The organism is Micromonospora alfalfae (genome assembly GCF_022230925.1).
GTDB lineage: Bacteria > Actinomycetota > Actinomycetes > Mycobacteriales > Micromonosporaceae > Micromonospora > Micromonospora alfalfae.
Genome location: NZ_JAKKFH010000032.1, coordinates 57,032 through 113,245, shown reverse-complemented (window position 1 = coordinate 113,245; position 56,214 = coordinate 57,032). Strand labels below are relative to the sequence as shown.

56 protein-coding genes (2 of these 56 only partly in view) are annotated in these 56,214 nt (G+C 72.2%); 26 read left to right on the top strand and 30 right to left on the bottom strand.

From position 1 onward, the window contains the following. On the bottom strand, positions 1-1,253 hold the 5' portion of the coding sequence (locus MED01_RS25080) for a glycoside hydrolase family 2 protein (RefSeq protein ID WP_238671001.1). The gene continues 1,213 nt to the left of window position 1, outside the view; only the first 1,253 of its 2,466 coding nucleotides appear in the window; the start codon lies at positions 1,251-1,253; its stop codon lies off the left edge, out of view. Between the two features lie 114 nt (positions 1,254-1,367). Between MED01_RS25080 and MED01_RS25075 the strand changes: the two genes are divergently transcribed. Beyond that, on the top strand, positions 1,368-2,387 hold the full coding sequence (locus tag MED01_RS25075) for a LacI family DNA-binding transcriptional regulator (RefSeq protein WP_238671000.1): 1,020 nt from the start codon (positions 1,368-1,370) through the stop codon (positions 2,385-2,387). 6 nt (positions 2,388-2,393) lie between these two features. Here MED01_RS25075 and MED01_RS25070 read toward each other — a convergent pair whose 3' ends face one another. Next, the gene (locus MED01_RS25070; protein ID WP_238670999.1) at positions 2,394-4,766 is read right to left on the bottom strand and encodes a GGDEF domain-containing phosphodiesterase; all 2,373 of its coding nucleotides are present in this window, start codon (positions 4,764-4,766) and stop codon (positions 2,394-2,396) included. 217 nt (positions 4,767-4,983) lie between these two features. On the opposite strand from MED01_RS25070, the gene MED01_RS25065 reads away from it, so the two are divergent. Next, positions 4,984-5,376 (top strand): PH domain-containing protein, encoded by a 393-nt coding sequence (locus MED01_RS25065; RefSeq protein ID WP_238670998.1) that lies wholly within the window; start codon positions 4,984-4,986, stop codon positions 5,374-5,376. Here the strand turns inward: MED01_RS25065 and MED01_RS25060 are convergent. Continuing rightward, positions 5,370-6,296, bottom strand: coding sequence for a 2-hydroxyacid dehydrogenase (locus MED01_RS25060; protein WP_238670997.1), 927 nt, complete (start codon positions 6,294-6,296; stop codon positions 5,370-5,372). The two genes, MED01_RS25065 and MED01_RS25060, sit on opposite strands and share 7 nt — an antisense overlap. 184 nt (positions 6,297-6,480) lie before the next feature. Between MED01_RS25060 and MED01_RS25055 the strand changes: the two genes are divergently transcribed. From MED01_RS25055 to MED01_RS25045, 3 genes are all read left to right on the top strand, one after another. After that, a complete protein-coding gene (locus MED01_RS25055; protein WP_238670996.1) occupies positions 6,481-8,298 on the top strand; it encodes a SpoIIE family protein phosphatase in 1,818 nt (605 codons plus the stop codon). Positions 8,299-8,378: 80 nt separating this feature from the next. Then, positions 8,379-9,551, top strand: coding sequence for a PQQ-dependent sugar dehydrogenase (locus MED01_RS25050; RefSeq protein ID WP_238670995.1), 1,173 nt, complete (start codon positions 8,379-8,381; stop codon positions 9,549-9,551). Between the two features lie 60 nt (positions 9,552-9,611). Beyond that, positions 9,612-11,216 carry a metallophosphoesterase gene (locus tag MED01_RS25045; RefSeq protein WP_238670994.1) on the top strand — a complete coding sequence of 535 codons (1,605 nt, stop codon included), beginning with the start codon at positions 9,612-9,614 and terminating at the stop codon, positions 11,214-11,216. Positions 11,217-11,260: 44 nt separating this feature from the next. Here the strand turns inward: MED01_RS25045 and MED01_RS25040 are convergent, their stop codons facing one another. Beyond that, on the bottom strand, positions 11,261-13,618 hold the full coding sequence (locus MED01_RS25040; protein ID WP_238670993.1) for a thiamine pyrophosphate-binding protein: 2,358 nt from the start codon (positions 13,616-13,618) through the stop codon (positions 11,261-11,263). A 125-nt stretch (positions 13,619-13,743) separates the two neighbouring features. Beyond that, entirely contained in the window at positions 13,744-15,243 is a 1,500-nt protein-coding gene (gene gatB / locus MED01_RS25035; RefSeq protein WP_238670992.1) for an Asp-tRNA(Asn)/Glu-tRNA(Gln) amidotransferase subunit GatB, read from the bottom strand. A 121-nt stretch (positions 15,244-15,364) separates the two neighbouring features. Here gatB and MED01_RS25030 point away from each other — a divergent pair, with 121 nt between their 5' ends. After that, positions 15,365-15,610 (top strand): hypothetical protein, encoded by a 246-nt coding sequence (locus tag MED01_RS25030; protein WP_238670991.1) that lies wholly within the window; start codon positions 15,365-15,367, stop codon positions 15,608-15,610. 156 nt (positions 15,611-15,766) lie between these two features. Beyond that, positions 15,767-15,901, top strand: a complete 135-nt coding sequence (locus MED01_RS35870) for a hypothetical protein (RefSeq protein ID WP_274526208.1) — start codon at positions 15,767-15,769, stop codon at positions 15,899-15,901. 72 nt (positions 15,902-15,973) lie between these two features. Here the strand turns inward: MED01_RS35870 and gatA are convergent, their stop codons facing one another. The 5 genes from gatA to MED01_RS25005 form a co-directional block, all read right to left on the bottom strand. Then, positions 15,974-17,449, bottom strand: a complete 1,476-nt coding sequence (gene gatA, locus MED01_RS25025) for an Asp-tRNA(Asn)/Glu-tRNA(Gln) amidotransferase subunit GatA (protein WP_238670990.1) — start codon at positions 17,447-17,449, stop codon at positions 15,974-15,976. A 156-nt stretch (positions 17,450-17,605) separates the two neighbouring features. Continuing rightward, positions 17,606-17,911 (bottom strand): Asp-tRNA(Asn)/Glu-tRNA(Gln) amidotransferase subunit GatC, encoded by a 306-nt coding sequence (gene gatC, locus MED01_RS25020; protein ID WP_238670989.1) that lies wholly within the window; start codon positions 17,909-17,911, stop codon positions 17,606-17,608. A 145-nt stretch (positions 17,912-18,056) separates the two neighbouring features. Beyond that, a complete protein-coding gene (locus MED01_RS25015) occupies positions 18,057-20,729 on the bottom strand; it encodes an EAL domain-containing protein (RefSeq protein WP_238670988.1) in 2,673 nt (890 codons plus the stop codon). A 157-nt stretch (positions 20,730-20,886) separates the two neighbouring features. After that, positions 20,887-23,022, bottom strand: a complete 2,136-nt coding sequence (gene ligA, locus MED01_RS25010) for an NAD-dependent DNA ligase LigA (protein WP_238670987.1) — start codon at positions 23,020-23,022, stop codon at positions 20,887-20,889. 202 nt (positions 23,023-23,224) lie between these two features. Continuing rightward, a complete protein-coding gene (locus MED01_RS25005; RefSeq protein WP_238670986.1) occupies positions 23,225-23,446 on the bottom strand; it encodes a hypothetical protein in 222 nt (73 codons plus the stop codon). 49 nt (positions 23,447-23,495) lie between these two features. Here MED01_RS25005 and MED01_RS25000 point away from each other — a divergent pair, with 49 nt between their 5' ends. Beyond that, positions 23,496-24,032 (top strand): type II toxin-antitoxin system PemK/MazF family toxin, encoded by a 537-nt coding sequence (locus MED01_RS25000; protein WP_238670985.1) that lies wholly within the window; start codon positions 23,496-23,498, stop codon positions 24,030-24,032. 268 nt (positions 24,033-24,300) lie between these two features. Here MED01_RS25000 and MED01_RS24995 read toward each other — a convergent pair whose 3' ends face one another. The 7 genes from MED01_RS24995 to MED01_RS24965 all read right to left on the bottom strand — a co-directional run bounded on the left by MED01_RS24995 (position 24,301) and on the right by MED01_RS24965 (position 30,884). After that, positions 24,301-25,311 carry an ADP-ribosylglycohydrolase family protein gene (locus tag MED01_RS24995; protein WP_372493718.1) on the bottom strand — a complete coding sequence of 337 codons (1,011 nt, stop codon included), beginning with the start codon at positions 25,309-25,311 and terminating at the stop codon, positions 24,301-24,303. A 30-nt stretch (positions 25,312-25,341) separates the two neighbouring features. Next, on the bottom strand, positions 25,342-25,707 hold the full coding sequence (locus tag MED01_RS24990) for a VOC family protein (RefSeq protein ID WP_238670983.1): 366 nt from the start codon (positions 25,705-25,707) through the stop codon (positions 25,342-25,344). 36 nt (positions 25,708-25,743) lie between these two features. Beyond that, positions 25,744-26,748 (bottom strand): methionine synthase, encoded by a 1,005-nt coding sequence (locus tag MED01_RS24985; protein WP_238670982.1) that lies wholly within the window; start codon positions 26,746-26,748, stop codon positions 25,744-25,746. Positions 26,749-26,785: 37 nt separating this feature from the next. Then, positions 26,786-27,859: a tRNA 2-thiouridine(34) synthase MnmA gene (mnmA, locus tag MED01_RS24980; RefSeq protein WP_238670981.1), complete on the bottom strand. Its 1,074-nt coding sequence runs from the start codon at positions 27,857-27,859 to the stop codon at positions 26,786-26,788. A gap of 264 nt (positions 27,860-28,123) precedes the next feature. Next, the gene (locus MED01_RS24975) at positions 28,124-29,299 is read right to left on the bottom strand and encodes a cysteine desulfurase family protein (RefSeq protein ID WP_238670980.1); all 1,176 of its coding nucleotides are present in this window, start codon (positions 29,297-29,299) and stop codon (positions 28,124-28,126) included. Positions 29,300-29,403: 104 nt separating this feature from the next. After that, positions 29,404-30,057: a class F sortase gene (locus MED01_RS24970; RefSeq protein WP_238670979.1), complete on the bottom strand. Its 654-nt coding sequence runs from the start codon at positions 30,055-30,057 to the stop codon at positions 29,404-29,406. Beyond that, positions 30,054-30,884, bottom strand: coding sequence for a DUF4397 domain-containing protein (locus MED01_RS24965; protein WP_238670978.1), 831 nt, complete (start codon positions 30,882-30,884; stop codon positions 30,054-30,056). Before MED01_RS24965 ends, MED01_RS24970 begins: the two co-directional genes overlap by 4 nt. Before the next feature lie 230 nt (positions 30,885-31,114). Between MED01_RS24965 and MED01_RS24960 the strand changes: the two genes are divergently transcribed. Continuing rightward, positions 31,115-31,717, top strand: coding sequence for an RNA polymerase sigma factor (locus MED01_RS24960; protein ID WP_238670977.1), 603 nt, complete (start codon positions 31,115-31,117; stop codon positions 31,715-31,717). Beyond that, a complete protein-coding gene (locus tag MED01_RS24955) occupies positions 31,671-32,504 on the top strand; it encodes an anti-sigma factor (RefSeq protein ID WP_238670976.1) in 834 nt (277 codons plus the stop codon). Before MED01_RS24960 ends, MED01_RS24955 begins: the two co-directional genes overlap by 47 nt. 94 nt (positions 32,505-32,598) lie before the next feature. Here the strand turns inward: MED01_RS24955 and MED01_RS24950 are convergent, their stop codons facing one another. The 4 genes from MED01_RS24950 to MED01_RS24935 all read right to left on the bottom strand — a co-directional run bounded on the left by MED01_RS24950 (position 32,599) and on the right by MED01_RS24935 (position 35,747). Beyond that, positions 32,599-33,558: an electron transfer flavoprotein subunit alpha/FixB family protein gene (locus tag MED01_RS24950; protein WP_238670975.1), complete on the bottom strand. Its 960-nt coding sequence runs from the start codon at positions 33,556-33,558 to the stop codon at positions 32,599-32,601. Between the two features lie 14 nt (positions 33,559-33,572). Then, positions 33,573-34,352 (bottom strand): electron transfer flavoprotein subunit beta/FixA family protein, encoded by a 780-nt coding sequence (locus MED01_RS24945; RefSeq protein ID WP_112582103.1) that lies wholly within the window; start codon positions 34,350-34,352, stop codon positions 33,573-33,575. Between the two features lie 187 nt (positions 34,353-34,539). Beyond that, positions 34,540-34,953, bottom strand: a complete 414-nt coding sequence (locus MED01_RS24940; RefSeq protein WP_238670974.1) for a hypothetical protein — start codon at positions 34,951-34,953, stop codon at positions 34,540-34,542. Next, positions 34,950-35,747, bottom strand: coding sequence for a GNAT family N-acetyltransferase (locus tag MED01_RS24935; RefSeq protein ID WP_238670973.1), 798 nt, complete (start codon positions 35,745-35,747; stop codon positions 34,950-34,952). The genes MED01_RS24940 and MED01_RS24935 overlap by 4 nt, the downstream gene beginning before the upstream one ends. Before the next feature lie 42 nt (positions 35,748-35,789). On the opposite strand from MED01_RS24935, the gene MED01_RS24930 reads away from it, so the two are divergent. From MED01_RS24930 to MED01_RS24920, 3 genes are read left to right on the top strand one after another with little or no spacing between them, the layout of a single operon-like run. After that, positions 35,790-36,182, top strand: coding sequence for a YidH family protein (locus MED01_RS24930; RefSeq protein WP_238671081.1), 393 nt, complete (start codon positions 35,790-35,792; stop codon positions 36,180-36,182). After that, positions 36,179-36,484 carry a DUF202 domain-containing protein gene (locus tag MED01_RS24925; protein WP_238670972.1) on the top strand — a complete coding sequence of 102 codons (306 nt, stop codon included), beginning with the start codon at positions 36,179-36,181 and terminating at the stop codon, positions 36,482-36,484. Before MED01_RS24930 ends, MED01_RS24925 begins: the two co-directional genes overlap by 4 nt. Positions 36,485-36,511: 27 nt before the next feature. After that, on the top strand, positions 36,512-36,922 hold the full coding sequence (locus tag MED01_RS24920; RefSeq protein ID WP_238670971.1) for a PLD nuclease N-terminal domain-containing protein: 411 nt from the start codon (positions 36,512-36,514) through the stop codon (positions 36,920-36,922). A gap of 45 nt (positions 36,923-36,967) precedes the next feature. On the opposite strand, the gene MED01_RS24915 is transcribed toward MED01_RS24920, so the two are convergent. After that, on the bottom strand, positions 36,968-38,590 hold the full coding sequence (locus MED01_RS24915; RefSeq protein WP_238670970.1) for an acetolactate synthase: 1,623 nt from the start codon (positions 38,588-38,590) through the stop codon (positions 36,968-36,970). A gap of 150 nt (positions 38,591-38,740) precedes the next feature. After that, positions 38,741-39,514, bottom strand: a complete 774-nt coding sequence (locus MED01_RS24910) for an enoyl-CoA hydratase/isomerase family protein (protein ID WP_238670969.1) — start codon at positions 39,512-39,514, stop codon at positions 38,741-38,743. 98 nt (positions 39,515-39,612) lie between these two features. Here MED01_RS24910 and MED01_RS24905 point away from each other — a divergent pair, with 98 nt between their 5' ends. The 4 genes from MED01_RS24905 to MED01_RS24890 all read left to right on the top strand — a co-directional run bounded on the left by MED01_RS24905 (position 39,613) and on the right by MED01_RS24890 (position 42,149). Beyond that, complete coding sequence (locus MED01_RS24905; RefSeq protein WP_238670968.1) at positions 39,613-40,092, top strand: DUF6232 family protein; 480 nt, start codon at positions 39,613-39,615, stop codon at positions 40,090-40,092. 409 nt (positions 40,093-40,501) lie between these two features. Beyond that, the gene (locus MED01_RS24900) at positions 40,502-40,984 is read left to right on the top strand and encodes a DUF6232 family protein (RefSeq protein ID WP_238670967.1); all 483 of its coding nucleotides are present in this window, start codon (positions 40,502-40,504) and stop codon (positions 40,982-40,984) included. Continuing rightward, complete coding sequence (locus MED01_RS24895; protein WP_238670966.1) at positions 40,981-41,373, top strand: DoxX family protein; 393 nt, start codon at positions 40,981-40,983, stop codon at positions 41,371-41,373. Before MED01_RS24900 ends, MED01_RS24895 begins: the two co-directional genes overlap by 4 nt. A gap of 47 nt (positions 41,374-41,420) precedes the next feature. After that, positions 41,421-42,149 (top strand): hypothetical protein, encoded by a 729-nt coding sequence (locus tag MED01_RS24890; RefSeq protein WP_238670965.1) that lies wholly within the window; start codon positions 41,421-41,423, stop codon positions 42,147-42,149. Between the two features lie 45 nt (positions 42,150-42,194). On the opposite strand, the gene MED01_RS24885 is transcribed toward MED01_RS24890, so the two are convergent. Continuing rightward, positions 42,195-43,091, bottom strand: a complete 897-nt coding sequence (locus MED01_RS24885) for a ribokinase (protein ID WP_238670964.1) — start codon at positions 43,089-43,091, stop codon at positions 42,195-42,197. Positions 43,092-43,114: 23 nt separating this feature from the next. After that, on the bottom strand, positions 43,115-43,957 hold the full coding sequence (locus MED01_RS24880) for an ABC transporter ATP-binding protein (protein WP_091397101.1): 843 nt from the start codon (positions 43,955-43,957) through the stop codon (positions 43,115-43,117). 131 nt (positions 43,958-44,088) lie between these two features. Here MED01_RS24880 and MED01_RS24875 point away from each other — a divergent pair, with 131 nt between their 5' ends. After that, on the top strand, positions 44,089-45,087 hold the full coding sequence (locus tag MED01_RS24875) for an ABC transporter ATP-binding protein (protein ID WP_238670963.1): 999 nt from the start codon (positions 44,089-44,091) through the stop codon (positions 45,085-45,087). After that, positions 45,084-46,094 (top strand): ABC transporter permease subunit, encoded by a 1,011-nt coding sequence (locus MED01_RS24870; RefSeq protein ID WP_238670962.1) that lies wholly within the window; start codon positions 45,084-45,086, stop codon positions 46,092-46,094. The genes MED01_RS24875 and MED01_RS24870 overlap by 4 nt, the downstream gene beginning before the upstream one ends. A 122-nt stretch (positions 46,095-46,216) precedes the next feature. On the opposite strand, the gene MED01_RS24865 is transcribed toward MED01_RS24870, so the two are convergent. Then, positions 46,217-47,392: an ROK family transcriptional regulator gene (locus tag MED01_RS24865; RefSeq protein WP_238670961.1), complete on the bottom strand. Its 1,176-nt coding sequence runs from the start codon at positions 47,390-47,392 to the stop codon at positions 46,217-46,219. A gap of 169 nt (positions 47,393-47,561) precedes the next feature. Between MED01_RS24865 and MED01_RS24860 the strand changes: the two genes are divergently transcribed. The 4 genes from MED01_RS24860 (at position 47,562) to MED01_RS24845 (ending at position 50,858) form a co-directional block, all read left to right on the top strand. After that, complete coding sequence (locus MED01_RS24860) at positions 47,562-49,016, top strand: glycoside hydrolase family 3 N-terminal domain-containing protein (protein ID WP_238670960.1); 1,455 nt, start codon at positions 47,562-47,564, stop codon at positions 49,014-49,016. Between the two features lie 135 nt (positions 49,017-49,151). Next, entirely contained in the window at positions 49,152-49,706 is a 555-nt protein-coding gene (locus MED01_RS24855) for a hypothetical protein (RefSeq protein ID WP_238670959.1), read from the top strand. Continuing rightward, positions 49,703-50,197 (top strand): thiol-disulfide oxidoreductase DCC family protein, encoded by a 495-nt coding sequence (locus MED01_RS24850; protein WP_238670958.1) that lies wholly within the window; start codon positions 49,703-49,705, stop codon positions 50,195-50,197. The genes MED01_RS24855 and MED01_RS24850 overlap by 4 nt, the downstream gene beginning before the upstream one ends. Continuing rightward, a complete protein-coding gene (locus tag MED01_RS24845) occupies positions 50,160-50,858 on the top strand; it encodes a TetR/AcrR family transcriptional regulator (protein WP_112582130.1) in 699 nt (232 codons plus the stop codon). The genes MED01_RS24850 and MED01_RS24845 overlap by 38 nt, the downstream gene beginning before the upstream one ends. Before the next feature lie 369 nt (positions 50,859-51,227). On the opposite strand, the gene MED01_RS24840 is transcribed toward MED01_RS24845, so the two are convergent. Further along, complete coding sequence (locus tag MED01_RS24840; RefSeq protein WP_238670957.1) at positions 51,228-51,890, bottom strand: GNAT family N-acetyltransferase; 663 nt, start codon at positions 51,888-51,890, stop codon at positions 51,228-51,230. A gap of 170 nt (positions 51,891-52,060) precedes the next feature. On the opposite strand from MED01_RS24840, the gene MED01_RS24835 reads away from it, so the two are divergent. Beyond that, positions 52,061-52,255 (top strand): DNA repair protein, encoded by a 195-nt coding sequence (locus tag MED01_RS24835; protein ID WP_238670956.1) that lies wholly within the window; start codon positions 52,061-52,063, stop codon positions 52,253-52,255. A gap of 154 nt (positions 52,256-52,409) precedes the next feature. Continuing rightward, positions 52,410-52,928, top strand: a complete 519-nt coding sequence (locus tag MED01_RS24830; protein ID WP_238670955.1) for a hypothetical protein — start codon at positions 52,410-52,412, stop codon at positions 52,926-52,928. 332 nt (positions 52,929-53,260) lie between these two features. Here the strand turns inward: MED01_RS24830 and MED01_RS24825 are convergent, their stop codons facing one another. Next, positions 53,261-54,010, bottom strand: a complete 750-nt coding sequence (locus MED01_RS24825; protein WP_238670954.1) for a Clp protease N-terminal domain-containing protein — start codon at positions 54,008-54,010, stop codon at positions 53,261-53,263. A 59-nt stretch (positions 54,011-54,069) separates the two neighbouring features. Beyond that, entirely contained in the window at positions 54,070-55,080 is a 1,011-nt protein-coding gene (locus MED01_RS24820) for a glycosyltransferase (RefSeq protein WP_238670953.1), read from the bottom strand. 100 nt (positions 55,081-55,180) lie between these two features. On the opposite strand from MED01_RS24820, the gene MED01_RS24815 reads away from it, so the two are divergent. Next, positions 55,181-56,020, top strand: coding sequence for a DUF72 domain-containing protein (locus tag MED01_RS24815; RefSeq protein WP_504899720.1), 840 nt, complete (start codon positions 55,181-55,183; stop codon positions 56,018-56,020). Positions 56,021-56,029: 9 nt separating this feature from the next. Here the strand turns inward: MED01_RS24815 and MED01_RS24810 are convergent, their stop codons facing one another. Beyond that, a protein-coding gene (locus tag MED01_RS24810) for a glycoside hydrolase family 15 protein (RefSeq protein WP_238671079.1) crosses the window boundary here: on the bottom strand, positions 56,030-56,214 show its 3' portion. Its footprint extends 1,645 nt past the window's final position; 185 of the gene's 1,830 nt are visible here — the last part of the coding sequence; its start codon lies beyond the right edge, outside the window; its stop codon occupies positions 56,030-56,032.

Here is a 56,214-nt window from a genome sequence, read left to right as displayed (position 1 = left end):
AGCACCAGCGACGGGTACGGCGCGAGCCGGGTCACCTGCTCGGCGGCCTCGGCGGCCACCTCGGTGCCGAACGGCTCCTCCTCCGGGTACGCGGCGCAGGCGAAGAGGAAGTCCTGCTGGACGAGGAGACCGCGCTCGTCGGCGAGGTCGTAGAAGTCGGCCGACTCGTACCGGCCGCCGCCCCAGACCCGCAGCAGGTTGACGTTGGCGTCGATCGCCTGGTCGAAGCGCTCGGCCAGCCGGGTCCGGGTGATCCGGGTGGGGAACGTGTCGTCCGGGATCCAGTTGACCCCGCGGACGAAGACCGGGACGTCGTTGACCGACAACGCGAACGGGGTGCCGTGCTCGTCGGGTGTGGTGTTCAGCCGTACCGAGCGGAAGCCGATGCGGTGCGACCAGTCGTCCACTGTGTCGCCGTTCGGTGCGTGCAGTGTCACAGCGATCGGGTGACGGGTCTGCTCGCCGTACCCCCGGGGCCACCACAGCGCGGGATCGCGGACGGTGAGGGTCAGCACGGCAGTGCGCTGCCCGGCCGGGACGATCACCTCGGCGCGGACGCCGGCCACGGCGGCGCGCACGGTCAGCGGGACGTCAGCGACCCGCTCGACCTCGACGTGCACCTCGACCCGCCCGTCGCGTCCGTCCATCGTGACAAGTGGACGGACGGTCGCCAGTCGAGCTGTCGACCAGGCGTGCAGGCTGATCTCCTGCCAGATGCCGGCGGTGACCAGTGTCGGCCCCCAGTCCCAGCCGAAGTTGCAGGCCATCTTGCGGATGAAGTGGAACGGCTCCGGGTAGGCGTTCGGCCGGTCGCCGAGCCGCTCCTGCTGTGCCTCGGCGTAGCGGTACGCGGAGTCGAACGTGACGACCAGGTCGTTGTCCCCGTCGCGCAGCAGTGGTCGGACGTCGAAGCGGTAGCCGCGGTGCATGTTCGCGGTGCGGCCGACCTCGACCCCGTTGACTGTGAGCGTGGCGACAGTGTCCAGGCCGGCGCAGACCAGGTCGACGCGCTCGTCGTCGCCCGCCCGGTGGAGGAATGTGGTCTGGTAGACCCAGTCGGTGCGCCCGATCCAGGCCAGCGCCCGCTCGTTGTCGTCGAGGTACGGGTCGGGAATCAGCCCGGCGTCGAGCAGATCGGTGTGCACGCAGCCCGGCACTGTCGCCGGCACGGACCGGTCGGCGACCTCCTCGGGCACCTGTGCTCCGGGGGCCGCTCGCACCGTCCAACCGTCGTAGAGTGCCTGTCGGCTCACGATTTCACCGCACCTTCCCGCATCGAAAGATGCCGAACTGAACCGGATAAGCTGAGCCACCGTACGGTCCGGAAATCCGGGCTGTCAACGGCCAGAGAGCGAAGGAGCACGCCGGTGAAGCGGCCGACAATCGCCGACGTCGCCCAACGCGCCGGGGTGTCCAAGGGCGCCGTGTCGTACGCGCTGAACGGGCAGCCCGGCGTCTCCGAGGCCACCCGGCAGCGCATCCTGGCCATCGCCACCGAAATCGGGTTCAGCCGCAGCAGCGCCGCCCGCGCCCTCTCGGCCGCCACTGCCGGCGCGATCGGCCTGGCCCTGTGCCGACCGGCGCGGACCCTCGGCGTCGAGCCGTTCTTCATGGCGCTGATCAGTGGCGTCGAGGCCGAACTCTCCGCCCGCTCGTACGCGCTGACCCTCCAGGTGGTGGCCGACCCGGACGCCGAGATCGCTGTCTACCGGCGCTGGTGGGGCGAACGACGGGTGGACGGGGTGCTCGTCTGCGACCTGCGCACCGACGACAGGCGCATCCCCGCACTCGAACAGCTGCAACTGCCGGCGGTGGTGATCGGCGGCCCCGGCGGCACCGGTGAGCTGGCGAGTCTCTGGTCCGACGACGCCGCCGCGTTGACCGAGACGGTGGAGTACCTGGTCGCGCTCGGGCACCGGCGGATCGCGCGGGTCGCCGGCCTGCCCGACCTGCGGCACACCGAGATCCGCACCGACGCCTTCGCGGCGGTCCGCGAGCGGCTCGGCCTGGTCGACGCTGTCACCGTCTGGTCCGACTACACCGGCGAGGAGGGCGGTCGGGCCACCCGCCGGTTGCTCAGTTCGGCCAGCCGGCCCACTGCTGTCATCTACGACAACGACGTGATGGCCATCGCCGGGCTCTCCGTCGCCCAGGAGATGGGTCTGACGGTGCCCGGTGATCTGTCTATCGTGGCCTGGGACGACTCGCCGTTGTGCCGCCTGGTGCACCCGCCGCTGACCGCGCTGGGCCGGGACATCCCGGCGTACGGGGCGCACGCCGCCCGGCAACTGCTCGCCGTCGTCGCCGGGCAACCGGCCGGCCGGGTGCAGGACGAGACACCCCACCTCACGCCGCGCGGCAGCACCGCACCGCCCCGGGACAGATGAACCGGTTCAGCGGGACGCTGAGGGAAACTCCTCGAAGTACGCCTCGACCCGTTCGGCAGTCGCCGGCCGGGCCAGCGCGAACCCCTGCCCGTACCGGCAACCACCCCGGCGCGCCCCCTCGACCTGGGTCGACGACTCCAACTCCTCGGCGACGATCTCGACGCCCAACCGCTCGCCCACGTTGACCACCACGTCGATCAGCGGCGGTTGCCCGTCCGGCCGAGCGCCCACCAACTCCGGGCCCACCTTGAGCAGGTCGATCGGCAGGCGGCGAAGCTGGGCCAGCGAGGCGTGCTCGGCCCGGAAGTCGTCCAACGCGGTGCGTACGCCCAACGACCGCAGCCCGGCCAGTCGGGCCACCACTGTCGACAGGTCACCGGCGACCCTCGGCTCACTCACCTCCACCACCAACCGCTCCGGCGGCACCCCGTACGCGGCCAGCACGGCCGCGAGCCGCTGGACGAAGTCGGGAGTGGTCAGCTCCCGGGTGGTGACGTTGACAGCCATCCACAGCTCCCGGACACCCACCGACCAGTCGGACAACTGCCGGCAGGCCCGGTCCAGCACCCACCACTCCAACTCGCCCACCAGGTCCAGATCCTCGGCGACCGGCAGCAACTCGGCCGGAAGCACGGTGCCGAGCACCGGGCTGCGCCACCGCAACAGCGCCTCCGCACCCACCGGCTGCCCGTCGGCCAGGTCGACCACCGGCTGGTAGACGAGGTCCAGCTCGCCGCGCGCCACCGCACCGGGCAGCTCCCGCTCCAGGTCGAGCCGGCGCACCAGTTGTTCCTCAAGGAACGCGTCGTACCACTCCACCCGGTCCCGGCCCAGCTGCACGGCCCGTCGTCGGGCCAGCTCGGCCTGCCGGAGCACATCCGCCGGCCCGGCGCCACTCACCTCGGCCAACCCGATGCTCGTCTGCACGCGCAGCATCGCGCCGGCCAACCGGTAGGGCGGGCTGAGCGCGCTCAACAGTCGGGTGCCCAGCGCGTACGCCAGCACCGGGCCGGCGGCGGTGACCACAGCGAAGCCGGTACCCGTGCAGCCGGTGACCAGATCGTCGGGGGCGATGACAGCGCGTGCCCGGTGCACCGCCTCGACCAACACGTCCTCCCGGGCCGTCGGGCCGAACGCCTCGGTGCCGTGCAGGTCCACCAGCAGCAGCGCACCGGCCGGCGCCGGAACGTCGCCGATCGCGGCCAGGGCGTCCAGCAGGGCGGCCCGGTCGCCCGGGGTACCGCTCGCCGACGCGGGTCGCCGGTTGAGCCCCGACCACGCGGAACCGTGGTCAGGCGACCAGGTCGACCCGGCACCCGTCGCGGTGGCCGCGCCGTCCGGGACGCCGAGGGCTCCCTCTGGCGGCGGCTCCGGGGTGCCCGGCCAGCGTCCCGGTGCCGCCCGGCGGTGCTGCAGCGCCCGACCGGTCGGTCGCCGATGGGCGGCCCGTCGACCGGACGTGGCCGCGTCATTCGCCCGCAGCAGCTCGCGCAACACCAGGGGCGGCACCGCCGCCAGGGCCAACAGCACGCTCGTCCGGTCCGGTGCGCGGCCGGCGCCCAGGTGCAGACCCGACGCCAGCAGCAGCACCGCCGCCGGGAGCACCGCCCTGGGCCAGGCCGCGGCGATCCGCTCCACCGGCTCCGTGTCGTCCGCCGCATCCGCCGCGCCGACCGCGACGAGCAACATCCCGAACACCAACGGGGGTACGGCCAGCAGCGCCGCCCGGCCGGCCGGCGCGGACGGCAACGCGGCCAGCAGCACCAGCCCGCCCACCGTGAGCAGGACGCCGCCCCGGCAGACCGACGCACCCGAGCGCCGTCGTGGCCCCGCGAACGCGTTCAACGAGGCCATGCCCAACCCGCCGAGCGTCAACGCGGCGACCAGCCGAACCGGGACCGGTAGGCCGTCGGTGGGCAGCAGCAACCAGCCGGCGAGGGCCAGACCGACGGCCGGGCCGGTCGACTCGACCAGCCACCGCAACCGGACCGAGGCCGCCGGCCGCGATCGGCCGGGCAGCCGGTTCAGACCGGCCGTCGAGAGGGCCGCCACGACCAGCGACCCGATCAGCACGGCGACGGTGTGCCCGATGCCGGCCAGGGGCACCACGACGGCGGTGAGACCCGCCGCCACCACCGCCGCGTCGAGCAGCACCCCCGCCGCACGCGGTGTCGGATCGGTGCCGCGTCGGTAGGCCAGCCGGGACAGTCGCAGCCCGGCGAGCGTGGCACCGGCACCGGCGGCCAGCGCTGTCACCACGGCCGGCGGGACCAGGTCGACGACACCGGCGAGGAGGAGCAGCGCCACCGCCACGGACGTGGCGGCCTCCGGTGCCGCACGGCGGGGGACGAGAACGCGGAACGGGTACGCGAGGAGCACGGCGGTCGCCTTCGTGAGGGGGCACGGGGGCGGTGCGGCGGTGCGGGACATCGGACGTTGCGAGTCCGCTACCCACGATTGGCAACGATGGACGGCCGAATTGGTTACTTGCCGGTCACTCAGGGGATACAACGACCTGTGTCACTGTACGGCGTACCGCAGGCCGCCGGCACCGCCCGCCGCGAGCCGAAACAACACGAAGTGGGATCATCGGAGGGTGAGTAAGCCCGACACGGTCCGCTTCCGGTACAACCAAGCCATCCTGGTGGCCGCGATCATCGCCTTCGTCGGCGCCCTGCCGCTGGCAAACGCCCGGGACTACCTGCTGCCGGTGCTGCTCGTCCCGCTCGCCGTCGCGGTGTGGGCCTGGCGGGCCGGCACCGACGCCGACGCGCGGGAGCTACGCATCCGGGCGCTGGTCGGGCAGCGTCGGATCGACTGGGACCAGGTCGTCGAGCTGACCACCGACCAGCGCGGGCGCGCAGTGGCCCGACTCGACGACGGCCACCAGGTCACCCTGCCGGCGGTCCGTGGGGCGGATCTGCCCCGACTGGTCGCGGCAACCGGCCAGCAGCTGCCTGACGCTCCGGCGGAGACCCCCGGTCAGTAGCCGTCGACCACCGTGTTGATCAGAGGTTGCCCGGCGGCGAACCGACGGACCTGATCGCCCACCAGCCGGTAGGCCCGGGGCAACAACCCGCGCACCGACCCAGCCACGTGTGGGGTGAGCAGCACGTTCGGCATGACCCACAGCGGCGAGTCCGCGGGCAGCGGCTCCGGGTCGGTGACGTCCAACGCCGCCATGATCCGACCGGTGCCCAGCTCGGCGACGAGCGCCTCGGTGTCCGCCACCGGGCCCCGGGCGGCGTTCACCAGCAGCGCCCCGTTCGGCATCGCGGCCAGGAACGCCTTGTCGATCAGGCCACGGGTCTGGTCGGTGAGCGGCACCAGCACCACCACCACGTCCGCGTCGGGCAGCAGCCGGGGCAGCTCCTCGACGGCGTGCACCCCCTGCTCCGGGCGGGCCGTCCTGGCGACCAGTGTGAAACTCACGTCGAACGGGGCGAGCCGGTCGCGTACCGCGGTGCCGATCGAGCCGGCGCCGATGATGAGCACCCGCTTACCGGTCAGCTCGTCGGTCGGGGCGTTCCCCGCGTACGCCCAGCGCCGCTCGGCCTGCGCGCGGACGAACGCCGGAAACGCCCGCAGCTGGGTGAGGATCGCGGTGACCACCCACTCGGCGGTGGACGGGTCGTGCACACCCCGGGCATCGCAGAGCGTGACAGCAGGCGGTGTCCGGCCGGCCCAGGCGTCCGCTCCGGCGGAGAGCAACTGCACCACCGCCAGGTCGGGCAGCTCCCGCAGCACCGCCGTCGCGTCCGAGCCACCCAGGAACGGCGGCACCCAGAAGCGGACGTCGGCCGCCTCGGACGGCATCCGGTCGGTGTGCTCGAAGACCTCCACCGTCACGTCCGCGGGCAGCTCGCCCAGGAGGTTCACGCCGGCTGGGTGCGGAATCCATACCTTCACGTCCGCTGACGATAGTCCCCGCCGCCGCAGCCGGTGAGGGCACGGCGGTGAACCGGCATACCGAGCGCTGGCGCACAGGGCCGCGGCGGGCGAGACTCAGCACACCGAGGTTCGACCCGGGCCCTGGCGAGGTATAAGGAAGGGTCGGAGGGCCGTCCGCCTCCGCCTGGCAGACAGGTGCACGATGACCGACGGCTCCCCCGCCTCCCCCCGGCGTCCGATCGCGCCACCGATGGCGCTCGGCGACCCAGAACGATTGCGCTCGCTCGCCGTCACCGGGCTGGACGCCGCCCCGGACGAGGCGTTCGACAGGTTCGCCCGGCTGGTCAGCGACCTGCTGGACGTGCCTGTCGCGCTGGTCTCGTTGGTCTCCGCCGACCGGCAGTTCTTCCCGGGCGCTGTCGGGTTGCCGGAGCCCTGGTCGCAGCGCCGGCAGACCCCGCTGAGCCACTCGTTCTGTCAGCACGTGGTGGACATCCAGGTGCCGATGGTGCTGCCGGACGCCCGGCTCTACCCCCGCGTCCGGGACAACCTGGCCATCGACGACCTCGGCGTGGTCGCGTACGCCGGGATGCCGCTGACCGACCTCTCCGGCCGGGTGCTCGGCTCGCTCTGCGCCATGGACAGCAAACCTCGCGCCTGGACTGCCGCGCAGCTGCGGACCCTCGCCGACCTGGCCGCCGCCTGCTCGTCGGAGCTGCGACTGCGGATCGCGCTCGACGGCGCACAGGAGGCTCGGCGGCGGGTCGTGCAGGCGCACGAGCGGCTGGAACTGCTGGCCGGGGTCAGCGAGACCCTCGCTGGCACCCTGGACGTGGGCACCGCGCTGCGCCGGCTCGCCGCCACCATGGTGCCGCTGCTCGCCGACTGGTGCCTGCTCACCCTGATCGGGCCGACCGGCCTGCCCCGCGAGGTGGTCTCGGTGCACCGGGACCCGGCCCGCACGGCGGACGTCGACCGCTTCGGCGAGCTGCTGCGCACCGGGCTGAGCCCCGAGTCGATCATCCGTGCGGTGCTCCGGACCGGCCAGCCCCGGCTCGGCAGCGTGGCGTCCCTGGCAGACGTGACCCGGGGCACCACCCACCCGGAGATGGCGCTCATCGCCAGCCGGCTGGGCATCGCCTCCTACCTGGCAGTGCCGGTGCGCGGCGTCGGCGGCACGGTGCTGGGGGCGATCACCCTCGTCAACGGCGGCCAACGTCAGCAGTTCGACGACCGGGACCTGCTCACCGCCGTCGACATCGGCCGGCGGGCCGGTCAGGCCGTCGGCAACAGCTCGATGTACGGCGAGCAGCGGCACGTCGCCGAGGTCCTGCAACACAGCATGCTGCCCCGACTACCGGTGGTGGCGGAACTGGAACTGGCGGCCCGATACCAGCCGGCGGCCGACCGGGTCGAGGTGGGCGGCGACTGGTACGACGCCTTCGTGCAGCCCGACGGCGACGTGATCGCGGCGATCGGGGACGTGGCCGGGCACGACATCGAGGCGGCGGCGACCATGGGCCAACTGCGCAACCTGGTGCGGGGCAACGCCTTCGGTCGGCCGGACGCGGTCGGGTCCCTGATGAGCGACCTGGATGGCGCCATCCGTGGCCTGCGGCTGCCGATCGCCGCCACCGCGACGCTGGTGCGGATCTGCCCGCAGCGCGCCGGTGTGCACGAGGTGACCTGGTCCAACGCCGGGCACCCGCCGGCCCTGGTGGTCCGGGTCGGCGGGGCGGTGGAGGTCCTGGAGGCGACGCCGGAGCCGCTGCTCGGTCTGGCCCGCCCGTCGCCGCGGAGCAGTCGGTCGACAAGCCTGGCCACCGGCGACACCCTGCTGCTCTACACCGACGGGCTGATCGAACGGCGGGACCGCTCCATCGACGAGGGGTTGGCCGAGCTGGTGGGCCGGCTCACCGGCGCCGACACGCTGCCCCTCGACGACCTGTGCGACCTGCTGCTCGCCTCGATCCGGCACCGCGAGGACGACACCGCGCTGCTGGCCGTACGGGCCCGCTGAGCCGGTCCACCGGAGACCATCGGTACCGGGTGCATCTCGACGGGCCCGGCCGGGTCGCGCGGCGGGCTACCCTGGGCCGGGTGAACGCCCGTCCCCCGTACCCTCGCATCCGCCGCCTCCGGGTGGCCCTCGCGGCGTCCTGCGCGGCGCTGCTGTTCACGGCCGGTTGCAGCTTCGGCGAGCCGGAGCCCGACCCGGCCGGCGAACCGCCCAACCTGCCTACCCCGTCCGCGTCGGCGAGCCCCGGCGGCGCCGGCCAGCAGGCGGTGGCGACAGTGCTCGCCAAGGGTCTGCGGGTGCCGTGGGCGATCGCTTTCCTGCCGGACGGCGGTGCGTTGGTCACCGAACGGGACAACGGCCGGATCCTCCAGGTCGGCCCCGAGTCCGGCCCGGACGGGCTGCGTGTCCGCCCGGTGCAGACCGTCCCGGACGTGGCGGCGGCGGGCGAGGGTGGCCTGCTCGGCATCGCCGTCTCCCCCGACTACGCCCGAGACCGGACGGTGTTCGTCTACTACACCACCGAGCGGGACAACCGGGTCGCCCGGCTGCAACTCGGCGGGCAGCCCACCCCGATCCTCACCGGCATCCCCAAAGCCAATGTGCACAACGGCGGCGGGCTGGGCTTCGGCCCGGACAAGCAGCTCTACGTCAGCACCGGAGACGCCGGGCAGCGCCCCCTCTCCCAGGACGTGAAGAGCCTCGGCGGCAAGATCCTCCGGATCACCCCGGACGGCAGGCCCGCCGCCGGCAACCCGTACCCCAACTCCCCGGTCTGGTCCCTGGGGCACCGCAACGTGCAGGGTTTCGCCTGGGACGCCGCGAAGCGGATGTACGCCGTCGAGTTCGGCCAGAACACCTGGGACGAGATCAACCAGATCACCAAGGGCGGCAACTACGGCTGGCCGGAGGTCGAGGGCCAGGCCGGCGACAAACGGTTCACCGATCCGATCGCGCAGTGGGCGACGTCGGACGCGTCCTGCTCGGGTCTGGCCGCCACGGACCGGCTGCTGGTCACCGGCTGCCTGCGCGGCAAGCGCCTCTGGGTGATGGAGCTGACCGACACCGGCACCCTGCTCGGTCAGCCCAGTGAGCTGCTCACCAACCGCTACGGTCGACTGCGTGCGGTGGCCGCGGCACCGGACGGGTCGCTCTGGGTGAGCACCTCCAACCACGACGGCCGGGGCGACCCGGCGGGCGACGACGACCGGCTCCTGCGGGTGGTCTTCGCGGGTGGTGACGGCGGACGCAGCTGACTGCGTCACCATCCGTTCAGGTTTGCCAAGATCCTCCGACGGGCAGGTCAGACTTTCAGCATGGACGGGCAACGCGACGAGCGGCACGACGACGCCGATGACCGGGACGACCCGGTGACCGGCGGCGATCGGCCGCGCCGGACGGCTTGGTGGGTCGGCGCCGCCGGCCCACTGCGCCGCCTCGGGCTGGTCGTCGCCGTCCTCGCCGTGGCCCTGGCCGGGGCGGTGCTCGGGGTGCTGGCCGGCGGCCAGGTGAGCACCGACATCGGCCCGTTCCGGGCCAATCTCAGCATCTCCCCCGCCCGGGACGGCGGCACCACCGTCGACATCCCGCCGCTCGGCGCGCTGCTGCTCGACAGCCACGACGGGCCGACCCATCTCACCGTCCGGCTGGGCGCCCTCGACCAGGGGCGCACCGAGGCGTTGATCGACGACCCGGCCAGCATCAGCCGGGCCAGTCAGAGCGCCGTGGAGGACGTCCGCTCCGGGGTGATGCGCCTCGGCCTGCGTACCCTCGGCGCGTCGGTGCTCGTCACGTTGATCCTGGCCGGGCTGATCTTCCGCAACGTTCGGCGGACCGCCTGGGCGGGAGGGTTGGCGCTGCTGGTCACCGCCGGCAGCCTCGGCACGGCGGCGGCGACCCTTCGCCCACAGGCCATCGAGGAACCCCGCTACGAGGGGCTGCTGGTCAACGCGCCGGCCATCGTCGGTGACGCCCGACGGATCGCCAACGACTACACGAAGTACGCGGAACAGTTGCAGCGCCTGGTCGGCAACGTCAGCCAGCTCTACACCACAGTGTCGGCGCTTCCGCTGTTGGAGCCGACCCCGGGCACCACCCGGGTGCTGCACGTCTCCGACATGCACCTCAACCCGACCGGCTGGCAGCTGATCCGGACGGTGGTGGAGCAGTTCGGCATCGATGTGGTGATCGACACCGGGGACATCACCGACTGGGGCAGCGAACCGGAGGCCTCCTTCGTGGCCTCGATCGGCCTGCTGAAGAAGCCGTACGTCTTCATCCGGGGCAACCACGACTCCGGCAAGACAGCCGCCGCCGTGGCCCGTCAGCCGAACGCGATCGTCTTGAACAACACGACCACCACCGTCGCCGGGCTGACCATCGCCGGCATCGGCGACCCGCGCTTCACCCCGGACAAGAACACCTCCCCGGCCGGCAGCGGGTTGACCCAACAGGTGGCCGACCAGGTGATCGCGGCCGGCAACCAGCTCGCCGCGACGGTCCGCAGCTCACCGCGACCGGTAGACATCGCGCTCGTGCACGACCCGGCGTCGGCCGGGCCGCTCGCCGGCACCTGCCCGCTGGTGCTGGCCGGGCACACCCACTCCCGGCAGGTCTCCGAGCTGCCGCAGGCGCCCGGGCAGCAGCGCACCACGCTGATGGTGGAGGGCTCCACCGGCGGCGCCGGGCTGCGCGGCCTGGAGGGTGAGAAGCCCACCCCGCTGTCGATGAGCGTCCTCTACTTCGACCAGCAGAAGCTGCTCCAGGCGTACGACACCATCACCGTCGGCGGCACCGGGCAGGCCCAGGTTAACCTGGAACGACGCCTGGTGGAGAACCCGAGCGCCGGCGTCCCCGCCACACCGACGCCGACGCCGAGCGGCGGTGTCCCCGCCACACCCACGCCCACGCCGACCGGCTGAGCCGACGTCGACGCCCGCCGGCGGACCGGCGGGCGGTCGACGGCTCAGCGCAGCGCGATGGCGGCCAGCGCGGCGTTGACGATGCTGCCGGGCAGCAGGTCGTGCAGTTCGTACAGCTCGGCGACGCTGCCGGACTGGCCGAACTCGTCCACGCCGAGCGGCACCGCCGGCGCGCCGACCGCCGAACCGAGCCAGGCCATCGCGTGCGACGCGGCGTCGTGCACCGTCACCACCGGCACCCGATCGGCGAACGCGGACCGCAGCGCCCCCGGCACGCTGGGCACCGTGGCCGTCCGTACGCCCTGGCGAAGGGTGCGCTGCCAGGCCCGGTAGAGCCGGTCGAGACTCGTCACGTCGACAACGTGCGCGGCGACGCCCTCGTCGGCCAGCTCCGCCGCCGCGGCCAGCACCTCGGGCAGCACCGCGCCGGAGGCGGCCAGCTGCACCACCGGGGCGTCGACCAGGTGCGGGTACGCCTGGTGCGCGTCGACCAGCCGGTACGCCCCGGCGACGACCTGCCGGCGCAGCACCGCGTCCCCGAGCCGTGCCCGGGCCGCCTCGAACGGCGCCTGATCCAGCGGTCGGGTGCTCAACCGGAAGTAGTACGCGCCGTCCTCGGCGGGTGCTGCCGTCGCGGCCGGAGCCGACCCACCGGCGATCTGACCGAGCGCGTCGCAGAGAAGCCAGTCGAGGGTGGCCGCGTACGCCGGCTCGACGAACGTCACCCCGGGCAGCTCCAGGCCGACCGACGCGGTGATCGTGGACTGGTGGGCGCCGCCCTCCGGGGCGAGGGTGATACCGGACGGGGTGCCGGCAACCACGAACCGGGAGCCGGAGTAGGTGCCGTACAGGAACGCGTCGAGGCCGCGCAGCACGAACGGGTCGTAGACGGTGCCCACCGGCAGCAGCGGCTGCCCGGACAGGTCCCAGGACAGCCCGAGCTGGCCGAGCAGCAGGAACAGGTTCATCTCCGAGATGCCCAGCTCGATGTGCTGCCCGGCAGGGCTCTCCGTCCAGCGCAGCATCCGGTCCTCGGTCCAGGAACGCTGCTCGGTGGGGGCGAACACCCCGGTCTTGTTGATGAACCCGGCCAGGTTGGTGGAGGTGGCCACGTCCGGGGCGGTGGTGACCAGATAGCGGCCCACCTCCCGGTCCCGCGCCAGGTCCACCAGCACCCGACCGAAGACCTCCTGGGTGGAGATCGGCTTGGTTGCGCGTACTCCAGTGCTCTCCGGGACGGTGACCCCGAGCGCGCGCTCGCGCGGCGCGCGGGACAGCGCCTCCCGGCGGGCGCCGGCCTGGATCCCGGCGGGTGATGCCGGGTCGAGGCGGTCCCACTCGGTCTCGGCGGTCAACCCCTGCGCGGCGCGCAGCGTGTCGACCTGCTCCGAGCTGAGCAGCGCGGAATGGTTGCGCGGATTGCCGGCGATGGGCAACCCCCAACCCTTCACCGTGTACGCGAAGACGACGCTGGGCCGGTCGGTGACCGCGTCGCACTGGGCGTACGCGTCAAGCATCGCCTGAAGGTCGTGCCCGCCCAGGTCGGTGACGAGCGGGCCCAGCTCCTCGTCGGAGACATCGGCGATCAGCTCGGCGATGCCGGCCGGAGCGCCGTCCAGGAACTGCTTGCGCAGTGCCGGCCCGACCAGCCCGAACAGCGACTGGTACTGCTCGTTCGGCATCGCGTCGATCCAGTCGCGCAGCGCCTCACCGCCCGGCCGGGCGTACGCCTCGGCGAGCCGACGGCCGTACTTGACCTCCACGACGTGCCAGCCGGCCGCCTCGAACTGGCCCCGCCACTGGTTGATCCGGATGCCGGGGACCACCCGGTCCAGCGACTGGCGGTTGAAGTCGACGAGCCACATGACGTTGCCCAGCCCGGTGGTCGCCGGGTCGGCGACCGCCTCCCAGATGTTTCCCTCGTCCAGCTCGGCGTCGCCGATCAACGCCACGAACCGGGAGTGCGGGCGGGCCCCGAAGTGCGCGTCGACGTACCGCCGGGTGGCGGCGGCGAAGAGCGGCGCCGCCGCGCCCAGGCCGACCGAACCGGTGGAGAAGTCCACAGCGTCCGGGTCCTTGGTGCGCGACGGGTACGACTGGAGACCGCCACGGGCCCGCAGCCGGGGCAGGTAGGAGCGGTCCAGGTTGCCGAGCAGGTACTGGATGGCGTGGAACACCGGTGACGCGTGCGGCTTCACGGCGACCCGGTCCTCGGCGTCCAGGTGCGCGAACCAGAGCGCTGTCATCGCCGTGACCAGCGAGGCGCTGGACGCCTGGTGGCCGCCGACCTTCACACCGTCGCCGGTGGCCCGGTCATGGTTGGCGGCGTCCACGATCCGGGTGGCGAGCCAGAGCACCCGCCGCTGGATCTCGTCGAGGACATCGAGGTCGTGCTCGGTCACGGTGGCTCCATCCAGGCGTCGTCGTTGACGCCCTCGCGAGGGGTGCGGGGTGGCCGCGTGGGTCGACAGGGGGTGGCCGAAGGCCGCCGCCGGGTCGCGGCGGCGGCCTGCTCCGGGTGGGTCTCTCAGCCCTGGACGCCGAGGCGCTCCAGGATCAGCTCACGCAGGGTCTTCGCGTCGGCCTGCCCACGGGTGGTCTTCATGACCGCGCCGACCAGCGCGCCGACCGCGGCGACCTTGCCGCTGCGGATCTTGTCGGCGATGCCCGGGTTCGCGGCGATCGCCTCGTCCACGGCGGCGGTGAGCGCGCCGGTGTCCGACACGACCTCCAGGCCCCGGCTGGTCATGATCTCGGTGGGCGAGCCCTCACCGTCGACAACGCCCTCCAGCACCGTGCGGGCCATCTTGTCGTTGAGCTTGCCGGCGTCGACAAGACCCTGAAGCTCGGCGACCTGGGCGGGCGTGGCTCCGATCTCGGCCAGCTCCACGCCGCTCTCGTTGGCCCGGCGCGACAGCTCACCCAGCCACCACTTGCGGGCCGCGGCCGGGGTGGTGCCGGCGGCCACCGTCGCCTCGATCAGCTCGACCGCGCCGGCGTTCAGCACCGACTGCATGTCCAGGTCAGAGAGGCCCCACTGCTCCTGGAGCCGACGCCGGTGCACCCGGGGCAGCTCCGGCAGGGCGGCCTTCAGCTCAGCGACCCAGGCCGGGTCCGGGGCGATCGGCACCAGATCCGGCTCGGGGAAGTACCGGTAGTCGGTGGCCGTCTCCTTCGAGCGACCCGGCGTGGTGTCACCGGTGTCCTCGTGGAAGTGCCGCGTCTCCTGGGTGATCCGGCCGCCCGCGTCGAGCACCGACGCCTGCCGCAGCATCTCCGAGCGGACCGCCCGCTCCACCGACCGCAGCGAGTTGACGTTCTTGGTCTCGGTACGGGTGCCCCACTCCGCGCCCGGCAGGTTGAGCGAGGTGTTCACGTCGCAGCGCAGCGAACCCTCCTCCATCCGCACGTCGGAGACGCCGAGGGTGCGGATCACGTCGCGCAGCTCGGCGACGTACGCCTTGGCCACGTCGGGGGCGAGCGCGCCGGTGCCCGTGATCGGCTTGGTGACGATCTCGACCAGCGGGATGCCGGCCCGGTTGTAGTCGACCAGCGACTCCGTCGCGCCGTGGATGCGGCCGGTGGCACCGCCGACGTGCAGCGTCTTGCCGGTGTCCTCCTCGAGGTGCACCCGCTCGATCTCGATCCGCACCGTCTCGCCGCCCACCTCGACGTCCAGGTAACCGTCGACGCAGATCGGCTCGTCGTACTGGCTGATCTGGAAGTTCTTCGGCATGTCCGGGTAGAAGTAGTTCTTCCGGGCGAACCGGCACCACTCGGCGATCGAGCAGTTCAGCGCCAGGCCGATCCGGATGATCGCCTCGATGGCCGCCTTGTTGGCCACCGGCAGGGAGCCGGGCAGGCCCAGGCACACCGGGCAGACCCGGGTGTTCGGCTCGCCACCGAAGTCGGTCGGGCAACCACAGAACATCTTGGTGTTCGTGCCCAGCTCGACGTGGGTCTCCAGGCCGATCACCGGTTCGAAGCGCGCAACGACCTCGTCGTACGCGGGCAGTGTCGTGGTCATGAGACGCTCCAGGCGCGATCCGGGACAGAACCTGTCCAGCCTAATGGGGTTGCCCGATCAATCCTCGGCCGGGTTTCGTCCGGCGTGCGTGGCGTTACCGACAGCGGGGTACGGAGCGACAATGACGAATACGGGGAGAGAGCGAGGAATGCAGGCCCGGCCGGTGCTCGTCGGGGTGGTCGCGGTGTGGGCGGTGGCCGTCGTGGTGACACTGATCAGCTGGTTCGCCTCCGGGGAGGACCGCCAGCCGGACACCACAGCCGAGTTGGTGATCGGGATGCTGCTGCCCGGGGTGGTGGCGGTGGTGATCGCGTACGCAGTGGTGCACCTGCTGGGACGGTGGCGTCGGGATCGGGAGCGGCAGTGACAACCGAAGAGAGTGTCGCCGCCGACGAGCAGGTTTCGCAGGGGCGGCACCACCGCAACACGTACGTCGTCGCCGCGTTGGTCGTGGTCCTCTTCGCCGCGCTGGGCACCGCCGCCGTTGTTCGCGGCGGGCGCCGGCACCCAGGTGCTGGTCCTGGTGAGCGCCGACAGCTCGTTCACCCGGGTGCTGGCCGTGTTGCTGCTCCTGCTCTGGGCCGGGTCCATCTGGTATCGCTGGCGTGGCCTGCGGGAGGCCCGCCGCTACCTCGCCGGGCCGCCGAGCCAGCCCTGATCGACACCCCACCTGCCCGGACGCGCGATCGGCGCCGAGGGACATGTCCCTCGGCGCCGATGCGGTTCCGGTCTAGAGCGTCGGCGGGGTGAGCGTGCCGACGGCGGACTCCAACGCGGCGGCGACCCGGTACATCCGGTCGTCGGCCATCGTCGGGGCCATCACCTGCAGACCGACCGGCAGCCCCTCGGAGAGCCCACAGGGCACCGAGATGCCCGGCCCGCCGTACAGGTTTGTCGGAATCGTGTACAGGTCGGCCAGGTACATCTGGTACGGGTCGGCGGTCCGCGCGCCGATCGGGAACGCCACCGACGGGGTGGTCGGCGAGATCAGCGCGTCGACCCGCTCGAACGCGGCGGTGAAGTCCCGGGTGATGAGCGTCCGGACCTTCTGCGCCTGCCCGTAGTACGCGTCGTAGTAACCCGACGACAACGCGTACGTGCCGATCATGATGCGGCGCTTGACCTCCGGGCCGAAGCCGGCCTCCCGGGTCAGCGACATGACCTCCTCCAGCGACCGGTTGCCGTCGTCGCCGACCCGCAGGCCGAACCGGACGCCGTCGAACCGGGCCAGGTTGGAGGAGCACTCACTCGGGGCGATCAGGTAGTACGCCGGCAGCGCGTACGCGAACGTCGGGCAGGACACCTCGACGACCTCGGCACCCATCTTGGTCAGCGCGTCCACCGACTCACGGAACGCGGCCATCACGCCCGGCTCGGCGCCCTCGCCGACGAACTCGCTCACGATGCCGAGCCGCACACCCGTCAGGTCGCCGGTAGCACCGAGCTTCGCCGCCGCCACCACGTCCGGCACCGGCTGCGGGATGGAAGTGGAGTCGCGCGGGTCGTGCCCGCCGATCACCTGGTGCAGCAGGGCCGCGTCGAGCACCGTCCGGGCACACGGGCCGGGGGTGTCGAGCGACGAGGAGAACGCCACCAGCCCGTAACGGGAGGTGCCGCCGTAGGTGGGCTTGGCGCCCACGGTGCCGGTGACCGCACCGGGCTGGCGGATCGAGCCGCCGGTGTCCGAGCCGATCGCCAGCGGCGCCTCGTACGCGGCCAGCGCGGCGGCGCTGCCACCACCCGAACCACCCGGGATCCGGCTCAGGTCCCACGGGTTGTGCGTCGGGCCGTACGCCGAGTATTCGGTGGAGGAGCCCATCGCGAACTCGTCCATGTTGGTCTTGCCGAGCATCACAGTGCCGGCGTCCCGCAGCCGCTGCACGATCGTCGCGTCGTACGGCGGGCGCCAGCCCTCCAGGATCTTCGACCCCACAGTGGTCGGCACGCCACGGGTGGCGAGCACGTCCTTGACCGCGACCGGCACACCCGCGAGCGGGCCCAACTCCTCGCCGGCGGCCCGGCGCTCGTCCACCGCGCGGGCCGCGGCGAGCGCGCCCTCGGTGTCGACGTGCAGGAAGGCGTGCACCCGGTCGTCGACAGCGGCGATCCGGTCCAGGTGCGCCTGGGTCACCTCGACAGCGGAGGTCTCGCCCCCGGCGACCAGGGCCGCGATCTCCGTCGCGGTCATTCTGATCAGATCGCTCATGCCGTCACTCCGCTTCGCTCCGCGACGCCATGAGGCACCACCGCGCTGCACTGCTGATTCGCTCGCTGCCGCTCGCTCATGCCGTCACTCCGCTTCGCTCCGCGACGCCATGAGGCACCACCGCGCTGCACTGCTGATTCGCTCGCTGCCGCTCGCTCATGAGGCCACATCCTCGGTCAGGATCCGCGGTACGCGGAACCGCTGGTCCTCGGCGTCGGGCGCGCCCGACAGCGCTTCCTCCGGGGTCAGGCACGGCGTGACGACGTCCTCGCGGAAGATGTTGGTCAGCGGCACCGAGTGCGAGGTCGGCGGGATGTCCGCGGCGGCGACCTCGCCGACCTGGGCGACCGCCTTGAGGATCACGTCGAGCTGACCGGCGAACGTGTCCAGCTCCTCCTCGGTGACGGCGAGCCGCGACAGGCGCGCCAGGTGCGCGACCTCCTCGCGGGAGATGGCGGCCATCAGTGCCCCCTTCTGAATTCCTGCTGGTCGGGCGGTGTGCCGGCCGCGCGACAGGTGGAGCGTGACACGCGGTGACCGGAGCGAGTCTATTGTTCCGCTCCGGTGCCGCGTCCCCGACTCCCCCTCCGGCGGCCCTCGTGCGGGGTCAGCGGGTGGGGCGGCGAGCGACATCCGGCTGTGGGAGCCCGCCGGTCGGGCGCACCGGCCGGTACCGGGCCAGCCAGGTGACCAACTCCTCGGCCGGCATCGGCCGGGCGTAGAACCAACCCTGAGCGGCATCGCAGCCGGCGGCGTGCAGCATCCGCCAGGTCCGCTCGTCCTCGACACCCTCGGCGACCACCCGCAGCCCCAGCGCGCCGGCCAGCTCGATCATGGATCGGACGATCGCCGCGTCGTCGGCGTCGTCGGCCATGCCGAGAACGAACGACCGGTCCACCTTCACCTCGGACAGCGGCAGGCGGCGCAGGTGCTGGAGCGAGGAGTAGCCGGTGCCGAAGTCGTCGAGCGCGATGGCCACCCCGATCCGGTGCAGCCGGGAGATGGTGGCCAGCACCCGACGCGGGTCGGCCATCAACGCGCCCTCGGTGATCTCGACCTGAAGGCGCTCGGCCGGCACCCCGTAGCGGGCCAGCCGATCGGCGATCTGGTCGGCGATCTCGCCGGTGTGCAGGTCGCGCACGCTCACGTTCAGCGCCGCGCGCAGGCCGATGCCGGCCGCCGACCACTTGGCGAGCTGTTCCACCACGTCGTCGACGACACGACGGGTGAGCAGTCGCATCACGGCGCTCTGCTCGGCGACCCGGATGAGTTCCTCCGGGTCGACCATGCCCCGCCGGGGGTGCCGCCACCGCAGCAGCGCCTCGACGCCGACCACCTCGCCGGTCGCGATGGCGATCTGCGGCTGGTAGTACATGGTGATTTCCCCGGCGTCGTCGGCCGGCTCATCGTCCGCGTGCGCCCACCCGGTCGGTTCCAGTGGCTGCCCGGACGCACCCGGCCCGACGTCCCGCCGCCCCCCGGTCCGGCCCCTGCCCACAGCGCTCCCGTTCGGGGACCGCCGACCGACCCCGCCCCCGGCGCGCCGCTCCCGGGCCGAGCCGGAACGGGTGCCGGCGACAGTGGCACGGGCGTTGCGGCCGCGGATGGGGTCGGCTCCGGTGGCGATCCGGTTGATCAGCTCATCGGAGTGCACCAGCTCCGCGTCGGTGCGCCGACGCCGTGGCCACCACCTTGTCGCTCCCGGTGGCGCCGGGGCGAGCGTCGGCGCCGGGTCCGTCGCTGGCGCCGACCGGTCCGACGCCGCGGTGGGCAGCGCACCCTCGGCCGGGGCGCCGGTGGGCAGCGCCGCCCCGTCACCGCCGCGCACCTCAGCCGACGCGACAAGGGGTACGTCGGCAGTCCGCTCGGCGTCACCCGGCACGCCGTGCCGGCCGTTCCCGTCCGGCTCCACACCCTCACCCTGGCCCTGAACAGCCGACTCGGCGTCGCCGGCGAACGGCCCCTCGGCCGAAGGGCTGGTCTCCAGTACGCGGCGCAGGTCGGCGAGGAGGCCGAGTCGCTCGGCGGAATTGTGGTCGGACTCCGGGGCGTACACGGCCACCGTGTCGTTGCGGTGTTTGGCGTCGTACATCGCCACGTCGGCGTGGCGCATCAGGGTGGCGAAGTCCTCGCCGTGCTCCGGGAAGAGGGCGATCCCGATCGACCCGCCCACGTCCAGCGGCAACCCGTCGAGCGGCACCGGCTCGGCCAGCGCCTGAACCACCCGGTCGGCCAACTCCCGCGCCTGACCGACGTCGGTCAGCCCGGTCATCACGATGGCGAACTCGTCACCGCCCAGCCGGGCGATCATCTGTGGCCGGGGCTGCATGTCGGTGAGCCGGGCGCTGACCTCGACCAGCAGCCGGTCGCCCACGGCGTGCCCAAGGGCGTCGTTGACGTTCTTGAAACGGTCCAGGTCGATCAGCAGGAGCGCGAGCTGCCCGTCGGGTTCACCACGGGCGGTCCGCTCCGCATGCAGGTGCACCTGCTCGGCCACCTCGGCCAGCAGTGCCTTGCGGTTGGGCAGCCCGGTCAGCGGGTCGGCGGCGGCAAGGTGCTGCTGTTCGTTTGTCAACCGCGCCATCCGGTAGACGGCGAAGAGCGGCACCAGCACCAGCGGGATCAGCGCGGCGCTGACCCGCGCCGCCGCGACCAGCACCGGGGCGAGCAGCAGCAGCGAGCCGGTGGACAGCAACTCGAAGCCGAGGCCCTGACGGACCGTGGGCCACCAGCGGTCCCCGAACCGCAGCCGCACCGCCCAGCTGACCAACCCGTAGTTGACGACGAACCAGGCCAGTACGGCACCGCCGACGGCGGCCACGTCGGTCCAGTGCAACCGCCCGCCGGAGAAGATGGTGCCGGAGCTGAGCTGGATCACCCCGTACGCGGCGGCGAGGGCACACGCGTACTGGCCGACGTTGAACGCCGTGCGCCACGCAGCGTGCCGCATCCGCCAACCCGAGACGACGACGCCCACCGCCTGCACCACCACCGCCGGGCCGAGACCCCAGCCCAGCAGGATCGCGAAGGTGAAACAGGTGGACGGAAACACCGCCGACGTCTGCCGGCGCCCCGGTGGCACGAACGGGCGCGCGTCGCAGATCACGGCGAGCGCGGCCATCGTCCAGAACGCCACCGGCAACTCGGACAACTCGCCGGGGAGCGTCGCGAGTGGAACGGCGGCGGTCAGCGCGGCGACCGCCAGGATGCCGGCGACGAAGGCGGCGAACGGTGCGACCCGTCCCGCAGGAAGCGAGTTGCGTGGGTCGGCGACCTCCACCACACCTCCCGACCGACCATCGGCGTGCCGGTGCGCGCGCCGTGACCCAATGAAACGCCCTCGGCCCCCAGTTTCCCGGTATGACAGTCACGAATCGGTCGTAGTCGTAATTAAGTTGGTATACGCGGCCAGTCGCCGTTCCCGGCCGCCGGCCGGGTCAACCCCCCAGCTGAGCGACCTCCCGGGCGGCGTCCGGGCCCGCGTCCAGCAGGAGCCGGAACCCGTCCTCGTCGAGAACCGGCACCTTGAGACTGACTGCCTTGTCGGCCTTCGACCCGGGGTTGTCCCCCACCACCACGAAGCTCGTCTTCTTGGAAACCGACCCGCTGACCTTGCCGCCCCGGCTCTGCACGGCCTCGGCGGCCTGGTCCCGGGAGAAACCGGCGAGGGTGCCGGTCACCACGACCGTCAACCCCTCCAGCGGGCGCGGGCCCTCGTCGACCGCCTCCTCCGCCATCCGTACGCCGGCCTCAGCCCACTTGCGGACCACCTCGCGGTGCCAGTCCACAGCGAACCACTCCCGGATGCTGGCGGCGATGGTCGGCCCGACCCCGTCGACGGAGGACAGCTCCTCCTCGGTGGCCGCGTCGATGGCGTCCATCGAGCGGAAGTGCCGGGCGAGCGCCTGGGCCGCGGTCGGGCCGACGTGCCGGATGGAGAGCGCCACCAGCACCCGCCACAGGTCCCGTTCCCGGGCGACCGCGAGATTGTCCAGCAACTTGGTGGCGTTGCTGCCCAGGCTGCCGTCCTTGTTGACGAAGAACGGCGACCGGGACAGCTGCTCGGCGTCGAGGTGGAAGAGGTCGCCCTCGTCGCTGATGATCTCCGCGTCGAGCAGGGCTGCCGCGCCCTTGTAGCCGAGCACCTCGATGTCGAAGCCACCCCGGCCGGCGAGGTGGAACACCCGCTCCCGCAACTGCGCCGGGCAACTGCGGGTGTTGGGGCAACGGATGTCCACGTCGCCCTCCTTCGATGGCGCGAGCGGGGTGCCGCAGGCCGGGCAACTGGTCGGCATGACGAACGGCCGGGCATCGGCGGGCCGCAGATCGACCACCGGGCCGAGCACCTCGGGGATAACGTCGCCGGCCTTGCGCAGCACCACCGTGTCGCCGATCAGCACCCCCTTGCGCTCCACCTCACGGGCGTTGTGCAGGGTGGCGAGCGCGACAGTGGAACCGGCCACGCGCACCGGCTCCAGCACGGCGAACGGGGTGACCCGGCCGGTGCGCCCCACGTTGACGTCGATGTCGAGCAGCTTTGTGGTGACCTCCTCCGGCGGGTACTTGAAGGCGATCGCCCAGCGAGGGGCACGACTGGTCGACCCGAGCCGGCCCTGGATGGAAACCGGATCGACCTTCACCACCACGCCGTCGATCTCGTGCTCGACGTCGTGCCGGTGCTCGGCGTAGTAGGCGATGAACTCCGCCACGCCGGCCAGGTCCGGGACGACCCGCCACCGGTCGCTGGTCGGCAACCCCCACGACTTGAGTGCCGCGTACGACTCGGACTGCGCCGTGGGCTGGAACCCACGGCGGGCGCCGATGCCATGCACCACCAGGCGCAACGGCCGGGTGGCGGTGACCCGTGGATCCTTCTGTCGCAGGCTGCCGGCGGCGGCGTTGCGGGGGTTGGCGAAGGGCGCCTTGCCCTGCTCCACCAGCCCCGCGTTGAGATCGGCGAACGCGGCGATCGGGAAGTAGATCTCGCCCCGGACCTCCACCAGCTCGGGAACGTCCGGGAATTCGCCGGACGGTACGAGCTGGCTGGGCACGTCCCGAATGCTGCGCACGTTTGCCGTGACGTCCTCACCGGTACGCCCGTCGCCTCGGGTGGCGGCCCGGACCAGCCGGCCGTTCTCGTAGGTCAGATTGATCGCCAGCCCGTCGACCTTCAGCTCACACAGGTACGGCACCGGGCCGCCCGCGTCCCGTTCGACCCGCTCGGCCCAGGCCGCCAACTCCTCGTCGGCGAAGGCGTTGTCGAGCGAGAGCATCCGTTCGGCATGGGTGACCGCTGTGAAGTCGGTGGAGAACGTGCCACCCACCCGTTGGGTCGGCGAGTCGGGCGTCCGCAGCGCCGGAAACTCCTCCTCCAGTGCCTCCAGCTCGCGCAACTGCCTGTCGAAATCGGCGTCGGGGATGGTCGGCGCGTCCAGCACGTAGTAGCGGTACTGGTGCTCGGTCAACTCCTGGCTGAGCGCGGCATGCCGTTCCCGGGCCTGCGGCGTCGGCTCAGCCCCGGCCGCCGCCTCCTGCGCCGGGCTGACCTGCTGACCGATCTGTTCCTCGGACACACCGCCACCTTCGGACACGCCTGCGACCTCCCTGATCACGCTACTCCGGCACCGTATCGGGCCGGTGGGACAATCCGTCGCCCACCCGCGCCCGACGCGACCTCGCACTCAGCAGCGTCCGGTGATCGCGTGATGCTCAGCAGGCGTCGACGGGCCGATCCAGCTACCGACCATCAAGTGATCGAGGGCGACGGCCGCCGTGTCACCAGGTGGCACGGCGGCGTCGAGGTGGCCTGGCGGCGTCGAGGTGGTCGTGCATCGCAGCGGTGGGGCGGTGGTCGTGCAGCGCGGCGGTGGGGCGGTGGTCATGCAGCGCGGCGGTGGGGCGGTGGTCATGCAGCGCGGCGGTGGGGCGGTGGTCATGCAGCGCGGCGGTGGGGCGGTCGCGGTGTGGTTGGCGGGCGGCACGGGCGACGGCGTGCAAGGATCGCCGGACGGTGCGACCTGGGGGTCGCCGGGAAGCGGAGGTACGGATGCGCGAGGCACTGCTCTGGGCGGTGGCGATCCTGCTGGCCGTGGTCGCCGGCTGGGCGTGGAACAGTTGGCGGCACCAGGTGGCCAACCGGCGTCCGGGCACCCGGCCGGGTGCGGGCGGCACCGGTGGCCGTCGTTCCACCCCGCCGCGGCCCCGTGGCGCCGAACGGCCGTCCACCAAACCCCGCTCGCGCGACACCGACCGGCGCGCCGACGCCCCGTCGCCCGGCGAGATCTGGTGGGCCGACGTGCCGTACGCCGACGGCAGCGGGTCGAAGGTACGCCCGTGCCTGGTGCTGCGCGCCGACTCCCGGGGCGCCGACGTCCTGAAGATCACCAGCCAGGACAAGAGCGACAGGGACGACCACGTACGGATTCCCACCCGGGACTGGGATCCGGGCGCGGAGCACGACAGTTACCTCAGCCTCACCGAGCCGATCCGACTCAACTCGGCCGCCTTTGGCGACCACGCCGGCCGCTGCGACGCCGACCTGTGGCGCAAGGTCCGCAGCCTGCGCCACCTCCCCACCCCCTGACCACCCCGCGAGCACCCACGACCGTCGTCGTTGCCGCTCGCCGGCCATGATCGACTCGCCTTCCTGAAAGTCGGGGTGTTCTGAAGTCCCGGACACCCCGACTTTCAGCACCCCGAGTCGATCAAGCCGGACCAGGCCAAGCCGGACCCAAGGCCAGGCCAGACCAAGCCAAGCCAGACCAAGCCAAGCCAAGCCGGACCAAGGCCAGGCCGAGCCAGGCCAAGCCGAGCCAAGCCCAAGCCGAGCCAGGCCAGGCCCGCAGGGAGGGTCAGTCCCAGGCCGCGCCGAGCGTGGCCAGTTGGTCCGCGTACTCGATGCGGTTGGCCCATTCGCGCGGCCAGGCGGCCATGCCGACGGCCGCGCCGACGAACGCGCCGGCCAGGGCGGCGATCGAGTCGGAGTCGCCGGCGGTGGTCGCGCCCCGGGCCAGCGCCGCTACCGGGTCGCCGGCGTGCCGTACGGCGCAGAGCAGCGCGGTGGCCAGCGCCTCCTCGGCCACCCAGCCCTCCCCGGTGGCCTGACACGGGTCACCACCGTCGTCCGGCCGCGTCAGGGTGTTCGTCAGTCGGCCCAGCACCGCCAGGCACTCGTCCCAGCCCTGGGCGATGAACTCCTGCGGAGAACCGGAACCGGCGTGTTGCCACAGATCGCCCAGCCACCGCTCCCGGTAGACCAGGCGCTGGGACAGTGCCCGCTCGGTGAGCACCGCCGGCAGGTCGGTCAGCGGCGTTCCCGCGCGCAAAACGAAGACCGCGTACGCGGTGAGTTCGCTGGCGGCCAGCCCGGTCGGATGGCCGTGGGTCAGCCCGGCCTGCAACTGAGCCAACCCGGCGAGCGTGTCGAGGTCCACGTCGAGCAACCCGACCGGGGTGACCCGCATGTTGGCCCCGCAGCCCTTTGAGCCGACCACAGTCGCCTCCTGCCACGGCACCCCACGGCTCAGCTCGGCGCAGGCGCGCAGGCAGGTCATGCCGGGGGCACGGTTGTTGTCCGGGCTGACCGCCCAGGCCAGGAAGCGTCGCCGCAGCAGGGGCTCCACCGCCTCCGGCGTGAACGACGGCGCCTCGTGCAGCGCCCAACCCACAGCCAGGGCCATCTGCGTGTCGTCGGTGACCAGGGCGGGCTCGCCGGACAGCTCGCGTGGACCGGTCGGACCGTACCGGCGCTCGATCTCGGCGACGGTGAGGAACTCGGTCGGCTTGCCCAGCGCGTCACCGTAGGCGAGACCGAAGAGCGAACCGGAGGCGCGAAGCGCAGAGGTGTGGATCACGGCGGCAATGATGCCCGGCCGCCGCAACCCACGACGAGGTCAATCCCAGCAGAGGCAGAACGGGTGGCCGGCCGGGTCGGCGTAGACCCGGAAGCCCTCGCCCTCACCTGCCAGCCGCCGAGCACCCAGCGCCAGCGCCGCCTTCTCGGCGGCCTCGATGTCGTCCACAGTCACGTCGAGGTGGAACTGCTGTGGGCGCTCGGGATCCGGCCAGGCCGGTGGGCGCAGGTTGGGCGCCTGTTGGAAGGCGAGGCGCGGCTGGTGACCGGGTGGGCCGCCCAGCACCACCCAGTCGTCATCGGAGTCACCCTCGGCGAGCGGTACGCCGAGCAGCTCGGCGTAGAACGCCGCCAACGCCCGCGGATCCGGGCAGTCGATCACCACTGAACGCAGTTGTCCAATCATGACCGTCATCCTGCCCACCAGGTACGACAGGAAACCTCACGCCTCGGCGAGGCGCCGGCCGGCGTCCCGGCACGCGGCGAGCACCGCCCGCGCGTACTCAGGGGTGGCGCCGGCGAGGCCGCAGGCCGGGGTGACCACCACCTGCTCGGCGAGTTGGCGACGCGGGAAGCCGAGGCGGTCCCAGACCTGGCGTACCCGGTCGGCGATCTGCGCGGAGGTCGGCGCGCCACCGGCCGACGGCGGCCGGGTCGGCGCGGCCCCGGCCAGCAACCCGAGGCCGGCGTCGATCGCCTCGCCCAGCGGGTCGAGCTTGGTGACCAGGTCCAGGTCGAGGGCGACAGCGACGGCGCCGGTGGAGCGGATCAGCTCCAGCGGCACGTCCGGGGCGCAGCAGTGCACCAGCGTCGGCACGCCGACCGCCTCGACGACAGTGCGCAGCAGGGCGGCGGCGTCCACCGACTCGACCGCCCGGTACGCGCCCAGCCCGCTCTCGGTCGGCACCCGCCCGGCCAGCACGGTCGGCAGTGACGGCTCGTCCAGTTGCAGCAGCACCGATGCCTGGGGCAGCCGGCGGGCGACCGCCGCGACGTGCGCGCGCAGCCCTTCGGCGAGGGAGCCGGTCAGGTCGCGGACCGCGCCGGGATCGCGCAACAGTCGGCCACCGATCGGCAACTCCAGGGAGGCGGCCAGCGTGAGCGGGCCGGCGGCCTGCACCTTGATCGGCCCGGCGTACCCCTCGGCCTGCTCGGCGAGCTGGTCCAGGTCGCGTTCCATCAGGTCGCGGGCGCGGCGCAGGTCGCGGCCTGGGCGTGGGGCGACCCGCCACCGCCCCGCGTACACCTCGACAGGCAGCTCGACGAGCAGCCCGGCGGACCGGCCGATCATGTCCGCTCCGGGGCCACGGGCCGGCAACTCGGGCAGGTGGGGCAGCTCGGGAAGCTCACCGAGGACCACCCGCTGAGCCTCGCCGATGTCGGTGCCGGGCAGCGAACCAATTCCGGTTGCCGCGCCGGCCGGCCAGGGCCACGCCTGATCTGTCACGGGCGAAGGCTATCCCGCGGACACCCAGGCCGTGCGGTCAGCCGGTGATGGTCGCGGAGCCGAGGACGACGTCGCCGGCCGGGTCCGGTCGGTACGCCACCACGGCCTGACCGGCGGCCACGCCGCGGACCGGTCGGCGCAGCTCGGCGTGCAGCCGGTCACCGTCGAGGGCGACGGTCGCGGGGACCACCTCGCCGTGCGCGCGCAACTGCACCTCGCACTCGACCGGGGCGTCCGGACGGGCGCCGCCGGTCCAGACCGGACGTACCGCGTGCACGTCGGACACGTCCAGGGCCTCGGCCGGGCCCACAGTCACAGTGTTGGTCTTCGGCGTGATGGAGAGCACGTAGCGTGGCCGGCCGTCCGGGGCGGGCCGGTCCAGGTGCAACCCGCGACGCTGCCCCACCGTGTACGCGTACGCGCCGCTGTGACTGCCGACGACCGCGCCGGTGGACGCGTCCACCACGTCGCCGGGCGTCTCACCGAGCCGGCCGGCCAGGAAGCCGCGGGTGTCCCCGTCGGCGATGAAGCAGATGTCGTGTGAGTCCGGCTTGTCGGCCACGGCCAGGCCACGCTCGGCGGCCTCGGCGCGGACCTCCGCCTTCGTCAAGTCACCGAGCGGGAAGATCGACCGGTCGAGCTGCTCGCGGGTGAGCACGGCGAGCACGTACGACTGGTCCTTGGCCAGGTCGACACTGCGCCGCAGCAGTCCGTCCGCGCCGAGGCGGGCGTGGTGCCCGGTCACCACCGCGTCGAAGCCCAGGGCCACCGCCCGGTCCAGCACCGCCGCGAACTTGATCTTCTCGTTGCAGCGCAGGCAGGGATTCGGCGTACGACCGGCGGCGTACTCGGCGACGAAGTCGTCGACCACGTCCTCGTGGAAGCGATCGGCCATGTCCCACACGTAGAACGGGATGCCGATCACGTCGGCCGCCCGCCGGGCGTCCCGGGAATCCTCCAGGGTGCAGCAGCCGCGCGCGCCGGTCCGATAGGTCTGTGGGTTGCGGGCCAGCGCCAGGTGCACACCGGTCACGTCGTGCCCGGCCGCCACCGCCCGCGCCGCCGCCACTGCCGAGTCAACCCCACCCGACATCGCCGCCAGAACCCTCACCGACCCACTCCCCTTCCCCGTTCCGCCCGTTCCCCCACGACAACCCTATCCACCAGCCCCGCAACCCCCCGAACAGCCGCGCCCACCCGCCCGCCCCGCCCCGCCCGCCGGCGCGATCTTGCAGTTTCTGCGGCGACATATGCCGCACAAGGCGCGAACGGACAACCGAAAGTGCAAGATCGCGGGGGCGGGGGCGGGGGCGGGGGTGCGGGGGCGGGGGCGGGGGCGCGGGGTGCGGGGTGCGGGGCGGGGCGAGGGTGGGGGTTAGCGGGGGGTGCGGAGGGCTGCGGCTCGGCGGGCTCGGTCGACCGCTGCCGGGAGGGCCGCGACGAGGGCGTCGATGTCGGCCTGGGTGCTGGTGTGGCCCAGGGTGAAGCGCAGCGAGGACCGGGCGCGGTCGTCGTCGGCGCCCATCGCCAGCAGCACGTGCGAGGGTTGGGCCACGCCGGCCGAGCAGGCGGAGCCGGTCGAGCAGGCGATCCCCTGCGCGTCGAGCAGGAGCAGCAGCGCGTCGCCCTCGCAGCCGGGGAAGGAGAAGTGCGCGTTGCCGGGCAGCCGATCGGTCGGGTCACCGTTGTAGATCACCTCGGGCACCGCCTGGCGGACCCGCTCGATCAGGTCGTCGCGGAGCGCTGCCACCCGGGCCGCGTACTCCTGCTGACCCTTCACTGCCGTCTCCACCGCGACGGCGAAGGCGACGATGCCGGCGGTGTCCAGGGTGCCGGAGCGGATGTCGCGTTCCTGGCCGCCGCCGTGCAGCAGCGGCGTGGCCGGCACGTCCCGGGCGAGCAGCAGCGCGCCCACCCCGGTCGGGCCGCCCAGCTTGTGCCCGGTGACGGTCAGCGCGGCGACCCCGCTGGCGCCGAAGTCGACTGGCACCTGACCAACCGCCTGGATGGCGTCGGTGTGGAAGGGCACACCGTGTTCGGCGGCGACGGCGGCCAGTTCGGCCACCGGCTGGACGGTGCCCACCTCGTTGTTCGCCCACATCGCGGTGACCACGGCCACCTGGTCGGCGTGCGCTGCCAACTCGGCGCGCAGGGTCTGCGGGTCGAGCCGACCGACGGCATCGACCGGCAGCCAGCCGACCTCGGCGCCCTCCTGCTGGGCCAGCCAGTCGACAGCGTCCAGCACCGCGTGGTGCTCGACGGCGCTGGAGACCACCCGGCGGCGGTCGGGCCGGGCTGCTCGGCGGGCCCAGAAGACGCCCTTGACCGCGAGGTTGTCGCTCTCCGTGCCACCACCGGTGAAGATCACCTCAGAGGGCCTGGCGCCCAGCACCGCCGCCACCTGTTCGCGTGACTCTTCGACCCGGCGGCGGGCACGGCGGCCCGACGCATGCAGGGAGGACGCGTTGCCGACCTCGCGGGCGGTAGCGACATACGCCTCCAGTGCCTCATCGAGCATGGGAGTCGTCGCCGCGTGATCCAGGTAAGCCATCGCCGTTCAGCGTACGGCCGACACCTTGGGGACCGGATGCCGGAGGGGACTGCACGCAACGGCCGGGGTGGAACTCCACCCCGGCCCGATGCGCGCGGACCTGGTCAGACGGGCACGGCGGTGACGACGATGTTGTCGCGGTACTTGCGCGCCTTGGCGTCGAACGGCCCACCACAGGTGATCAGGGTCAGCCGCGGCTTGCCGTCACGGGCGAAGTACCGGTCCAGCGGGATCCTGGTCTTGGCGTACTCCTCCCGGGCGACGACCCGGTAGCGCCTCGCCTCGCCGTCGCTGCCTGTCGCTGTCAACGTGTCGCCCTGGTCCAGCTCACGCAGCCGGAAGAACGCCCCCTTGCCCTGCTTGGCGCTGTCCACGTGGCCGGCGATGACCACCGAGCCGGCCTCGGCCTCCAGGCCGGGGCCGTAGCGGTACCAACCGATCTGATCGACGCTCGGCGGCACCTCGAACTCGTTGGTCCGCTCGTTGATGCCGACAGCGTTGACGGTGGCGGTGACGCCGATCTCCGGGATCAGCAGCCGTACCGGCGGGATGATCTTCGGACCGGCGGGCAGTTCACCCGCGGTGACCGGCACCGACGGGGCACTGGCGGCGGTCGGTGCGGGGCTGGCCAGCGTGCTCGCCTCCTCGGCTCCAACCGTCCCGGCCGGCTGGTTGGCGCACGCCACCAGAGCGGCGGCGGTGAGCGCGGCAACGCCGGCGGCCAGGGCCGCCAGCGCGCCGCGATTGCGCACCGTCACTTGCGGCCGGTCCGCGCGGTCGCCATCCGCACCCCACCACCAAGCAGCAGGAGTACGCCGGCACCGGTGAGCACGTACCACCAGGTGTCCACGCCCGTGCCGGCCTGGCCGCCGTCACCGCTGGGCACGCCGCCCGGGGCGGAGTGCAGGCCGGTGATGGTCTGGGCCACCACGTCGAGGGTCTTGCCCTCGGCGGAGCCGATCGCGTAGACGATCGTGGCGGTGCCCTCCTTGAGGTTGAGGTCCGCCGGGCCGATGGCGACGGTGTCGGTGCCGGCCAGCACCACGTCCGCCTTCACCTCGCCCGCGTCGACGTCACCCTTGGCCTCGTTCGGGTTGGTGAGGCCCTCGAAGACCGGGGTGCCACCGGCGCGCACGTCGACCGCCGGGGCGGCGGCGGTGTGCCGGACGATCAGCCGCGCCTTGCCGGCGTCGACCTTCGACACGTCGTTCACGAACGGGGTGATCTTCGGCTTGCCGGCCGCGTCGAGGTGGGCCGCGATGCTGATGTTCGCACCGCCCGGCACCGCGGCGTTGTCGACGGTGAGGATCGCGCTGCCGATCGGCTCGCCCGGCTTGGTGAGCGCGATGTCGTAGTCGCCCTCCTCCAGGTTCAGCGGGCCGGCGACGTCGCCGGGCTTGAAGTTGTCGAGCGTCTTCTTGCCGTTGACGTAGACGTCGACCGGGGTGTCCGGAATGCCGTGCACGACGGAGACCTTCGACGTGGCGGCGTACGCGGGGCTGGCGGTGAGGGCACCGACGCCGGCGAAGGCCAGCGCGGCGACCGCGCCGCCCGCGGCGACCCGACGGAAGTACGAGAGCTGCATGTCTGCCTCCTGGTATTTGGTGCTGATTCGTCAGGCCTGGCTTGCAGAACGGGTTACGCCGGCTCTCGGACGGGCGGATGCGCCCCGGAGGCACTTTTCTTTTTTGGCCACGACCGCATCCGCAGCGGGGTCCGGGGACGAATAGCTGGTGAGATGACATCGACCGGGGAAGTGGGGCGGAGACTGTGGCAGCTACAGTCGGGCATGCCCCATCGAAGGCGAGCCGCCCGATGACGGCGCTACGACAGGAACCGGATCCTCCGGTGGACGACCTCGACCGCAGGTTCCGCGACGGTGACGACGTGGCGCTCCGCGAGGCGTACGACCGCTACGGTCGTGCCGTGCTTCACCTGGCCACGTCCATGCTGGCGAACCGCAGCGACGCCGAGGACGTCACCCAGGCGACGTTCGTCGCCGCCTGGCTGGGTCGCGACACGTTCGACCCGTCCAAGGGGTCGCTGATCGGTTGGTTGCTCGGCATCGGCCGGCGGAAGGTGATCGACCGGATGCGCGCCTCGGCCCGGGAGACCCGGGTGGTGGAGACGGTCCGACAACTGCCCGAGCCGGCGCAGACCCAGCCGGATCCGGACCGCGTGGTGGACCGGTTGGTGATCGCCGACGAGTTGGCTCGCCTCCCGGACGACCAGCGACGGATGCTGGAGCTGGCCTTCTACGACGACCTGACACACCAGCAGATAGCCACTGTGACCGGCGTGCCGTTGGGCACCGTGAAGAGTCACATCCGACGCGGCATGGCGAGCTTGAAGCGCAGATGGGAGGTGGACGGTGCAGCACCTGGACCACGACCGGCTGGTATTTCTGGCACTCGGTGAGAGCGAGGCGGACAACGGGGAGAGCACCCACCTCGGCACCTGCGCGCTCTGCCGGGCGGAGGTCGCGAGCCTTCAGCAGGTGGCGGGGCTCGGCACCGAGACGCAGGGCCTGGCCGACCTGCCCGACCCGCCGGAGCACGTCTGGCAGGGCATCGAAGCCCAGGTCAGGGCCGCGGAGGCCGGGCCGTTGCTGACCGAGACCCGTCGACACCGGGTGCCCGAGCAGGCCGACACCACGACGACCGAGCAGGCCGACTTCACCACTACCGAGCAGAGTTTCGGCGCGGCGGCCGAGGCGACGGTGACCCGACTGGACCCGGCGCGGCGGTCCCGTCGGGGTCGCGGCTGGTCCGGTTGGGTGGCCACCGCGGTGACAGCGGCCGCTGCCGCGGCGGTCGGCGTGGTGGGCACCGTCTCGGTGCTCCGACCGGACGATCCGACGCCCACTCCGACGCCGGTGGTGGTGGCGAGCGCGCCGCTGGCCGCGTACGGGGCGACCCCGCCGACGGCCACTGGTGACGCCCGGGTTTTCCGGGACGGCCAACTACATCTGCATGTGGCGAATCTCCCGAGCGTCGCGGGGTACTACGAGGTCTGGCTCATCAACCCGACGACGATGGAGATGTTCTCGGTCGGCACCCTGGGTGGCGGCTCGGACGCGCTGCTACCCCTGCCCCCGAATGTCGACCTCAAGAGCTATTCGGTGGTCGACGTCTCCGCGGAGCAGTACGACAACAACACCCGCCACTCCGGCGACAGTCTGCTGAGGGGCTCCCTGACGGGCTGATCGGCGGGCCGGCTCAGCTCCCCGGCTCGCCGATCAGCTCCCGCTACGGCAGTGGCCGCCCATTCGAACGGGCGGCCACTGTCGTATCGCTGGCTTACTTGCGCTTGCGGATCTCCTCGGCGGCCTGCGGGACGATCTTGAACAGGTCGCCCACCACCCCGAAATCGGCCAGCTCGAAGATCGGCGCCTCGCCGTCCTTGTTGACAGCGACGATGGTCTTCGAGGTCTGCATGCCGGCCCGGTGCTGGATGGCACCGGAGATGCCGAGGGCGACGTAGAGCTGCGGGGAGACCGTCTTACCGGTCTGGCCCACCTGGAACTGGTGCGGGTAGAAGCCGGAGTCGACGGCCGCGCGGGACGCGCCGACGGCGCCGCCGAGCAGGTCGGCCAGCTCCTCGACCAGCTTGAAGTTGTCGGCGTTGCCGACGCCCCGACCGCCGGAGACGACCACGCCGGCCTCGGTCAGCTCGGGGCGGGAGCCCTTCTGCTCGGCGACCCGCTCGACGACAGTGGCCAGCTTGTCGGTGTCGGTGACCGACACACTGAGCTGCTCGATCGCCGGGGTGGCCGCTGCCGGGGCGGGGGTGACCGAGTTGGGCCGGACGGTGACCAACGGCAGGCCCCTGGTGACCTTGGACTTGACGATGGTGGAGCCGGCGAAGGCAACCTGGGTCGCGGTGCCGTCGGCGTCCAGGCCGACAACGTCGGTCAGGATGCCGTTGTCGAGCTTGACGGCGAGCCGGGCGGCGATCTCCTTGCCCTCCTGGGCCGACGCCAGCAGCACGGCGGCCGGCTGCACCCGCTTGACCAACTCGGCAAGCACTGTCGCCTTGGGGGCCACCAGGTAGCCGTCGATCTCGTCACCCTCGGCGGCGTAGATCTTCTCCGCGCCGTACTCGCCCAGCTTGCCGCTCAGCGCCTCGGCGGCGCCAGCGCCGCCGAGCACCACAGCGCTCGGGGTGCCCAGCTCACGCGCGAGGGTGAGCATTTCCAGGGTGACCTTCTTGACGCCGAATTCCTTTGTGGCTTCGACGACGACGAGAACCTCGGACATGTCAGACCCCCCTCTCACACGAACTTCTCGGTGGCGAGGAACTCGACAAGCTTGACGCCGCCCTCGCCCTCATCAGTGATCTTGGCGCCGCCGGAGCGCGGGGGGCGCTTGGTGTGCTCGACGACGGCGCTGGTGGCGCCGTCGAAGCCCACCTCGTCGGCCGCGACCCCGAGGTCGGCCAGCGAGAGCGTCTGCACCGGCTTCTTCTTGGCGGCCATGATGCCCTTGAAGGAGGGGTAGCGCGGCTCGTTGATGGTGTCCCAGACGGAGACCACGGCCGGGGTGGCGGCGGTGACCACCTCGTAGCCCTCCTCGGTCTGCCGCTCGACGGTCAGCGTCGCGCCGTCGACGGTGAGCTTGCGGGCACCGGTGAGCGCCGCGACGCCCAGCCGCTCGGCGATCATGTGCGGCATGACCTGGACCCGGCCGTCGGTGGACTCGGCGCCGCAGATGACCAGGTCGGCATTGAGCTGACCGAGAGCGGCGGCGAGCACCTTCGAGGTGGCGACGGCGCACGAGCCGTGCAGGGCGTCGTCGAGGACGTGCACTGCCTTGTCCGGGCCCATGGAGAGCGCCTTGCGGATCGACTCGGTCGCCCGGTCCGGACCCATGGTCAGGATGGTGACCTCGCCGCCGTGCGCCTCCTTGATCTTCAGCGCCTCCTCGATGGCGTACTCGTCCATCTCGTTGATCACGTTGTTCGCCGAACCGCGGTCGACGGTGTTGTCGTCATTGCGCAGGTTGCGGTCCGCGCCCGAATCAGGCACCTGCTTGACGAGTACGACGATGTTCATCGCGCTTCGACGACCCTCCTGTGTGGTGTTGCGATTCGCTCGCCCGGTCTGGGGCGCAGCGTCGCGCGTCGGTCGACGCCAGGTCAACCGCGGGCGGTTGTGCAGTTGCCCACGGCGCAATGTTACCTGCCAGTAGGTTGCGCTCCGGCAGCACTCAGAGTGACACAGCTCACCGACGCGCCGCCGGTCAGGCCGGCTCGGCCAACGCGACCCGGATCTGGTCGATGGCCGCCGCCTCGGTGGGTGCCACTCCGTCGTGCGCGCGGGCCACCTGGTCCGCAGCGGCCAACACCAGTTCGCGGTACGCGTCCACATCCCGTGGGGACTTCTCGCGCAGGATCCGCACCGCCTGCCCCAGCGCCGGCAGCACCACCGACTCGATCTCCAGCTGCGAGTCCCGGGGAAGTCGCGGCAGCGGGCCGGTGGTCAGCGCCTCCTTGACGGTGCCACTGGCACCGGCCAACGCGCCGGACGCGGCGATGCTCTCCCGGATCACCCCCAGCACACCGGGGTCTGCGTTGGAGACCAGGAAGACGGCGCCGAAGGCACCGGTCTTGAGGGTCAACCGCTCCTCGTCCGTCAACCGCTGCTCCATGATCACGGAGTGTAGACGTACGGGGTGGTGGTAGTGACCGGGACGAGGCCGAGTCGCTGCAGGATGGGCCGGCTGTCCTCGGAACAGTCGACCTGCATGAGCGTGCGACCCCGCTGTTCGGCCAGCCGCGCCCGGTGGTTGACCAGCGCCCGGTAGATGCCCTTGCGCCGCCACTGCGGCAGCGTCGAGCCACCCCACAGCGTGGCGAAGCCGGTGTTCGCCGGGAACCGCACCCAGCCGGCGCTCACCACGGTCCCGTCGGCCTCGGCCACCACCACTGTGATCGAGTTCGGGTCGGCGTCGATCTCCTTGGCCAACCCGGTGACGAGATGTGAACGGTCCGCCTGCCAGACCTCCTCCTCCATGGCGGCGATCCGCTCCAGATCCTCCCGGGAGGTCACCTCACGTAGGCGTACCCCCTCGGGGGTGACCGGCAGCGCGGCGGCCAGCGGCGCTACCGGGCCGACCACGACGGTCTCCCGGTCTTCCGGCACGAAGCCGGCGGCGCGTAGCCGATCCGCCAGGTCCGCCGGTTCGTCGTGCTCGTTGAGCTTCCACTCGACCGACAGGCCGCGCTCGCGGAACAGCCGCACCTGCCGGGCGATCAGCTCGTCCAGCGCGTCACCGGTCAAACCGCCCAGGTCGCGGTAGGTGAGGAACCCGCCGGCGTCGAGCCCGATGATGCGGACCAGCGGCCCGTCCCGCTCCACAGTGACCCCGGCCGGAACCGGGTCGGGAATCTCCGGGCGGAGTTGGTTGTCGTAGGCGGTCCGCAGCGTCTGCACGTCGAGATCAGTCACCGGACCAGGCTAAGCGGGATGGGAAGCGGATATTCTCCCACTGTGTGGGAGGCGATCAAGCGGTGGTTCGACCCGGCGGAGCTGGGCTCGGTCGGTGAGACACCTGACTACCGTTTCTCGCTGGCCAACGAACGGACCTTCCTCGCCTGGCTGCGCACCGGTCTGGCGCTGGTCGGAGGCGGGTTGGCCGCCGCGCAGTTCCTGCCGCCCCTGCCGATGAGTCACCTGCGTGAGGTGATCGCAGTGGCGCTGCTGCTGCTCGGCGCGGCGGTCGCGGTCCGTGCGGTGGACCACTGGGCGCGTACCGAGCGGGCCATCCGGCTCGGCCAGGAGCTGCCGGCGTCCCGGTTCCCCGCCATCCTGGCGCTCGCCGTCGGCGTCGGCGCGTTGCTGCTGGTCGCCGCCGTCCTGATGCGGGCGGTCGGCGGGCGGTGAGCGCCGGACGCGACCCGGGGCTGCAACCGGAGCGGACCCGGCTGGCCTGGCGGCGCACCCTGCTCACGGTGACAGTGGTGACAGTGCTCGCCGTCCGGCTGGCGTCGACCGGCGACCCGACCGGTGCGCTGATCGCCGGTGGCACCGTTCTGGTATGGGGCGCCCTGCTGGTGCTCTGCTGGCCTCGGGGCACCGGCACCGGTCCGGCCCGCACCGGCGGCCGGACACTTCCCCTGGTCACCGTGGGCACTGTGGTGCTGGCGTCACTGGGAGTGCTGCTGGTGCTGCGCGGACTGTGGTGACGCGCGCCGGTGCGTCATCATGGGTGCATGGCCCGGCTTGGCGTACTCCTCTTCCTGGTGCAGATTGTCCTCGCCGTCTGCGCGCTGATCAGCTGCCTCTCCGCCGAGGAGGGCAAGATCCGTGCCCTTCCCCGGATCGCCTGGGTGCTGATCATCCTGTTCTTCCCGCTGGTCGGCTCGATCGCCTGGTTCATCGTCGGCCGGGAGCCCAGCCCCGGCGCCCGCAACGGCTGGCCGGGCGGCGGCGGCGAGCGGCAGCGCCCACGGCCGGTGGCTCCCGACGACGACCCGGAGTTCCTGCGCTCCGTCGAGGAACGCGCCCAGCAGCAGGACCAGGAGCTGTTCCAACGCTGGGAGGAAGACCTGCGGCGACGCGAGGACGACCTGCGCCGCCGCGACGGTGAGCCGCCGCGGGAGGGCGACCGACCGGAGGTGTGAACGCGCCGCCGCCGCCGCAGGGGCGACGGCGGCGGCGGGTGCGACTCAGGCCAGGTTCGACGACCGGGGGTACGCGTCGGTCGGGTCGGTGAGCACGTTCACCAGGTACGGCACCCCGGAGTCGAACGCCCGCTGAAGCGCCGGGCCCAGATCGGCCGCCTTGGCGACCGTCTCCCCCGCCCCGCCGAGCGCGCTGACCACCGTGTCGTAGCGCAGCTCCGGCTGGAGGTCGGCGGCCACGTCGTAGCCGTACATGGCCCGCATCGGGTGCTTCTCCAGCCCCCAGATGCCGTTATTGCCGACGACGATCACCACCGGCAGCTTCTGGCGGACCAGCGACTCGACGTCCATCAGCGAGAAGCCGGCCGCGCCGTCGCCCATCAGCACGCAGATCTGCCGGTCCGGGTGACTGACCCGGGCGCCCATCGCGTAACCCATGCCGGTGCCCAGGCAGCCGTACGGGCCCGGGTCCAGCCACGTGCCGGGCTGGGCCGGCTCCAGGTACCGTCCGGCGTACGACACGAAGTCGCCGCCGTCGCCGATGGTGATCGCGTCCGGGGCGAGCGCCCGACGCAGCTCGCCGTAGATCCGGGCCGGTCGGATCGGGTCGGTCTCGGCGGCCATCTCCGCGGCGTCCCGAGCCTTCGCCGCGTCCTCGGCGACGCGCAGGTCGGCGATCCAGTCGGCGTGGTCGGCCCGATCGCCGGAGTGATCGGCCAGCGCGGAGAGGATCAGGCGCAGGTCACCGGCGGGCGCGACGGCCGGCTGGACGTGCGTCGCCCGCTGGCTGGGGGCGTCGACGATGTGCACCACCTTGGCGTCACCGAAGTCACCGAAGCTGAGCCGGAAGTCCAGCGGGGTGCCCACCACCACGACCACGTCGGCGCCGGAGAGCGCAGCCCGTCGGGCCTTGGCGAACGCCAGCGGGTGCTCCGGCGGGAGCGAGCCGCGACCCATGCCGTTGGTGAAGACCGGCACCTGCAACGCCTCGGCCGCCTCACGCAGCGCGGCGACCGCGTCGCCCGCGTACACGTCGGAGCCGGCGATGATGACCGGCCGCTGCGCACCGGCGATGAGCATCGCCGCGCGGCCGACCTCCTCCGGGTCCGGCGCGACCGGGTCGACACCCGTCACGGTGGGCAGCTCGGCCTCCGCGACCGAGAAGACCGTCTCCAGCGGGAAGTCGAGGAAGGCCGGGCCGCGGTGCGGGGTGAGCGCCGCGTTCAGCGCCGCACCCACCGCACGCGGGATGTCGTCGGTGCTGAACACCGTCTCGGCGTGCTTGGTGACCGGGGCGACCAGCGGCAGGTGGTCCATCTCCTGGAGGCTGCCCGAGCCCCAGCGGAACGCGGGCGCACGCCCACCGAGCACCAGCACCGGCGAGGCGTTGAAGAACGCGCTGGTCATGCCGGAGATGCCGTTTGTGACACCGGGCCCGGCGGTGAGCACGGCGAGGCCGGGGCGGCGCTGGAGCTTGGCCACCGCCTCGGCGGCGAAGACCGCGGACTGCTCGTGCCGGACGTCGTAGATCGGGAAGTCGGTCTTGTACGCGGCGTCGTAGAGCGGGAAGACGTGCCCTCCGGACAGCGTGAACATCTCCCGTACGCCGTGCGCGCGTAGTGCCGCGAGCGCCAACTCGCCGCCGTGACCCTCGATCCGCTCCGTCATGTCGCTCCCATCGTCCGTGGCCGGGATCACAGGTTACCGGCCAGTCACATGGCCCTGCGACCGTGGCCCCGGCCACCGGACGTTGCCAAGGTCAGGGCGCCGCCGGGGCGGGCGGTGTCGGATCAGCGGCCCGGGTCGGGCGGTGTCGGATCAGCGGCCGGTGAAGCGCGGCTTGCGCTTCTCGACGAAGGCCGCCATGCCCTCGCGCCGGTCGTCGGTGGCGAACAGCGCCGCGAAGAGCTGACTCTCCCAGGCCAGGCCCGAGTTCAGATCCATGTCCAGGCCACCGTCGACAGCCAGCTTCGCCGCGCGCAGCGCCTGCACCGGCCCGGTCAGGTACGGGGTGATCAGCGCGACGGCGGTGTCGTACACCTCGGCGGCCGGGACGACCCGGTCGGCCAGGCCGATGCGCAGCGCTTCCTGCGCGTCCACCATCCGCCCCGACATGATCAGGTCCTTGGCGCGGGCCGGGCCGACCAGGCGGGCCAGCCGCTGGGTGCCGCCGGCACCCGGGATGATGCCCAGCTTGATCTCCGGCTGGCCGAGCTTGGCGTCCTCGGCGACCACCCGCCAGTCACAGGCCAACGCCAGCTCACAGCCGCCACCCAGGGCGTACCCGGTGATCGCAGCGACCACCGGCTTGGGGATCCGGGCGATCGCGCCGAGCGCGCTGGACAGGTTCGCCGCCCGATCGGCCATGTCCACGTAGGACATGTCGGCCATCTGCTTGATGTCGGCGCCGGCGGCGAAGACCTTCTCCCCGCCGTACACGATGACGGCGCGGACCTCGGGGTCGGCGGTGGCCGCCGTGGCGGCGGCGCGCAACTCCTCCTGCACCTGGGTGTTGAGCGCGTTCATCGGCGGCCGTTCCAGCCGGATCGTGCCGATGCCGTCAGTGGTCTCCAGCCGAACGAACTCGCCCACGCTGCCCTCACTTCCTCGTCGAAGTCGCGTGCCAACCTTACGACCCGGCTCGTTTGGGTAAGTAGTGTGGTGTCAGCCCCGTGGGCGGGAGTCCAGCCATGATCACGTATTACGACGACAAGTCGGTGCAGGTCACCTCCACCACCCTCCGTGTCGACGGTCGCAGCTACCAGCTGGCCGACATCACGATGATCTGGCACCGCCGTGGCACCCGTTCCTGGCGCGTGCTGGTGGGGCGGGGTGCGATCGGTGCCGCGCTCGCCGGCCCGCTGGTCGCCGCGGTGCTCGGCATCGGTGTGGCCGTCTGGCTGCACCGCTCACCCACAGTGACGATCGCGATAGTCGGCGCGTCGGTGCTGGTCGGGTTGGCCGTCGGGCCGGTCGCCGACTTCCTCTTCGAACACCTGGACCGCTCGTACGCCCGGGGCAGCCGCCAACTGGAGATCTGGGCCCGTTGGCGGGGTCAGCCGGTGCGTCTGCTGCGCACCGGTGACGCGCTGCGCTTCGGGCAGATCTACCGGGCGGTGCAGCGCGCGGTGGAGCACAGCCAACCGGCCCGCCCCGGCACCCGCCGCTAGTCAGCCTGGTTCCGCCGCACGTCCCGACCTGACCGAGGGCCGGTCCCCACCGGTGAGACCGGCACAGCGGGCGCGCGGGCGCGGCGTTCCCGCAGCGGGCGCGCGGGCGCAACGTTCCCGCAGCGCCTATGGAGCTGATATCGAAAACGAATCGGACCGAGGGCCTGCGGTGCCGCTGTGCCGTACCGCCGCAGTTCGCAAGGCCACGGCCCGGCGGGGCGCGGCGCGGCGGGGCGCGGCGGGGCGCGATGTCGCAGACGATTCAGCTCCAAAGGACCGCCGCAACACCACCGCTACCGTCGGGCGGCCCGTCGGATCCTCTGCGAGGAAGCGCCGATCTTCTGCGAAGAAGGCCAAGCGCCGCGGTCCGCGCGAGGCGAGGTTTGCCTGGCGGTGGTTAGGCTTAGTGATGACCCTCTATTACCGGGACGACGCGGTGCAGGTGACCTCCGAGTCGATCCGGGCGGGCGGTCAGGTGATCGCCCTGTCCGACGTGACGTTCGTCTGGCACGCCCGGGGGCAGAAAACTCTCGCCGTGCGCGGCCGTGTGCTGGGGCGCGGTGTCCTGGTCCTGCTGCTCTCGCTGCCGCCGCTGGTCGCCGTGGTCTGCGTGCTGTCGCTGGCCTGGTCGGCTCAGGATCGGGGCAACTGGCAGCTGGCGCTGATCATCCTCGCCGCCTGCGCGGTCGGGGCGCTGGTGTCGCTGCCGTTCCTGGAGATCCCCCTCGGCTGGCTGGACCGCTCCTACGAACGCGGCAGCCACGTGCACGAGTTGTGGGTGCAGCACCACGGCCGGGAGGATCTGCTGGTGCGCACCCCGGACGCGCTACGGTTCGGGCAGATCTACCGGGCCGTGCAGCGCGCCGTCGAACAGCAGGGGGACCATCGATGACCACCCGTCGCGGCGGCGAGGCAGTCGCGCTGGCCGGCCTGCTCGCGGCGGCCGGCGTCACCCACCTGCTGCGACCCGGCGTCTACGACCCGATCGTGCCGCGCGTCCTGCCCGGCCCGCCCCGATTCTGGACGTACGCCAGCGGCGTCGCCGAACTGGCGGTGGCGGCGACGGTCGCGAACCCGGCCACCCGGCGGGCCGGCGGTCGGGCCGCCGCCGCACTCTTCGTCGCCGTCCTACCGGCGAACGTGAAGATGGCAGTGGACTGGCGCGAGCGCCGCCCGACGAAGCGGGCCATCGCGTACGGCAGGGTGCCGTTGCAGGTGCCGCTGATCTGGTGGGCGCTGCGGGTGGCCCGCGCCGCCACCGCCGGTCGACGGCCCCGCTGACCGGCTCCGTCGGGCGGTTGTGGTGCGGCCGACGCACACTTGACCCCATGGCGATTCCCCTCCCCACCCCGGCCGCCGTGGTCGGCCTGACCCGCTCCGCTCTCGACCAGGCGCTCGGCTCCGCGGCCTCGATGGCGGCCGTGCCCGCCCGCGCGTTCGCCGTACTGGACGGGGTGGAGGTGCTGCTGGCCCGGATCAACGGCGTGGTCGACCGGATCGAAACGACACTGGATCGGACCGATCAGGTGCTCACCGACGCCGAGGCCGCGGTCCGCGAGGTGGCAGTCATCAGCGCCGCCGCGACCACCGCCATCGACACCGCGACCGAGGTGGCCACCGCCGCCGCAGTGGTGGTCGCCGAGGCCGACCGGGTCTCCCGGGTGGCAGGCACTGTGGTCGCGGAGGCCGACCGGGTCGCGAACCGCGCTGCCACCACGGTGGGCACCGCGACGGAGGCCGCCGCCACGGCGGCAGAACTGCTGGCGGCGTACGAGCCGGCGTTGCGCCGGGCCGCGCCGATGGCCGGGCGGTTCGTGGAGGAGCTGAGCCACGAGGAGATCAGCGCGGCGATCCACCTGATCGACGAGTTGCCGAAGCTCAAGGAACACCTGACGGCGGACATCCTGCCGATCCTGGCCACGCTGGACCGGGTCGGGCCGGACCTGCACGACCTGCTGGACGTGACCCGCGACCTGAAGCTCGCCGTGGCCGGCATCCCCGGGTTGGGCATGCTGCGCCGACGCGGCGAGAAGCTCACCGACGAGCCCGTCGCCTGACGACCGGCCCGCACGGGCGAGCCGGCCGGTGTGCTGCGGGTGCGGTCAGGCAGGTACGTACAGCTCGTCGATCTCGGCGCGTTGCGGTAGCGCCACCGAGGCCCCGAGCTTACGAACGCAGGCAGCGCCGGCCGCCGACGCCCAGCGCACCGCGTCGACCAGGTCGCGCCCTTCGCCCCAGCCGACGGCCAGCGCGGCGGTGAACGCGTCACCGGCGGCGGTGGAGTCGACCACGTCGACAGGTACCGCCGGCACGTGCACCTCGGTGCCGTCCCGGTCGACGTACCAGGCGCCCTCACCGCCAAGAGTGAGCACGGCCCGGGGGGTCAGGTCGAGCAGCGCGCGCGGCTCCTCCCGACCCCGGCCGGCGAGCGCCTGCGCCTCACCCTCGTTGACTACCAGCAGGTCCACGGCGGCGAGCAACTCGGGTGGGAGGTCCCGCGCCGGTGCGGCGTTCAGGATGACCCTGGTGCCGGCCTCGCGGGCGGCCACCGCGGCGGCCGCCACGGTCTGCACCGGGATCTCCAGTTGGGCGACGAGGACGTCCGCCGCACGCACAGTGGTCAGCTCCTCCTCGGTGAGGCCGACCAGGGCGTCGTTCGCGCCCGGGGTGACCACTATGGCGTTCTCCCCCTGGGCGTTGACCATCACCAGCGCCACTCCGGAGGCGCCGTAGACCACCCGAAGCTGACTGGTGTCCACGCCGGCCGCGGTGATGCGGGCCTTGAGGGTGACGCCGAAGGCGTCCGAGCCGATCGCGCCGAGGAAGGCGCAGGAGGCGCCGGCCCGGACCGCGGCCACGGCCTGGTTGGCGCCCTTGCCGCCGGGCACCATCACGAAGTCGGTGCCGAGCATGGTCTCGCCCTGTCGAGGCAGCGCGGGTGCCATCGCGACCAGGTCCATGTTGGCGCTGCCCACCACGGCAACCCGGGTCTGCGGCACGGCCGTCTCCGCCCTTCCGGCGCTCAGGCGGCGCGAGCCGTGAAGCGGTCGCCCGACCGCTCGACCACAAGTGGCAGCCCGAAGGTCTTGGAGAGGTTGTCACCGGTCAGCGTCTCGGCGAGCAGGCCCTGGGCGACCACCCCACCCTCGCGCAGCAGCATCGCGTGGGTGAACCCGGGCGGGATCTCCTCGACGTGGTGGGTGACCAGCACCATCGCCGGGGCGTCCGGGTCGTACGCCAGCTCGGCCAGACGGGCGACCAGGTCTTCCCGACCGCCCAGGTCGAGCCCGGCCGCGGGCTCGTCGAGCAGCAGCAGCTCCGGGTCGGTCATCAGGGCACGGGCGATCTGCACCCGCTTGCGCTCACCCTCGGAGAGGGTCCCGTAGCGGCGTTCGGCGAGCCCACCGACGCCGAGTTGACTCAGCAGTGCCCGCGCCCGCGCCTCGTCGCCACGGTCGTAGTTCTCCCGCCAACGGCCGACCACCGACCAGGCGGCGGTCACCACCACGTCGCTGACCCGCTCGTCGGCGGGCAGCCGCTCGGCGATCGCGGCGGTGGTGAGCCCGATCCGGGTACGCAGCTCGTTGACGTCGGTGCGGCCGATCCGCTCGCCGAGCACGTGCGCGACACCAGTGGTGGGGTGCAGCCGACCGGCGGCGAGGTTGAGCAGAGTGGTTTTGCCGGCACCGTTGGAGCCGAGCACGACCCACCGCTCGTCCAGTTCGACGCGCCAGGTCAGGTCCTGTAGGAGGGCGGTGCCAGAGCGGCGTACGCCGACGCCGTCGAGGCTGACCACCAGATCCGGGTCCACGAAAGCGGCGGCAGGCGCGGCGCCGGCAGCGCCGGGGATCAGGTCACCAGTCACCACACCATCCAACCACGCAGCGCCTCGGTGCCCCCCATGGGCGGCACCTCAGCCATAGGGTGAAGCGCCGTGTCGTTGATCACCAAGCCCGAAGGACGGCCCATGCCCCGCCGACGTACGGAGCCGCGCGGATGAGCGCGGTCATCGAAATCGAGGGTCTGCGCAAGACCTTCCACAGCCTGCGCAGCGGCCGACGGGTGGCGGTGGACGGGTTCGATCTGCTGGTCGAGGCGGGCCAGGTCCACGGTTTCCTGGGCCCCAACGGCTCGGGCAAGACCACCACCCTGCGGGCCCTGCTCGGGCTGGTACGCGCCGACAGCGGCCGGATGACGGTGCTCGGCGAACCGTCGCCGGAGCTGCTGCCCCGGGTGGCGGGTCAGGTCGGCGCAATCGTGGAGAGCCCGCAGTTCTTCGGCAACTTCACCGGCCACCGCACGCTGCGGTTGTTGGCCCGCGCCGGTGGGGTGCCGGTCTCGCGGGTGGACGAGGTGCTGGATCTGGTGGGCCTGTACGACCGGGGCGATGAGCGGGTGAAGGGCTATTCGCTGGGCATGAAGCAGCGTCTGGCGGTGGCGTCCGCGCTGTTGAAGGACCCGCGGTTGCTGATCCTGGACGAGCCGGCGAACGGGCTGGACCCGGCGGGCATCCGGGAGATGCGCGACCTGACGCGGTCGCTGGCGGCCAACGGGGTGACAGTGCTGGTGTCCAGTCACATCCTGGGCGAGATCCAGCTGATCTGTGACCACGTCACGATCATCTCCCGGGGGCGGCGGGTCGCTACCGGTCGGGTGGACGAGGTGCTGGCGGGCCACGACCGGCACGAGTTCCTGGTCCGGGTGGCCGAGCCGGAGCGGGCCGTCGAGCTGCTGCACGCGGCCGAGCTGACGGCGGTCGTGGACGGCGCAGCGTTGGTGGTGAGCGGGGTGGACGACCCGACGGTGGTCAGCCGGGTGCTCGGTGAGCAGGGTCTGTGGGTGGGCGAGCTGACGCCGCTGCGGCCGGATCTGGAGAGCGTCTTCCTGGAGCTGACCGGCGCGTACGAGCATTCGTCGGTGCCCCGGCAGGTCGGCGACTCGTCGCTGCCGCAGGGCGAAGCTGTGATCGACCTCGATCGGGGAGTGGACGCGTGAACCTGGTGCGTGCCGAGTTGGAGCGACTGTCCGCGCGTCGCTTCGTGCAGCTCATGGTCGTCCTGTTGGTGTTGGCGTTCGCCGTCACGGCGGCGACGACGCTCGCCGGTTCCCACAAGCCGACCGCCACTGAACTGAACTCGGCGCGGCAGCAGGCCGTCGACGCGCGACGGAGTATGGAGACCACGCACCAGGAGTGCCTGGCCCGCCTGCAGGAAAGGTCGCCGACCGACACGAGCGAGTATTTCGCCGACTGCGCGGACCTCGACCCGATCCGGCAGGACCGGCTGCCGATCGCCGCCGACTTCCTGCCGGGGGTGTTCAGCTTCGCTGAGCAGGCCGAGTCGTTGCTCCATTTCCTGATCGCGTTCCTGGTGATGTTCGGGTTCCTGGTCGGCGCCTCCTACATCGGCGCGGATCTGAACTCGGGCGGTGTGGTGAATCTGCTGCTCTGGCGACCGCGCCGGTTGACTGTGCTCGCGGCCAAGTTGGGCACCCTGCTGGGCTCGGTGCTGGTGCTGTCCCTGCTGGCGTCGGTGGCCTACCTCGCCACGTTCTGGATGATCGGGCAGAGCGCCGGGTTGCCGGGCCGGCTGGACGACGGCTTCTGGCGTTCGCTCGGTGCGGTGCACGGACGGGGCCTGGTGTTGGTGCTGCTGGCCTCGGCTGTGGGCTTCGCGATCGCCACGCTGGGTCGGCACACCTCTGCGGCGCTGGGGGCGGTGGCGGCGTACGCGGTGGTGTGGGAGTTGGGCGGCCGTCTGGTGTTGGAGATCATCGACGTCCGACGGTCGGACCAACTGATGCTCTCCAGCTACATCGGGGCGTGGCTCAGTGGCGAGTCGCGGTTCTTCGACCCGCGGCTCTGTGCCGGCACCTCGGGTACCGGCTACTGCTCGGGCCTCTACAGCCTGACCTGGGGTCCGGCGCTGCTGGTGCTGGTCGCGGTGACCGGCGGGCTGACCGCGGCGGCGTTCGCCGTGTTCCGTCGCCGCGACCTGATCTGAGTTTCGGTCCGCCGGGGGGCTGACGCGGCCTTCGGGCTCCCCCCGGCGGGCCGGAACCGGCAAGAGCTTGCGACTAACCATGTAGCGGTGAAATATTCCTTCATGTGACCGCCGCGACGGGCTCAGCCGACGGTGGAGCCGAACACCTCGTCGCGTACCGCGTCCAGGGCGGTGCGCAGCGCGCCGTGCAGGATCGGCTCCTCGGTCAGCCCGGTCGGCACCACTCGCGGCTGGACCAGGGTGATCGCCGCGACCTCCTGCTGCACCCGGTCGGCGAGCGCCGCGCCACCGGCCTGGCCGACCTCACCGGCGAGCACTACCAGCGGTGGGTCCAGCACCACGCAGGTGCTGGCCACGCCGAGCGCGAGCCGACGGGCCAGTTCGTCGAGCATCGGACCACCGTCGGCACCGGCCGCGACGGCCGCGCGGACCGCCTCGGCGGCGTCGGCGTCCGGGTAGCCGTGCTCGCGGGCCACAGCGCGCACCGAGTCCGCACCGATCAGCTGCTGGAAGGCCGGCTTGGCACGACGGGAGACGTCTCGCGGAATGGGCGCGCCGGGCACCGGCAGGTAGCCGATCTCGCCGGCCGCGCCGCTGCTGCCGTGGTGCAACCGCCCGCCCAGCATGATCGCCAGACCGACGCCGGCGCCCACCCAGACCAGCACGAAGTCCGACAACCCCTGCGCTGCGCCGGACTGCGCCTCGGCCACCGCGGCCAGGTTGACGTCGTTCTCGAAGACCACCGGTGTGTGCAGGTCGTCCCGCAACGCGGCGAGCAGACCGCTGTGCCAGCGCGGCAGATTGAAGGCGAAGGTGATGTCGCCGGTGCCGGGGTCGACCAGGCCCGGCGTACCGAGCACGATCCGTCGTACGCTGCTCAGCTGCGCCTGGGCGCTGCTCGCCGCCTGCACGACGGCGTTGTGCACCACGCCCACCGGGTCGTCGGTGTCCCGGGTCGACTGCTCCACCCGGCCGATGACCGCACCGGTGATGTCGGCGCAGGCGGCCACCACCCGGTCCGGCCCGACGTCCACGCCGACCACGTGCGCGCTGCCCGGGCGGACGGCGTAGAGCTGGGCGTTCGGCCCCCGCCCGCCGGCCTGCTCGCCGACCCGCGCGACGAGGCCGCGCTCCTCCAGCCGCTCCACCAGTTGCGAGGCGGTGACCTTCGACAGCCCGGTCAGCTCGCCGAGTCGAGCCCGGGTCAGCGGGCCGCGTTCGAGGAGCAGTTCCAGCGCGGCACGGTCGTTGAGCGCCCGCAACAGACGGGGGGTGCCGGGCAGCCGGGTCGCACTCATGACACGTCCTCTAGTTTTAGTAAACTTTGCTAACTGTAAACCTACCTGCGAACGGGTAGCCGTAGCGTAACGGCCACTCGACTGTGGGACGCTCCGCCAAGTCGGCAGGGCCAGGACCACCACCGGTACGACGTTTCGTACCCGCGGGGCACCGAAGGGGGAAGATCACGTGGGGTTGGATCCAGGACTGCGCCGGCTCGCGCTGGGCACGCTGCTGGCCGCGTACCCGGGACCGGTCCCGCCCGACTGGGCGGTCGACCTGCTGGCCGACGGGCTGGCCGGGCACACCCTGTTCGGCACCAACGTGCACGACCCCGCGCAGGTGGCGGCGAGCACCGCAGCGCTGCGCGCCGGTCGACCCGACGCGCTGATCGCGATCGACGAGGAGGGTGGCGACGTGACCCGGCTGGCGCACGCCACCGGCAGCCCGTACCCCGGTAACGCCGCCCTCGGTGCGATCGGCGACGTGGCGCTCACCCGACGGGTCTACCAGTCGATCGGCGCCGAACTGGCCGCGCTCGGCATCACCGTCAACCTCGCCCCCACTGTCGACGTCAACACCGCCGACGACAACCCGGTGATCGGCACCCGGTCCTTCGGCGCGGATCCGGTGCGGGTGGCCGCCCACTCGGCCGCCGCCGTGGCCGGGTTGCAGGCTGCCGGCGTGGCCGCCTGCGCCAAGCACTTCCCCGGGCACGGTGCCACGGTCACCGACTCCCACCACGAACTGCCCACAGTGGACGCCCCGCTGGGCCTGCTCCGCCAGCGGGACCTACCGCCGTTCGCGGCAATCGTCGCCGCCGGGGCGCGGGCCGTGATGACCGCGCACATCCGGGTGCCGGCGCTCACCGGCGCCGACCCGGCCACCTTCAGCCGGGCCGTCCTTGTCGACCTGCTGCGCACCGAGTACGGCTTCACCGGCACCGTCATCACCGACGCGCTGGAGATGAAGGGTGCCGCGGTGGCCGCCGGCGGGGTCGGGCCGGCCGCGGTCCGGGCCCTGAGCGCGGGTGCCGACCTGCTCTGCATCGGCGCGAAGGTGGACGCCGAACTGGTCGAGCGGGTGGCCGCCGAGATCGTCGACGCGCTCGCCGACGGCCGGCTGGCGAGGGCGCGGGTCGAGGAGGCGGCCGGCCGCGCCGCCGATCTCGCCGCCTGGACCCGGGCCGCCAGCGGGTCGCCGGTCACCGGCGACACCGAGCTGGGGTACGCGGCGGCGCGCCGGGCGGTCCGGGTGGACGGCCTGCTCACCGGCCTGGAGCAGCCACTGGTGGTGCAACTGCACACCGAGTCGACGATCGCCGAGGGTCGGGTGCCGTGGGGCCTCGGTCCGCACCTGGACGGGGTGCCGGAGATCCGGGTGATCGCCGCCGAGACCGACCCGGACACGCTGCGCGGATTGGCCGGTGATCGTCCCATCGTGCTGGTCGGGCGACACCTGCACCGGCTGCCCGGCGGCCCGGAGCTGATCGCCGACCTGGCCGCCCAGCACCCCGTGACAGTGGTGGAGATGGGCTGGCCGGCACAGTGGCGGCCAGCAGGCGTCCGCGCCTTCGTCACCACCTACGGCGCGAGCCACGCCAACGGTCGCGCAGCGGCCGAGGTGCTCGGTCTGGCCGGCTGAGCCACGGCGTTCTCCGGCCGGGCGGAGACGCTCGGCCGGGTGTCGCGCTCCAGCGCCGCGCAGGAGTGTCCACAGTCACTGGTCGCCACTTCTTGAACATGTTCAACAACGGCCCTAGTCTGATGACATCGGTAGTTGAACACGTTCAAGAAGGGCGTCCACATGGACATCAAGGTCTGGATGTACGTGATCTACCTGGCGGTCAGCGTCGGCCTGACCATCTGGGTGGCGCGAGCGCTGTCCCGCAACGGGCTGGTCTTCCTGGAGGAGGTCTTCGCCGAGAAACGACTCGCCCAAGCGGTCAACAGTCTCCTGGTGGTCGGGTTCTACCTGCTCAACCTCGGCTACGTCACGGTGGCGATGAAGCACTCCGACCCAGTCGATTCGACAAGCCAGGCCATGGAGGAGCTGTCCCTCAAGATCGGCCTGGTGCTGCTGGTGCTCGGCGCGCTGCACTTCTTCAACGTCTTCGCGCTCGGCCGCTACCGCCGAAACCGACTCCGCCAGCTCGCCACCCACCCCCCGCTCGCCCCGATCGGCCGACTCCCCATGCAGTCCGCCCCTCCCGGATCGCAGTTGGTCGGCGCGTACCCGGGCGGACCACAGCCGACCGGCGCGCACCCGACCGGACCTCAGCCGGCCGGTCCGCAGCCGGGCGTCGGCCCGACGAACAACCCACCAACCCGATGACAGTGCCCCCGACCGGTGGCGGCGGTCGGCTCCCGGATCCCACCGCTCACTCCGGCGGTGGGATCCGGGGGTTCACCGTCCTGTTCGACGCGGCCTGCCCACTCTGCCGCGCCGCCCGCCGCTGGTTGTCGTCCCGCGCCCAGCTCGTACCCCTGGAGTTCGTGCCGGCCGGGTCCGCCGAGGCCCGGCGGCGCTTCCCCGGCCTGGACCACGACGCGACGCTGCGCGACCTCACGGTGATCGCCGACACCGGCGAGGTGTACGCGGGCGACGGCGCCTGGTTCGCCTGCCTCTGGGCGCTGACCGACCACCGGTCCACTGCCGAGCGGCTGGCCCGACCACACCTGCTGCCCCTCGCCCGGCAGACGGTGGCCGCCGCCTCGGCGATCCGGGAGCGGATCCGCGACCCGTGGGCCGAGCCGACCGACGAACCGGCGGGATACGGTGACCCCGATGACCGAACAGCCTGCGCAGACGACCACTGCGGGTGACCCAGCCACCGCCCGAGGCGAGCAGACCCGGCAGCTGATCCGGGACACCGCGATGCGGCTGTTCCGCGAACGCGGGTACGCCCAGACCACGATGCGGGCGATCGCGCAGGAGGCCGGCGTGGCGGTCGGCAACGCCTACTACTACTTCGGTTCCAAGGACCACCTGATTCAGGAGTTCTACGCCCAGTCCCAGGTCGAGCACCGGGCCGCCGCGCAGCCCGTGCTCGACCGGGAGGAGGCGTTCGGTCCCCGGCTCGCCGGGGTGCTGCACGCGGGGATCGACGTGTTGACTCCCTCACACGGATTCGCGGCGACCTTCTTCAAGACGGCGGCGGAGCCCACCTCCCCGTTGAGCCCCTTCTCCGCGGAGTCCTCCGGCCCCCGACAGGCGGCCATCGACCTCTTCGGCGAGGTGTTGACCGGATCGACGGCCAAGGTCGACGCCGAACTGCGCCCACAGCTGCCCGAGCTGCTCTGGCTCGCGTACATGGGCGTGATCCTCTACTGGGTGCACGACCGATCGCCGGGCCAGACCAAGACCCGCCAGCTCATCGACGGGGCCGTACCACTGATCGACCGGCTCGTGGCGCTGTCCCGGCTCCGGGTCCTGCGGCCGGTGACCCGCCAGGTGCTCGACCTGATTCGCACGCTCCGTCACTGATCCGGCCGGCTCCTTCGGCCGGCGAAGCAGCAGGTCAAGTCCACTTTTCGACACTCCGAACCGACAGCTTCAACCTTGCCCCGGGCCTGTTCGATACGTAGCGTGATCGACACGTAGCGGCACGCCGCTACACCCGGAACCGGGGCCTGGGGGGAGGTTGCGGACCGTGGATCCGGCCCGGGATCCACGGTCCGCGCCCAATGCCCGTTCAGCGCCCCGCCCCGCCCCGCCGCAACCCCGCCTCCCGCCCTCCCGCCCTCCCGCCCTCCCGCGCCGATCTTGCAGTCTCGGTTGCCGAGATGCATGAAATGCCCGCCACGTCGCAACAGAAAGTGCAAGATCGCGGGCCTCTACAGCTTCGGGCCTTGCTCAGCGCGGATAGACCCCGTACGCGCGCCAGCCCCGGTCCGGAAAACCGGCCGCTTCGGCGACCCGGGCCGAGGCGTGATTGTCCCGCTCGTGCAGGTAGGTGGGGACCGCCCCCTCCTCGAGCACCCGCCGCGCCGCCTGCGCCACCAGCCGACGGGCGAGGCCGCGCCCCTGGGCGGCCGGCACGGTGCCAACTGCCAACTCGTGCCCGTACGCGTCGTGCCGCTTGATCCCGGCACCGGCCAGATAGCCGCCGTCCGGGTCACGGACCACCAGCACCGGCCTGTCGAAGAGTCGCAGCCACGGCGGCAGCCCGGTGGCGGTCGGCTCGGTCCACTCCCCCACGTCGGGCAGCGGGGCGGGCGACACGCTCCACCGGAAGGGGCCGTCGTGTACGCAGAATTCGGGCCGGCCGACGGCCTCCGGCAACGCGGCGAGCAAGCGAGCCGGCGTACGGCGAACCAGCGCGCGGATCGCCGCCACACGGTCCGGCGCCACGGAGAGCACGGCGCTCTGCCCGGTGTCCACGGCGAGCGCGGGGCGTAGCCGGCCGTCCCAGGCCGGTTCGGCCCGGCGCTGCGAGGCGACCACGTGCAACCCCGGCCCGGCCGGCCACTGGCCGAGCCAGGTGGCCAGGTGCAGGTGCAGTCGCCGGTCGAGCATGCGCACCTCCCCGCGTCACCCGACCCGTCGTCGATCACCGTACGCCGGACGGCGGGGCCGGGCGCAGGATACGTCAGGGCCGAACGGGAAAGGGTGCCGGAACCGGGCGGCCAGATCGACCGTCATATGTATTTCCATATCTGGACACCTTTGTTTGGGACGGTGAACGCATGCCGATTCAGCCGAGCGACCACTACCAGCAGGACCCTGAGCGACTCTGGCAGGCGGCGGAGGCCGTCGGAGGCAATCCGCCCCAGCCGCGCTACCGGAACCCTCGGACAATCGGCGGCGGTGCCCTGTCGTGGGCCGGCCTGAACAAGCTGTCCGTCGGCAGCTCCGGTAGGCACCGCCTGAACAACCACTGACGCAGCAACGAGTGGGTGGTGGCACCGACGGGCAGCCTCTGACGTTCGCCCGGGGGCCGACACACCGGAGGAGGTCCAGCGGCGGCTTTCGCACACCTGTCGGGTAATTTCTTGTGGTCCGCCATCCCGGCCTACGACAGGAGAAGCTCCGCGCATGGGCAAGAAGACGATCCACGTCTCCGACTTCACCGGCACGGTTCTGCAGCAGGACGACGAGGTGGTCCGTGTCGTCGTGCTGGAGCACCCGGACCTGGTCGCCGGGCCCGTGCAGTTGGACGCCACCCCGGGCGATGTGGAGAACATCGACGACGCCGCGCTGGACGTGGCGGTGGTGGAGATCCACGACCGGCACGGTGGCGGCGAGCCCCGCCGGGTGGTGTTGACCGCCAGCGAGTTCGACGCGATGGCCACGGACGTGCCGATGGCGAAACTGTTGAAGACCGCCGAGCGGGTTCGCCCACCCAAGGTCCGCAAGACCACCGAGAAGATCGACTACGGCACGCTGGAGCACGCCGGCAAGCCCCACCGGGGCCGGGTCACCGAGGAGGAGGCCCGGCTGGTGCGCGAGCATCTCGACGAGGTCAACAAGCGCCTCGCCGACGCGGGCATACGCCAGATCGACACTGCCGATCCGGAGCACGCCCTGCGCTACGGCTTTCCCGAGGCGTCCTGACCCAACTGCGTCAGCACACCTTCTTCGCCCGATCGCGGAAGGCGGTCTCGATGACCGCCTTCCGCTTTGTGCCGCCGTCATTCACGAGAACCTGGTCCGGCCTGAGCCCGGTCACCTCGGCCAGGATGAAGTGGACGGGAGGGCGTTGTGCCGATCCCCGTAGGCGGCGACCGAGTGAGCGCTATCACGCGCGAGAACCCGTGACGACATTCGCACCTTTCCGCACGTCAGTCGTGCGACCGATGGCTGCCGAGGTTCCTTCCGGGTCGTGCCACCGCACCGTCCCGGAGTGGCCTGGCCACTCCAGGCCGATGCGAACGATTTCGGGATGCCTAGCCGGCGTCGTCGCCCTTTGACGCGGCGCTGACCACGGCGGCGAGGGCGGTGGCGAGGTCGGCTTCCACAGTCGCCTTCTCCAGGCCGAGGTTGGTGAGCACTCCGGCGCCGTCCTCCTGCTCCAGCAGGGCGAGCAGGATGTGCTCGGTGCCGATGTAGTTGTGCCCGAGGCGCAGCGCCTCCCGGAACGTCAGCTCCAACGCCTTCTTGCCGCGCGCGTCGTACGGGATAAGGTCCGGAACCTGCTCGGCCCGTGGTGGGAGGGCGGCAGCAACCGCCTCCCGTACCGCCTCGGGGGTGGCGCCGCGACCAGCCATCACCCTGGCTGCCAGCCCGTCCGGCTCGGCCAGCAGGCCCAGCACCAGGTGCTCGGGGCCGATCTCGGCGTTGCCGCTGGCCCGGGCCTCCTCCTGCGAGGCGATCACCACATTGCGGGCACGTGGGGTGAACCGGCCGAAGCCGGCGTTGGGGTCGAGCGCGGCCGCCTCGGTCGCCTTCGGCACGAAGCGCTTCTGGGCAGCCTGCTTGGTGACCCCCATGCTGCGACCGATGTCGGTCCAGGAGGCGCCGGAGCGCCGGGCCTGGTCGACGAAGTGCCCGATCAGGTGATCGGCGATCTCGCCCAGGTGATCGGCGGCGATGACCGCATCGGTGAGTTGGTCGAGCGCGTCGGTGTGCGCCGTCTTGATCGCCTGGATCAGGTCGTCGAGCTTGACGGGGTTACTCATCTGGAGAGGATCTGTCATGCGTCAACCATAGGTTGACGCACTCCTTGCGTCAACCCTGAGTTGACGATCGCCTCCGTTCAGACGGCATACTCCGGCAGGAGCTGGGCGACGGCCGCTGGCGAGGGCATGGCGGCGATCTCCTCGGCGATCAGGCGTGCAGCGTCTCGCTGCTCGACCTGGCCGTGCCGCGGGAGCAGGCGGTGCGCCTGCTCGGCGATGGCAACCGCATCCACCTCGCCGGGAAGGAGCCGCAGGGCGACACCGGCGGCGGTAAGCGTGTCGGCGTTGGCGAACTGGTCGGCGCCCTGCGGCAGCAGCAACTGCGGCACGCCAGCCGCGAGGGCGCCGAGGGTGGTGCCACTGCCACCGTGGTGCACCACCACATCGACGAGTGGCAGCAACTCCGCCTGCGACACCCACTGGTGCACGCTGACGTGGTCGGGGATCTCGCCCAGTTGTTCCAGGGGCACCCGGCCCGCCGCGACCACCACCTCGGCGTCCAGCGCTGCCAGGCCTGCGATGGCGGTGCGGAGCAGCTCCGGCGTGCCGAACGCGGTGCCGAGGGTCAGATAGATCAGGGGTCGGGACGTCCGACGGCCCACCCGTTCGGGCAGCGGGGCGGTTGTCGAGAAGGCGACCGGACGCAGCTCGATCCGACGTTCGGTGGCAAGGAAATTCCTGTCCTGAAGGGAGGGCGGCCAGATGTCAAGGTGCGGCCGACCGATGACCTCGGCGTTCCTGGTGGGCAGTTCCAGGCCGATGCCCTCGGGAAACATCCGGCCGAACCCGTGCCACAGGCCCGGGATCCCCGCGCGGTGAGCCGCCACGCTCGCCCCCGGCAGCCCCCACTCGTGCACCACCAGGTCGGGGCGCAGCCGCGCCAGCTCCGGTGCGAGATCCTCGGCGTACACCTCGTAGAAGGCGTCGCCGGGACGGAACGGCCGAAGGCCGTGCGCGGCGAGCGGAGCGTGCACCTCCGTCCCGGCGGCGAAGTGCACCTCGTGCCCGGCGTCCCGGACGGCGATCGCCAACGGGATCAGCGGGTAGGTGTGACCGACGGACGCAAGACTGGCGAACAGCACACGCATGGCGTCGGACCCTACCCGCCGCACCGTGAGGCGGGCCGGGTCCGCTGGCCCGTATACGGTGGGCTCCGGTCGAGCGCGGTCACCGGCGGGAAGGGCGGTCATGCGTCTGCACGTGGGGTGCGCGATGTGGAGTCACAAGTCGTGGCCGGGCCACCGGCTGCCGCCCACCGAGCGCCTGCGGCACTACGCCAGTTGGTGCGACGCCGTGGAGGGCAACACCACGTTCTACGCGACCCCGGCCCGGGACACCGTGGCCTCGTGGGCCGCCCAGACGGATTCCGACTTCCGGTTCGTCCTCAAACTTCCCAAGGTCATCACGCACGAACGCCGGCTCACCAACGTCGACGAACCGCTGCGCGTCTTTCTGGACGCCATCGAACCGCTCGGCCCGCGCGCCCATGCCCTCTGGATCCAGTTGCCCGGCTCGTTCGCGCCCGCCGATGTCCCGGCCCTGGGCCGTTTCCTGGAGCAGCTTCCGCAGTCCCACCGGTACGCGGTGGAGGTGCGCCATCCCGCGTTCTTCAGCGACGCCAGCGCGACCCGGCTGCTCGGGGCGACCCTCGCCGCCGCCCGCGCCGAGTGGATCCCCTTCGACACGACCGCCTTCTTCGCGAGCCCACCGACCAGCGATGCGGAGCGGGACGCCTGGACCAAGAAGCCCCGCGTGCCGCTCCGGTCCCTCGCGCTGACCGACCGGCCGATCGTCCGCTACCTCGGTCGCGACGACCCGACGCGCACTGTCGAGGGGTGGCAGCGCTGGGTCGACGTGACTGTCACCTGGCTCCGCGAGGGGCGCTCCCCGACGATGTTCATTCACACCCCGGACAACGCCGACGCGCCGGCGCTCGCCCGCCGGTTCCACGACGAGGTACGGGCCCGGGTACCCGGGCTCGGCGCGTTGCCCGAGCCGATCCCGGTCGAGCCGCTGACGCTGTTCTGACCGGTCCGGTCAGCCCTGCTTGTCGAGCAGGTCGTCGAGGTGGGTCGCCGTGCTGATCAGCGAGAGGTGGCTGAACGCCTGCGGGAAGTTCCCGATCTGCTCACCTGTCGGCGCGATCTCCTCGGAGTAGAGACCGAGCGGGTTGCTGTAGGTGAGCATCTTCTCGAAGGTCAACCGGGCGTCGTCGATCCGGC

What these genes read in the sequence shown, in the direction of transcription:
- MED01_RS24900 (WP_238670967.1), top strand. Translation starts at nt 40,502, where the DNA reads ATGACCCTCTATTACCGGGACGACGCGGTGCAGGTGACCTCCGAGTCG.
- MED01_RS24945 (WP_112582103.1), bottom strand. Translation starts at nt 34,352, where the DNA reads ATGAACATCGTCGTACTCGTCAAGCAGGTGCCTGATTCGGGCGCGGAC.
- MED01_RS24840 (WP_238670957.1), bottom strand. Translation starts at nt 51,890, where the DNA reads ATGCTCGACCGGCGACTGCACCTGCACCTGGCCACCTGGCTCGGCCAG.
- gatB (WP_238670992.1), bottom strand. Translation starts at nt 15,243, where the DNA reads ATGACCACGACACTGCCCGCGTACGACGAGGTCGTTGCGCGCTTCGAA.
- MED01_RS24835 (WP_238670956.1), top strand. Translation starts at nt 52,061, where the DNA reads ATGCCGATTCAGCCGAGCGACCACTACCAGCAGGACCCTGAGCGACTC.
- MED01_RS24850 (WP_238670958.1), top strand. Translation starts at nt 49,703, where the DNA reads ATGACAGTGCCCCCGACCGGTGGCGGCGGTCGGCTCCCGGATCCCACC.
- MED01_RS24965 (WP_238670978.1), bottom strand. Translation starts at nt 30,884, where the DNA reads ATGCAGCTCTCGTACTTCCGTCGGGTCGCCGCGGGCGGCGCGGTCGCC.
- MED01_RS24950 (WP_238670975.1), bottom strand. Translation starts at nt 33,558, where the DNA reads ATGTCCGAGGTTCTCGTCGTCGTCGAAGCCACAAAGGAATTCGGCGTC.
- MED01_RS24990 (WP_238670983.1), bottom strand. Translation starts at nt 25,707, where the DNA reads ATGATTGGACAACTGCGTTCAGTGGTGATCGACTGCCCGGATCCGCGG.
- MED01_RS24865 (WP_238670961.1), bottom strand. Translation starts at nt 47,392, where the DNA reads ATGAGTGCGACCCGGCTGCCCGGCACCCCCCGTCTGTTGCGGGCGCTC.
- MED01_RS24905 (WP_238670968.1), top strand. Translation starts at nt 39,613, where the DNA reads ATGATCACGTATTACGACGACAAGTCGGTGCAGGTCACCTCCACCACC.
- MED01_RS24895 (WP_238670966.1), top strand. Translation starts at nt 40,981, where the DNA reads ATGACCACCCGTCGCGGCGGCGAGGCAGTCGCGCTGGCCGGCCTGCTC.
- MED01_RS24815 (WP_504899720.1), top strand. Translation starts at nt 55,181, where the DNA reads ATGCGTCTGCACGTGGGGTGCGCGATGTGGAGTCACAAGTCGTGGCCG.
- MED01_RS25055 (WP_238670996.1), top strand. Translation starts at nt 6,481, where the DNA reads ATGACCGACGGCTCCCCCGCCTCCCCCCGGCGTCCGATCGCGCCACCG.
- MED01_RS24915 (WP_238670970.1), bottom strand. Translation starts at nt 38,590, where the DNA reads ATGACGGAGCGGATCGAGGGTCACGGCGGCGAGTTGGCGCTCGCGGCA.
- MED01_RS24975 (WP_238670980.1), bottom strand. Translation starts at nt 29,299, where the DNA reads ATGGCTTACCTGGATCACGCGGCGACGACTCCCATGCTCGATGAGGCA.
- MED01_RS24960 (WP_238670977.1), top strand. Translation starts at nt 31,115, where the DNA reads ATGACGGCGCTACGACAGGAACCGGATCCTCCGGTGGACGACCTCGAC.
- MED01_RS24845 (WP_112582130.1), top strand. Translation starts at nt 50,160, where the DNA reads ATGACCGAACAGCCTGCGCAGACGACCACTGCGGGTGACCCAGCCACC.
- MED01_RS24830 (WP_238670955.1), top strand. Translation starts at nt 52,410, where the DNA reads ATGGGCAAGAAGACGATCCACGTCTCCGACTTCACCGGCACGGTTCTG.
- MED01_RS25030 (WP_238670991.1), top strand. Translation starts at nt 15,365, where the DNA reads ATGACGAATACGGGGAGAGAGCGAGGAATGCAGGCCCGGCCGGTGCTC.
- MED01_RS24825 (WP_238670954.1), bottom strand. Translation starts at nt 54,010, where the DNA reads ATGACAGATCCTCTCCAGATGAGTAACCCCGTCAAGCTCGACGACCTG.
- MED01_RS24890 (WP_238670965.1), top strand. Translation starts at nt 41,421, where the DNA reads ATGGCGATTCCCCTCCCCACCCCGGCCGCCGTGGTCGGCCTGACCCGC.
- MED01_RS24920 (WP_238670971.1), top strand. Translation starts at nt 36,512, where the DNA reads ATGGCCCGGCTTGGCGTACTCCTCTTCCTGGTGCAGATTGTCCTCGCC.
- MED01_RS24875 (WP_238670963.1), top strand. Translation starts at nt 44,089, where the DNA reads ATGAGCGCGGTCATCGAAATCGAGGGTCTGCGCAAGACCTTCCACAGC.
- gatC (WP_238670989.1), bottom strand. Translation starts at nt 17,911, where the DNA reads ATGGCCGCCATCTCCCGCGAGGAGGTCGCGCACCTGGCGCGCCTGTCG.
- MED01_RS25045 (WP_238670994.1), top strand. Translation starts at nt 9,612, where the DNA reads ATGGACGGGCAACGCGACGAGCGGCACGACGACGCCGATGACCGGGAC.
- MED01_RS25000 (WP_238670985.1), top strand. Translation starts at nt 23,496, where the DNA reads ATGCGCGAGGCACTGCTCTGGGCGGTGGCGATCCTGCTGGCCGTGGTC.
- gatA (WP_238670990.1), bottom strand. Translation starts at nt 17,449, where the DNA reads ATGAGCGATCTGATCAGAATGACCGCGACGGAGATCGCGGCCCTGGTC.
- MED01_RS24820 (WP_238670953.1), bottom strand. Translation starts at nt 55,080, where the DNA reads ATGCGTGTGCTGTTCGCCAGTCTTGCGTCCGTCGGTCACACCTACCCG.